Annotated in this window: 66 protein-coding genes and 3 pseudogenes (1 of these 69 running past the window's edge); 31 read left to right on the forward strand and 38 right to left on the reverse strand. The window is 63.4% G+C overall.

Going from position 1 to position 52,847, the window contains the following annotated elements; all coding sequences use genetic code 11:
• The 3 genes and pseudogenes from AU465_RS36745 to AU465_RS25035 all read right to left on the reverse strand — a co-directional run.
• A pseudogene (locus AU465_RS36745) lies at window positions 1-510 on the reverse strand (hypothetical protein); the annotation flags it as partial.
• Between the two features lie 111 nt (window positions 511-621).
• Window positions 622-930 (reverse strand): hypothetical protein, encoded by a 309-nt coding sequence (locus AU465_RS25030; RefSeq protein ID WP_192254255.1) that lies wholly within the window; start codon window positions 928-930, stop codon window positions 622-624.
• Window positions 927-1,166, reverse strand: coding sequence for a hypothetical protein (locus tag AU465_RS25035; protein ID WP_192254257.1), 240 nt, complete (start codon window positions 1,164-1,166; stop codon window positions 927-929). Before AU465_RS25035 ends, AU465_RS25030 begins: the two co-directional genes overlap by 4 nt.
• 119 nt (window positions 1,167-1,285) lie before the next feature.
• Between AU465_RS25035 and AU465_RS25040 the strand changes: the two genes are divergently transcribed.
• Window positions 1,286-1,915 (forward strand): LexA family protein, encoded by a 630-nt coding sequence (locus AU465_RS25040; protein ID WP_192254259.1) that lies wholly within the window; start codon window positions 1,286-1,288, stop codon window positions 1,913-1,915.
• 3 nt (window positions 1,916-1,918) lie between these two features.
• Here AU465_RS25040 and AU465_RS25045 read toward each other — a convergent pair whose 3' ends face one another.
• Window positions 1,919-2,329, reverse strand: a complete 411-nt coding sequence (locus AU465_RS25045) for a hypothetical protein (RefSeq protein ID WP_192254261.1) — start codon at window positions 2,327-2,329, stop codon at window positions 1,919-1,921.
• 465 nt (window positions 2,330-2,794) lie between these two features.
• Here AU465_RS25045 and AU465_RS25050 point away from each other — a divergent pair, with 465 nt between their 5' ends.
• Window positions 2,795-3,142, forward strand: a complete 348-nt coding sequence (locus AU465_RS25050) for a hypothetical protein (RefSeq protein WP_192254263.1) — start codon at window positions 2,795-2,797, stop codon at window positions 3,140-3,142.
• A 249-nt stretch (window positions 3,143-3,391) separates the two neighbouring features.
• A complete protein-coding gene (locus AU465_RS25055) occupies window positions 3,392-3,601 on the forward strand; it encodes a hypothetical protein (RefSeq protein ID WP_192254265.1) in 210 nt (69 codons plus the stop codon).
• Between the two features lie 21 nt (window positions 3,602-3,622).
• Here AU465_RS25055 and AU465_RS25060 read toward each other — a convergent pair whose 3' ends face one another.
• Entirely contained in the window at window positions 3,623-3,769 is a 147-nt protein-coding gene (locus AU465_RS25060) for a hypothetical protein (protein WP_192254267.1), read from the reverse strand.
• 1 nt (window position 3,770) lies between these two features.
• On the opposite strand from AU465_RS25060, the gene AU465_RS25065 reads away from it, so the two are divergent.
• A complete protein-coding gene (locus tag AU465_RS25065) occupies window positions 3,771-3,938 on the forward strand; it encodes a hypothetical protein (protein ID WP_192254269.1) in 168 nt (55 codons plus the stop codon).
• On the opposite strand, the gene AU465_RS25070 is transcribed toward AU465_RS25065, so the two are convergent.
• The 5 genes from AU465_RS25070 to AU465_RS25090 form a co-directional block, all read right to left on the reverse strand.
• Window positions 3,935-4,108, reverse strand: coding sequence for a porin (locus AU465_RS25070; protein WP_246506380.1), 174 nt, complete (start codon window positions 4,106-4,108; stop codon window positions 3,935-3,937). The genes AU465_RS25065 and AU465_RS25070 overlap by 4 nt on opposite strands.
• Window positions 4,109-4,143: 35 nt before the next feature.
• Window positions 4,144-4,647: a porin gene (locus tag AU465_RS25075; RefSeq protein ID WP_192254271.1), complete on the reverse strand. Its 504-nt coding sequence runs from the start codon at window positions 4,645-4,647 to the stop codon at window positions 4,144-4,146.
• Between the two features lie 360 nt (window positions 4,648-5,007).
• Window positions 5,008-5,268: a DUF2934 domain-containing protein gene (locus AU465_RS25080; RefSeq protein WP_192254273.1), complete on the reverse strand. Its 261-nt coding sequence runs from the start codon at window positions 5,266-5,268 to the stop codon at window positions 5,008-5,010.
• 108 nt (window positions 5,269-5,376) lie between these two features.
• Window positions 5,377-5,586, reverse strand: a complete 210-nt coding sequence (locus AU465_RS25085; RefSeq protein WP_192254275.1) for a hypothetical protein — start codon at window positions 5,584-5,586, stop codon at window positions 5,377-5,379.
• Window positions 5,587-5,661: 75 nt separating this feature from the next.
• On the reverse strand, window positions 5,662-5,961 hold the full coding sequence (locus tag AU465_RS25090) for a DUF1236 domain-containing protein (protein ID WP_192254277.1): 300 nt from the start codon (window positions 5,959-5,961) through the stop codon (window positions 5,662-5,664).
• Between the two features lie 243 nt (window positions 5,962-6,204).
• On the opposite strand from AU465_RS25090, the gene AU465_RS25095 reads away from it, so the two are divergent.
• Entirely contained in the window at window positions 6,205-6,516 is a 312-nt protein-coding gene (locus AU465_RS25095) for a DUF982 domain-containing protein (protein WP_192254279.1), read from the forward strand.
• Window positions 6,517-6,601: 85 nt separating this feature from the next.
• On the opposite strand, the gene AU465_RS25100 is transcribed toward AU465_RS25095, so the two are convergent.
• Both AU465_RS25100 and AU465_RS25105 read right to left on the reverse strand, forming a co-directional pair.
• Complete coding sequence (locus tag AU465_RS25100; protein WP_192254281.1) at window positions 6,602-6,823, reverse strand: hypothetical protein; 222 nt, start codon at window positions 6,821-6,823, stop codon at window positions 6,602-6,604.
• A gap of 228 nt (window positions 6,824-7,051) precedes the next feature.
• Window positions 7,052-7,351 (reverse strand): DUF1236 domain-containing protein, encoded by a 300-nt coding sequence (locus AU465_RS25105; RefSeq protein ID WP_192254283.1) that lies wholly within the window; start codon window positions 7,349-7,351, stop codon window positions 7,052-7,054.
• A gap of 210 nt (window positions 7,352-7,561) precedes the next feature.
• Here AU465_RS25105 and AU465_RS25110 point away from each other — a divergent pair, with 210 nt between their 5' ends.
• Entirely contained in the window at window positions 7,562-8,347 is a 786-nt protein-coding gene (locus tag AU465_RS25110; RefSeq protein WP_192254284.1) for a DUF1236 domain-containing protein, read from the forward strand.
• Window positions 8,348-8,829: 482 nt separating this feature from the next.
• On the forward strand, window positions 8,830-9,177 hold the full coding sequence (locus AU465_RS25115) for an exopolysaccharide production repressor protein (protein WP_246506381.1): 348 nt from the start codon (window positions 8,830-8,832) through the stop codon (window positions 9,175-9,177).
• 391 nt (window positions 9,178-9,568) lie between these two features.
• On the opposite strand, the gene AU465_RS25120 is transcribed toward AU465_RS25115, so the two are convergent.
• The 8 genes from AU465_RS25120 to AU465_RS25155 all read right to left on the reverse strand — a co-directional run bounded on the left by AU465_RS25120 (window position 9,569) and on the right by AU465_RS25155 (window position 16,802).
• Window positions 9,569-9,976: a hypothetical protein gene (locus AU465_RS25120; RefSeq protein WP_192254287.1), complete on the reverse strand. Its 408-nt coding sequence runs from the start codon at window positions 9,974-9,976 to the stop codon at window positions 9,569-9,571.
• A gap of 238 nt (window positions 9,977-10,214) precedes the next feature.
• The gene (locus AU465_RS25125) at window positions 10,215-10,508 is read right to left on the reverse strand and encodes a hypothetical protein (RefSeq protein ID WP_192254289.1); all 294 of its coding nucleotides are present in this window, start codon (window positions 10,506-10,508) and stop codon (window positions 10,215-10,217) included.
• A gap of 166 nt (window positions 10,509-10,674) precedes the next feature.
• Window positions 10,675-12,213: a winged helix-turn-helix domain-containing tetratricopeptide repeat protein gene (locus tag AU465_RS25130; RefSeq protein WP_192254291.1), complete on the reverse strand. Its 1,539-nt coding sequence runs from the start codon at window positions 12,211-12,213 to the stop codon at window positions 10,675-10,677.
• 84 nt (window positions 12,214-12,297) lie between these two features.
• On the reverse strand, window positions 12,298-13,032 hold the full coding sequence (locus tag AU465_RS25135) for a class I SAM-dependent methyltransferase (protein ID WP_192254294.1): 735 nt from the start codon (window positions 13,030-13,032) through the stop codon (window positions 12,298-12,300).
• Window positions 13,033-13,269: 237 nt separating this feature from the next.
• The gene (locus tag AU465_RS25140) at window positions 13,270-14,064 is read right to left on the reverse strand and encodes a hypothetical protein (protein ID WP_192254296.1); all 795 of its coding nucleotides are present in this window, start codon (window positions 14,062-14,064) and stop codon (window positions 13,270-13,272) included.
• Between the two features lie 666 nt (window positions 14,065-14,730).
• Window positions 14,731-15,141 (reverse strand): TadE/TadG family type IV pilus assembly protein, encoded by a 411-nt coding sequence (locus tag AU465_RS25145; protein WP_192254298.1) that lies wholly within the window; start codon window positions 15,139-15,141, stop codon window positions 14,731-14,733.
• Complete coding sequence (locus AU465_RS25150; RefSeq protein WP_192254300.1) at window positions 15,131-15,571, reverse strand: TadE/TadG family type IV pilus assembly protein; 441 nt, start codon at window positions 15,569-15,571, stop codon at window positions 15,131-15,133. Before AU465_RS25150 ends, AU465_RS25145 begins: the two co-directional genes overlap by 11 nt.
• Window positions 15,572-15,575: 4 nt before the next feature.
• A complete protein-coding gene (locus AU465_RS25155; RefSeq protein ID WP_192254302.1) occupies window positions 15,576-16,802 on the reverse strand; it encodes a TadE/TadG family type IV pilus assembly protein in 1,227 nt (408 codons plus the stop codon).
• 280 nt (window positions 16,803-17,082) lie between these two features.
• On the opposite strand from AU465_RS25155, the gene AU465_RS25160 reads away from it, so the two are divergent.
• The gene (locus AU465_RS25160; RefSeq protein WP_192254304.1) at window positions 17,083-18,300 is read left to right on the forward strand and encodes a pilus assembly protein TadG-related protein; all 1,218 of its coding nucleotides are present in this window, start codon (window positions 17,083-17,085) and stop codon (window positions 18,298-18,300) included.
• Window positions 18,301-18,401: 101 nt separating this feature from the next.
• Here AU465_RS25160 and AU465_RS25165 read toward each other — a convergent pair whose 3' ends face one another.
• The 3 genes from AU465_RS25165 to AU465_RS25175 all read right to left on the reverse strand — a co-directional run bounded on the left by AU465_RS25165 (window position 18,402) and on the right by AU465_RS25175 (window position 19,610).
• Window positions 18,402-18,638 (reverse strand): hypothetical protein, encoded by a 237-nt coding sequence (locus AU465_RS25165; protein ID WP_192254306.1) that lies wholly within the window; start codon window positions 18,636-18,638, stop codon window positions 18,402-18,404.
• Between the two features lie 79 nt (window positions 18,639-18,717).
• Entirely contained in the window at window positions 18,718-18,957 is a 240-nt protein-coding gene (locus tag AU465_RS25170; RefSeq protein WP_192254308.1) for a polymerase, read from the reverse strand.
• Between the two features lie 461 nt (window positions 18,958-19,418).
• Window positions 19,419-19,610 (reverse strand): hypothetical protein, encoded by a 192-nt coding sequence (locus AU465_RS25175; RefSeq protein WP_192254310.1) that lies wholly within the window; start codon window positions 19,608-19,610, stop codon window positions 19,419-19,421.
• Between the two features lie 409 nt (window positions 19,611-20,019).
• On the opposite strand from AU465_RS25175, the gene AU465_RS25180 reads away from it, so the two are divergent.
• Both AU465_RS25180 and dinB read left to right on the forward strand, forming a co-directional pair.
• Window positions 20,020-20,400, forward strand: coding sequence for a cupin domain-containing protein (locus AU465_RS25180; protein ID WP_192254312.1), 381 nt, complete (start codon window positions 20,020-20,022; stop codon window positions 20,398-20,400).
• 251 nt (window positions 20,401-20,651) lie between these two features.
• Window positions 20,652-21,914: a DNA polymerase IV gene (dinB, locus tag AU465_RS25185; protein WP_192254314.1), complete on the forward strand. Its 1,263-nt coding sequence runs from the start codon at window positions 20,652-20,654 to the stop codon at window positions 21,912-21,914.
• Window positions 21,915-22,017: 103 nt separating this feature from the next.
• On the opposite strand, the gene AU465_RS25190 is transcribed toward dinB, so the two are convergent.
• The 8 genes and pseudogenes from AU465_RS25190 to AU465_RS25225 form a co-directional block, all read right to left on the reverse strand.
• On the reverse strand, window positions 22,018-22,389 hold the full coding sequence (locus AU465_RS25190; RefSeq protein WP_192254316.1) for an endonuclease domain-containing protein: 372 nt from the start codon (window positions 22,387-22,389) through the stop codon (window positions 22,018-22,020).
• Between the two features lie 186 nt (window positions 22,390-22,575).
• On the reverse strand, window positions 22,576-23,448 hold the full coding sequence (locus AU465_RS25195) for an aldose 1-epimerase (RefSeq protein WP_192254318.1): 873 nt from the start codon (window positions 23,446-23,448) through the stop codon (window positions 22,576-22,578).
• A gap of 2 nt (window positions 23,449-23,450) precedes the next feature.
• On the reverse strand, window positions 23,451-24,206 hold the full coding sequence (locus AU465_RS25200) for an SDR family oxidoreductase (RefSeq protein WP_192254320.1): 756 nt from the start codon (window positions 24,204-24,206) through the stop codon (window positions 23,451-23,453).
• Window positions 24,207-24,213: 7 nt separating this feature from the next.
• Complete coding sequence (locus tag AU465_RS25205; protein ID WP_192254322.1) at window positions 24,214-24,945, reverse strand: ATP-binding cassette domain-containing protein; 732 nt, start codon at window positions 24,943-24,945, stop codon at window positions 24,214-24,216.
• Window positions 24,946-24,949: 4 nt separating this feature from the next.
• Window positions 24,950-25,927: an ABC transporter permease gene (locus AU465_RS25210; RefSeq protein ID WP_192254324.1), complete on the reverse strand. Its 978-nt coding sequence runs from the start codon at window positions 25,925-25,927 to the stop codon at window positions 24,950-24,952.
• Between the two features lie 75 nt (window positions 25,928-26,002).
• Window positions 26,003-26,979: pseudogene (locus tag AU465_RS25215) on the reverse strand (sugar ABC transporter substrate-binding protein).
• Between the two features lie 23 nt (window positions 26,980-27,002).
• On the reverse strand, window positions 27,003-28,205 hold the full coding sequence (locus AU465_RS25220; RefSeq protein ID WP_192254326.1) for a mandelate racemase/muconate lactonizing enzyme family protein: 1,203 nt from the start codon (window positions 28,203-28,205) through the stop codon (window positions 27,003-27,005).
• A complete protein-coding gene (locus AU465_RS25225) occupies window positions 28,205-28,924 on the reverse strand; it encodes a FadR/GntR family transcriptional regulator (protein WP_192254328.1) in 720 nt (239 codons plus the stop codon). The genes AU465_RS25220 and AU465_RS25225 overlap by 1 nt, the downstream gene beginning before the upstream one ends.
• Before the next feature lie 104 nt (window positions 28,925-29,028).
• Between AU465_RS25225 and AU465_RS25230 the strand changes: the two genes are divergently transcribed.
• A complete protein-coding gene (locus AU465_RS25230) occupies window positions 29,029-29,928 on the forward strand; it encodes an SMP-30/gluconolactonase/LRE family protein (RefSeq protein ID WP_192254330.1) in 900 nt (299 codons plus the stop codon).
• Between the two features lie 117 nt (window positions 29,929-30,045).
• Entirely contained in the window at window positions 30,046-30,489 is a 444-nt protein-coding gene (locus AU465_RS25235) for an SRPBCC family protein (RefSeq protein ID WP_192254332.1), read from the forward strand.
• Between the two features lie 101 nt (window positions 30,490-30,590).
• Here AU465_RS25235 and AU465_RS25240 read toward each other — a convergent pair whose 3' ends face one another.
• Complete coding sequence (locus AU465_RS25240) at window positions 30,591-32,666, reverse strand: phospholipase D-like domain-containing protein (RefSeq protein WP_192254334.1); 2,076 nt, start codon at window positions 32,664-32,666, stop codon at window positions 30,591-30,593.
• Between the two features lie 279 nt (window positions 32,667-32,945).
• Between AU465_RS25240 and AU465_RS25245 the strand changes: the two genes are divergently transcribed.
• From AU465_RS25245 to AU465_RS25275, 7 genes are all read left to right on the forward strand, one after another.
• A complete protein-coding gene (locus AU465_RS25245; protein ID WP_192254336.1) occupies window positions 32,946-33,908 on the forward strand; it encodes a DUF3616 domain-containing protein in 963 nt (320 codons plus the stop codon).
• A 35-nt stretch (window positions 33,909-33,943) separates the two neighbouring features.
• On the forward strand, window positions 33,944-35,185 hold the full coding sequence (locus tag AU465_RS25250; RefSeq protein WP_192254338.1) for a patatin-like phospholipase family protein: 1,242 nt from the start codon (window positions 33,944-33,946) through the stop codon (window positions 35,183-35,185).
• Between the two features lie 221 nt (window positions 35,186-35,406).
• The gene (locus tag AU465_RS25255; protein WP_192254340.1) at window positions 35,407-36,111 is read left to right on the forward strand and encodes an SDR family oxidoreductase; all 705 of its coding nucleotides are present in this window, start codon (window positions 35,407-35,409) and stop codon (window positions 36,109-36,111) included.
• Window positions 36,112-36,176: 65 nt separating this feature from the next.
• The gene (locus AU465_RS25260; protein ID WP_192254342.1) at window positions 36,177-36,968 is read left to right on the forward strand and encodes a pyrroline-5-carboxylate reductase family protein; all 792 of its coding nucleotides are present in this window, start codon (window positions 36,177-36,179) and stop codon (window positions 36,966-36,968) included.
• A 337-nt stretch (window positions 36,969-37,305) separates the two neighbouring features.
• Window positions 37,306-38,805: an endo-1,3-1,4-beta-glycanase EglC gene (gene eglC / locus AU465_RS25265; protein WP_192254344.1), complete on the forward strand. Its 1,500-nt coding sequence runs from the start codon at window positions 37,306-37,308 to the stop codon at window positions 38,803-38,805.
• 32 nt (window positions 38,806-38,837) lie between these two features.
• Window positions 38,838-40,598, forward strand: coding sequence for a type I secretion system permease/ATPase (locus AU465_RS25270; protein ID WP_192254345.1), 1,761 nt, complete (start codon window positions 38,838-38,840; stop codon window positions 40,596-40,598).
• Window positions 40,595-41,914 carry an HlyD family type I secretion periplasmic adaptor subunit gene (locus tag AU465_RS25275; protein WP_192254347.1) on the forward strand — a complete coding sequence of 440 codons (1,320 nt, stop codon included), beginning with the start codon at window positions 40,595-40,597 and terminating at the stop codon, window positions 41,912-41,914. Before AU465_RS25270 ends, AU465_RS25275 begins: the two co-directional genes overlap by 4 nt.
• Window positions 41,915-41,972: 58 nt before the next feature.
• On the opposite strand, the gene AU465_RS25280 is transcribed toward AU465_RS25275, so the two are convergent.
• Entirely contained in the window at window positions 41,973-42,863 is an 891-nt protein-coding gene (locus tag AU465_RS25280; protein ID WP_192254349.1) for a LysR family transcriptional regulator, read from the reverse strand.
• Window positions 42,864-43,070: 207 nt separating this feature from the next.
• Here AU465_RS25280 and AU465_RS25285 point away from each other — a divergent pair, with 207 nt between their 5' ends.
• Entirely contained in the window at window positions 43,071-44,006 is a 936-nt protein-coding gene (locus AU465_RS25285; RefSeq protein WP_192254351.1) for a DMT family transporter, read from the forward strand.
• Window positions 44,007-44,031: 25 nt separating this feature from the next.
• On the forward strand, window positions 44,032-44,754 hold the full coding sequence (locus tag AU465_RS25290; RefSeq protein ID WP_192254353.1) for a haloacid dehalogenase type II: 723 nt from the start codon (window positions 44,032-44,034) through the stop codon (window positions 44,752-44,754).
• A gap of 158 nt (window positions 44,755-44,912) precedes the next feature.
• Here the strand turns inward: AU465_RS25290 and AU465_RS36750 are convergent.
• Both AU465_RS36750 and ftsZ read right to left on the reverse strand, forming a co-directional pair.
• Window positions 44,913-45,165 (reverse strand): annotated as a pseudogene (locus AU465_RS36750) (NYN domain-containing protein); the annotation flags it as partial.
• Window positions 45,166-45,180: 15 nt separating this feature from the next.
• Window positions 45,181-46,173 carry a cell division protein FtsZ gene (gene ftsZ / locus AU465_RS25295; protein WP_192254355.1) on the reverse strand — a complete coding sequence of 331 codons (993 nt, stop codon included), beginning with the start codon at window positions 46,171-46,173 and terminating at the stop codon, window positions 45,181-45,183.
• Between the two features lie 388 nt (window positions 46,174-46,561).
• On the opposite strand from ftsZ, the gene AU465_RS25300 reads away from it, so the two are divergent.
• Both AU465_RS25300 and AU465_RS25305 read left to right on the forward strand, forming a co-directional pair.
• Window positions 46,562-46,909 (forward strand): hypothetical protein, encoded by a 348-nt coding sequence (locus tag AU465_RS25300; protein ID WP_192254357.1) that lies wholly within the window; start codon window positions 46,562-46,564, stop codon window positions 46,907-46,909.
• A gap of 131 nt (window positions 46,910-47,040) precedes the next feature.
• Window positions 47,041-47,223 carry a hypothetical protein gene (locus tag AU465_RS25305; RefSeq protein ID WP_192254359.1) on the forward strand — a complete coding sequence of 61 codons (183 nt, stop codon included), beginning with the start codon at window positions 47,041-47,043 and terminating at the stop codon, window positions 47,221-47,223.
• Between the two features lie 239 nt (window positions 47,224-47,462).
• Here AU465_RS25305 and AU465_RS25310 read toward each other — a convergent pair whose 3' ends face one another.
• The 3 genes from AU465_RS25310 to AU465_RS25320 form a co-directional block, all read right to left on the reverse strand.
• Window positions 47,463-47,687, reverse strand: coding sequence for a hypothetical protein (locus tag AU465_RS25310; protein ID WP_246506385.1), 225 nt, complete (start codon window positions 47,685-47,687; stop codon window positions 47,463-47,465).
• Between the two features lie 66 nt (window positions 47,688-47,753).
• Window positions 47,754-47,945, reverse strand: a complete 192-nt coding sequence (locus AU465_RS25315) for a hypothetical protein (RefSeq protein WP_192254361.1) — start codon at window positions 47,943-47,945, stop codon at window positions 47,754-47,756.
• Between the two features lie 44 nt (window positions 47,946-47,989).
• A complete protein-coding gene (locus AU465_RS25320; RefSeq protein WP_192254363.1) occupies window positions 47,990-48,205 on the reverse strand; it encodes a hypothetical protein in 216 nt (71 codons plus the stop codon).
• A 573-nt stretch (window positions 48,206-48,778) separates the two neighbouring features.
• Here AU465_RS25320 and AU465_RS25325 point away from each other — a divergent pair.
• The 8 genes from AU465_RS25325 to AU465_RS25360 form a co-directional block, all read left to right on the forward strand.
• Window positions 48,779-49,042 carry a hypothetical protein gene (locus tag AU465_RS25325; protein WP_192254365.1) on the forward strand — a complete coding sequence of 88 codons (264 nt, stop codon included), beginning with the start codon at window positions 48,779-48,781 and terminating at the stop codon, window positions 49,040-49,042.
• Window positions 49,039-49,401: a hypothetical protein gene (locus AU465_RS25330; protein WP_192254367.1), complete on the forward strand. Its 363-nt coding sequence runs from the start codon at window positions 49,039-49,041 to the stop codon at window positions 49,399-49,401. Before AU465_RS25325 ends, AU465_RS25330 begins: the two co-directional genes overlap by 4 nt.
• A gap of 97 nt (window positions 49,402-49,498) precedes the next feature.
• Entirely contained in the window at window positions 49,499-49,744 is a 246-nt protein-coding gene (locus tag AU465_RS25335; RefSeq protein WP_376774898.1) for a hypothetical protein, read from the forward strand.
• Entirely contained in the window at window positions 49,741-50,043 is a 303-nt protein-coding gene (locus tag AU465_RS25340) for a hypothetical protein (protein ID WP_192254369.1), read from the forward strand. Before AU465_RS25335 ends, AU465_RS25340 begins: the two co-directional genes overlap by 4 nt.
• Window positions 50,040-50,315, forward strand: a complete 276-nt coding sequence (locus AU465_RS25345; RefSeq protein WP_192254371.1) for a DUF1488 family protein — start codon at window positions 50,040-50,042, stop codon at window positions 50,313-50,315. The genes AU465_RS25340 and AU465_RS25345 overlap by 4 nt, the downstream gene beginning before the upstream one ends.
• 11 nt (window positions 50,316-50,326) lie before the next feature.
• A complete protein-coding gene (locus tag AU465_RS25350) occupies window positions 50,327-51,145 on the forward strand; it encodes a transglutaminase-like domain-containing protein (protein ID WP_192254373.1) in 819 nt (272 codons plus the stop codon).
• Between the two features lie 254 nt (window positions 51,146-51,399).
• A complete protein-coding gene (locus tag AU465_RS25355) occupies window positions 51,400-51,831 on the forward strand; it encodes a hypothetical protein (protein ID WP_192254374.1) in 432 nt (143 codons plus the stop codon).
• A 342-nt stretch (window positions 51,832-52,173) separates the two neighbouring features.
• Window positions 52,174-52,847: the 5' portion of an ABC transporter permease gene (locus AU465_RS25360; protein ID WP_192254375.1), read on the forward strand. Its footprint extends 205 nt past the window's final position; only the first 674 of its 879 coding nucleotides appear in the window; its start codon is at window positions 52,174-52,176; the stop codon falls past the right edge of the window.

Genomic DNA, 52,847 nt, shown 5'->3' on the forward strand with positions numbered 1-52,847 from the left:
CACTGTGGCACTGTGATGCCGGGAGCGGGAGCCATCCACCTCATCTGCTTTGGCTCCATATGCGGATATGTCGGCGGGACAACGCCCCCCTCTGGCCTTCCCGTCCTCCGCAGCAGCTGCGCTGCTGCGGAGGGTGGACCGGGCATCTCCCCCATTTGGGGGGAGATTGGCAGTTTCCGCGCTGGCGCTCTCCGCCAGTTCGGCATGTCTGGAAAGCGCCGCCGGCTCGCAGAGCGTGACGCCTCCAGCCGCCGCCCTGCCCCGCCGGCCTGGTCGATCCGGCCGTGCCGTGTTCTTCCTCGGCCGGCCGCCGGCGCGGCCGCCTTTGGGGTTGGCGAAGCCGATCGCGCGGAGACCCGCATTGCGGTGGACGATGCCAATGATGGCATTGCGCGAGACCGGGCTGCCGCACAGCGCGCTGAAGCGGCCGGCGATACGCGAGGCCGAAAGCCCCTCCTTCAGCCAGGCTGCAATCACGTCGATTTCCTTTTCAGTGTAGGCGGCGGGCATGTCTCATTCCATCCGTTGCGAAAGGCTTGGGGTTGCGAAGCGCTCGGCTTGAAGCCAAGCGCCAGCGTTCGGCCGCGAGGCCGCATCTTGAGGTCTGGGAAAGGGTTGAAGTCAGGCGGCGCCGGGCGCCGCACCAAGCAGTCGAAGAAGGGCCGCCTCGGCGGCGGCCCGCGTCAGCCCCGACACCGCCTGGCCCGACGCGCGGTCGAACAGGATGACGGTGCCGTCCTCGGTGCGGATGCAGGAGATACCGCCTGAATTGGGGGCCGGAGCGGAGGGAGGAGCGGCTCCGGCCGTTCCGGTGAACCGGGGTGCGGGCGGTTCAGCCAGATCCGGGGCAAAAGCCCCGGAATGCGTCCGGACTGGGGAGGACGACGGTCCGGACGATTGGAATTCAAAAGTCGAGGGACGCGGGTTCATGCCGCCTCCCCCAGCGATGCACAGGGACCGGCCAGCCATTCGTGGCCGACACCGGCAATGCCCAGCCCGCGGCTCGCCGCAACGACATGCGGCCAGCGCTGCGGCGCAATGCGGCCGCGACGGCGCATCTGGCGGGCGGCCTCGTAGCCGCAGCCGACACCGGCAGCGAAGGCGCCGATGCTCTGCCAGCGGTCGACAAGTCCCGAGATGGTCGTGGGCAGACTCACGACGCTCATGGGCAATACGGAAATGCTTGCGGGATGTTCATTCATGCGCTAAGCGTACGTTATGTACGAACGACAGGCAAGCGAAATCGTACACTTTGGACGATAATTTTCAGGCATTTTGTACGATCATGGATTCTCGGCACAGATTGCAGCAGGCGCGCGCCCAGGCAGGCTATGCCTCGCCCAGCGATGCGGCGCGGGCGCTGCGCGACATCAACAAGAACACCCTCATCAGCCACGAGAACGGCAACCGGCCGCTGTCGCGCAAGGCGGCGGAGAAATACGGCCGGCTGTTCGGCGTCGATCCCGGCTGGCTGTTGTTCAATGGCGACGGCGCCGAGGCCGGCCCCGCGCACCTCGCCCCCTTGCCCGTCACCATCGACGTGCCGATCGTGTCCTGGATCAGCGCCGGCGAACTCGGCAGCCAGGACAGCGTCGTCAACCTTTCCGACTATCCGACCATTCCGACCGCCGACCTCGAGGAAGGCGAGTGGATTGCGCTGCGCGTCGACGGGCCGTCGATGAACAAGATCTCGCCGCCGGATTCGATCATCTTCGTCAACCTGCGCGACAAGCGGCTGGTGACCAATGGCTGCTACGTGATCGCCGACGAGACCGGCCGCGCCACCTACAAGCGCTACCGCCCGAACGACACCCCGCCCTTCCAGCCGGCCTCCTATCTCGACATCCCGCCGCCGGAGCTGGAAGGCGCGATCACCATCATCGGGCGGGTGAAAAGGTCGATGATCGATATGTGAGCGCTACAGTTGGGGGAGCGCTTTGCCTTCGGCTTTCAACTGGTCGAAGTACTGGTCCATCGCCTCGGGCGCCAACACGAAGAGGTTTTTGAGGTAGGGATTGCCGCGCAGCCCGATGCCAAATGATCGTTTGCCCTTCTGGTTGATCTGAAGCTCGTCGACGTCGCTTTTGCCTCGGCTGAACCGATAGCGAAATTCCACAAAGTTGCGGTCCAGAACCTCCCGATAGGGCGTGAGGGCTTGGCAACCGGTTTCGACAATCGACGTCGCAGTGGCGAACAGCCGCGTTCTTGAACGGGAAAGCGGCACGACGAAGGAGATCAAAAGAACGCTTGCTGCAACAAATACAAGCAGCGTTATGGCCATGGTCTTGGCCTTGGGGTCGAGAAAGACGGCGGCGTTCTCGGAGCGCAAGCTATAATGTGCATAGGCGTAAAGATCGGCTTTTCCTTTGAGCCATCAGCTCTATGACGACAATGGCTATCGCGACGAACGTTCCGAGGAAAATAACGGTCATCAGATAGGAAACCCAGAGTCGCTCGCCACATGAGTATGAAGCGAGAAACCCGTCACTCAGCGTCATTTCCATTTCAGAAGCCTGCCCCAGCACTCGCCCCAAATCGCATCAGGTCATATTTGGATGATGCTAGAGCAGGTCAAGTGTTCTTGGCTCCTGCCAAATAACCTTTCGTGAAATAGGTCACGAAATCCGAAAGGGGCCAGCCGCGCATCTCCCCTTCTCAGGGGAGATGGCCGCGTTACAAGATTTTCGCGATCCTCTTATAACCGCTCGCAGTCCTATCGTTCAAATTGTACGAATCATGCTTGACCGCTTTTCGTACATTAAGTACGATGCATCCCTTCGTTGAGGGGACTTGCTTGAACACCGCGAACCATGTCGCTTTCGCCGATCTCTCCCGTCCGATGCTGTCGCCATTGCCGTTCGCCGAGCGCGAGCGCCTGGCCGGCGCATGGCGCATGGCCAGCCAGGACATCGCCGACGACATCCGCTTCATCCGGCAATATCTGAAAGTAATCGCCGAAAAGGACGAACGCCTGTCGACCGGCACGCTGGTACACGGCCGCGCCTATGTCGAGGCCTGCGCGGCCTGGCTGCCGGAAACAGTGGCGCGGTATTCGAGGAACCTCAGGCTGATCAGCGACTGCGAGTGCGCGATGATTGCTGCGGGCGTGAGGTTTGCAAAGTCGAGCGATGCCTGGGAGTGAACTACCTCTCCTGCGCGCGGAGATAAAAGCGAACGCCGGCAGCACAGAGGAGGCGCGAAAGGAACGCGGCGAAGACAGTTGCCGCCCCTCCGAGTGCGGAGAAGCACCCACTGCAACCCTTGGCTCTCCACCTCAAAAAATGCATCGTTTCACACAATTGCCAATTGGTGGACGGGGTCGAATTGCCGGTAGTTTAATTCTCTCCGGGCGAAGGAGGACATAGTCGCGTACCAGGGAGGAACTCGTTTGATGGACCAGCAAATCGACATCGGCATACAACCCGACAATCAGCCTTACGAAGTCACCTCATTTGCCAGGAAGCATGGCCTGACGATCCCGGTCGCGGACGCAGTGCTTTTTGCTAAGGGTCCGTCGCCGTCGCGGGCTGCCTGCGATACCGCAGCGCTCGCCTTCCTCTGCGCGGTCGCGCAATACGCCAAGAAGCAAGTCCCGCGCTAGCGGTTCAGCTACGCGCCTCTCCTACCAGCTGAACTGCAGCCCGGCATTGCCGCCGACGACATTGCCGGAGAAAGCGATGCCGAGCGTGCCGGTCAGCCGGCCGCCATGGGCGAAGCCTTCGCTCAGCACTGCGGCACCGGTGATGCCGAAGGCATTGGCGTCACCCATATTGCCCCAGTTGACGCGCAGCCCGAAATGCTCGCCCTGGACGAGGTCGGGCGCTGCAAGGGCGGCCGAGATCGAGGCGTTCTCGAAGGCGCGCGTGACGCGGTTGTCGATGTCGTCGACCTGGCTGGCGAGTGCTGTCTTGCCGGTGACGGTGGTGGTCCCGCCTTAGCCGTCGTCGACTTTCCGCTTCGTCTCGCCGGTCTGGGCGTTGATGCAGGTGTCGGTGCCAGGGCTGTAATAGCAATTGGCCCCATAGGCGGCACAGACCTTGACATATTCGACCGCGGCCTGAGATGGCGCCGCGAGGAGCGTTTGCTGCGCCGAGGATCGCCGGCGCAAGGAAATATCTGACCATGGTTGCCCCCCGGCCGCTCTTACCAGGTGAGCTGCAGGCCGGCGTTGCCGCCGACGGTCTTGCCGGAGAAGGCGACGCCGGCAGCGCCGGCCAGCCGTCCATTGCCGCCGGAGAAGAGGCCCTCGCCCAGAACGGCCGCGCCGGTCACGCCCATGGCGTTGGACTGGCCGGCATTGCCCCAGTTGACGCGCACGCCGAAATGCTCGCCCTGCACCAGATCCGCGCTAGTCAGCGCCGAGGCCACCGAGGCGCCCTCGAAGGCGCGCTGGACTCGGGCGTCGATGTCGTCGACCTTGCTCGCCAGCGCGGTCTTGCCCACAACCACGCCGTCCGCGGTCGCGCGGCGCGTCTCGCCGGTATTGGCATTGATGCAGGTGTCGGTGCCAAGGCTGTAATAATACTGCGCGCCATAGAGCGAGCACACCCTGACGTACTCGACCGGCGGCGCAGCCAGCGCCGACGCCGAAAAGCCGCTGGCTGCGGCCAGAAACGCACATGAAATAAGACGGTGGATGCCCCGCATACCCTGACCCCCGAAGTTGGATTGAGAAAACCCTCGCGCCAAAATCGCCACTAGGGGCGCGAACCGAGTCAACGGATGTTCCGGGCTCAATACCTGACTTTTACTGGGAGTATTTCGAATGAAAGCGCGGCTGTTGCCGCAGGGTCACAGTGGATTGCTCGATCTGTTCAGCAACCCGCGATCAGGCTAAGCCTATTTATAAAGGAGATCTAATTTTAGATTAACCTAATATTGTTCGCCTGTACCTTCGGCGGCGAAAGTTCCAGCGTATCCATGCGCGCCAAAACCTTTCGGGCGCGGCTTCCCGCGCCCTCGTTCACCCAGTCATGGAGACGGACCGGCGACGCTCGCCGTCGGAAATCAGGCCTTGGCGTTCGGCTTGGCGGGAGCCTTTGCCTTGGCCGGGGCCTTGGCGGGCTTTTCTGCCTTCGCCGCCTTTGGCTTGACGGCCTTGGCGGCGGTCGCCTTTTTCGGCGCGGGCTTGGCCTTCGGCTTCGCAGCGCCGTCGATCTCGGCGGTCGCCTGTTCCCAATGCTCCATATGCGCGCCTTCCGGCCGGCCTGCCTGTTCCCAGATCTCATGCGCCCGCCGGCGAATGCGTTCCTGCCTGTCGTCCGTCACTGTCGCCTCCTTTAGCTGGGGACGTTCCCCGACGGAAACATTAGCCGAATTTTCCGGTGGCGTCTTGCGCATCGTCGCATGAGGACCTGAACCTCGGCAGCGACTTCTTCAGTGCTCGACGGCGATAACGGCGACGCCCAGATGTGCTGCCTTTTTTGTGATCAATCCGGCCAAATCGGCATCGGAGCGCTCGGTCCCGGTGCGCTCGCGCAGAATGGCGATCGCATCCTTCATCGACAGCAGGCCGGTGCAATGTTCGGCCAGAAGCTTGTCGACGTTCTTGGCGATGTCAGGTGATTCGACATGGGGGTGGTGCATGGCTGCGACTCCTTTCTAGGAGCCGGCATCCCCCCGCCGGCATGGCGGGAGGATCGGGGGCTCGTAAGCACAAGGTTACTCGATAACCTGTATCACTCTGCGTGTGCCAGGGTCGACCAGAACCGTGTGGTCGTTGACGACAGTGTATCTGTACTGAACGTCTGGCACCGTCTGCAGTTCTACCGTATCAGGTACGGTAGAACCGACGCCAAGCTCCAGCCCCAGAACATTGACCGAGGCGATCGGATGCTTGTGGACATACTCCTTGACGACGGTCTGCTGCTCCGGGGTGACGATCACTTCGTCCGCAGCCGCGAAGCCGATGCCGGCGACCAGAGCTAGGCCGGCGACAGCAGGAATAAGGGTGGTTTTCATCATAAATCTCCTGTTGCGTTGGCGAGCTCCGCATTGCCTCCGCAAAGAGCGGAAACATCGGCGTATCGAAAATAGGAGCTCTCGGAACAAACGCCTGCGCAACACCCTTGTTCCGTCAGAAGGCGCCAATCGATCCCGCGCACAGCATCGACGGGAACCGTCGTGCGCGGCTTTGCATTGTTTGCATCGAACGATTTGACAATCCGAGGCCCCGCTATGACTGAAGGTCTTGTCAGAAGCGACATGCCCCTTCGCCGCCCGGTGGCGATCGCCGTCGGGGCGGGATTCAAGCGCGAGATCGCTTCACTGGCGGCGATGCAGAATTTCCTCAAGGAATGGCCGGAGACGATGCGCGGCGACTGCTATTGCGCGGCGGTGCAGGCTTGTGAGGCAGCGCGGACCGGAGAGATGAAACTCGAGGAAGCGCGGCGGGCCTTCCTCTCCTTCGCGGAGAAGGCCGGCATCTTGTGGACCGGCATCGATCCGGTGACGGCGCTGCGCGAAGCCAAGATCAGGCGAGTCAGGGCAAGGCGCGAGAGCGAGGCGCGCCATTAAAGCGCGCTGCGCACGCGCAACGCCGCGCACTGCCGCCCATTGCGGACGGCAGCCGATCGACGTCGGATGACGAGGAAAATCGTTGTCAGTTCGGCGAAGCTTCGCTGAACGACTCGGTGAGGAAAGATGCGGCGATCAGGTCGTCCGCATCGATGCGTAGGGAGCCCTCGCCGCCCCCCATGATGGCCGCGACCTTCTGGAAGGTTTTTATCTCATGTTCGGTGATCCGGGCGTCCTCCATCCTGGCTCGCAGATCGGCGACGCGCATCCCGAGCGAGCGGGATGTTCCGATTTCTCGTTTCGACATGTTGACTAGTCCTCCTCGCCCCCAGCCCATGCCTGTTTCGCCGCCGCCCGAATCTGCACCCTGCCAGTGGTTTGTGTTGTCTATGAGACAGAGCGGACCCAGAGCGCGAAACTCGGGCGTGGGCGGAAGGTTCCGTTAGCGTATGGTAACAAAATAATACTGGGTAAATGGCCCACCGCCCGCGGAGGGCGACGGGCCATTTCGGCTCGCTGGCCGCCTACCGGCCACTTACTGCAGCACCTTCACGATCTTGCGGGTGCCGGGGTCGACGATCACAGTCTGGTTATCGATGACCACATAGCGGTATTTGACGTTCGGCACTTCGTGCAGCTCGACCGTGTCGGGAAGGGCGCTGCCGATGCTGAGCTCGATGCCGGGGACCTTCACCGAGGCCAACGGCTGCTTGTGCACATATTCCTTGATGACGGTTTCCTGCTCAGGCTCGATGACAACGTCCTGCGCGGCCACGGCGCCAGCGCCGGCCAAAAGCAGAAGGGCCGCGGCGGCTGTGGTGATGTGCATTTTCATGGTCGTCTCCTTTTGTGGTCAATCGCCTCTGCTGCGCCTGCGATTTCCACAGCGATTCGGCTAACGCGGTTAGCCAAGGCTTGTTCCTACAAAAATCGGAGCGCTCTCGTCGCAAAGACCCCGCCGGCGTTCCCGCAAAACAATCTCGGAACAATGCCTTCCAAGCAGGGTTTAACCAGCGAAGGGACCGACTTTCCGAGGAGAAATCGGATGAAACATCTTCTGATTACGAGCATGATCGCGCTCGGCGTCGGTTGCGGCGCCGCAATGGCGCAGACCGAGTCCGCGCAGCCGAGCGGCGGCGACAATTGTGCCGCCGGCCAGGCCGACTGCCAGAAGGGCGGCAAGGCGGGCGAGCAGGCCCAGGGCAAGATGAAGTCGCAGACCGAGCAGAATGCTCAGGGCAAGGCCGGCGCCACCACCGAGCAAAATGCCCAGGACAATACGCAGCTGAAGAAGAAGAAGCAGCAGGCCCAGGGCAAGGCCGGCACCAGCACTGAGCAGAATGCCCAAGGCACGACCAAGATGCAGACCGAGCAGAACGCTCAGGGCAAGACCGGTGCCACCACCGAGCAGAATGCTCAGGACAGCACCACGCTGAAGAAGAAGAAGCAGGCCCAGGGCAGCACCAAGATGCAGACCGAGCAGAACGCCCAGGGCAAGACCGGTACAACCACCGAGCAGAACGCTCAGGGCACCAACGTGCAGACTGATCAGAACAAGACGGCCTCGATCACCAATGTGACGGTCGAGCAGAAGACGCAGATCACGCAGATCATCCACGAGACCCACGTCCAGCCGGTCGCGAGCGTCGACTTCGACATCTCGGTCGGCGTCGAGATCCCGCGGCACAAGATCCGCCTGCATCGAGTGCCGGCCCGCATCGTCAAGATCGTCCCGGCCTATGAATCCTACGAGTATTTTGTGCTGGCCGATGGACGCATCGTCATCGTCGATCCGGACACTTACACGATCGTCGCGATCCTCGAGGCTTGATGCGGACAGCATCGCGACAGGAGGAGGCCCGCCGCGCCGCAAGGCTTGGCGGGTCGTTTTTTTCCCGGCGCGGAATTCGCAAATGCTTGGAACAGGCTCCATAAAATCCAAACCCCGCCGCCTTAGCAAGAAAGCAGCGGGGTTTGGCCTCCCGCCGATGAAGGGACGTTCTCGGCGGTCGTGCGGGATTGCGCGATGGTTGGGGACAGGCTTTAGCCGAGCAGGATTCCGGCAGCCGCGAAGACGATGCAAAGGCCGAAAACAGGCGCAAGAAGCCACCGCGCCTCATAGACGCTGCGGTCCATTAGCTTCTCCTGATCATTGTGACGAAAGGGAACGGATCGGCCTCGGCTTGGTTCCTGAGACAGAGGTCGCCGATCCCAGGTCCCTCAAGGCGTCGGCCTTAAGGCCTATGGCACGGAGGCTCCCTGAAGTCTTGCGATTCCGCCGGAAAAGGTGCAAGGGTCAAGATGGGTAGAGCAATGGGCGAGATCGTCGATGACCGCATGCGGTCGCGGCGCTCGGTTGGGCAAATGTATTTTCCGCAGTTTCTTGTGGGAATGACGGCAACGCTGGCGGTGATCCTCGGGTGGACCTATGCGTCCACGGGATCGGTCTGGGCGGCGCTGGGCTGGACATTCATGGCGGGCGTGGTGCTGCAGGCAGGTTACTTCGTGGCCGTGCTGTGGCTCGTGCACGGTGAGACCCGCGTGAAGGACGAGGCCAAGGCCGGCACCGCATCAACGCCAGCCGAGCTGCCCAGTCCCTTCGAGCGCGACGGTATCATCCACGCGCTGATCTCGCGGCTGTTCCCGACGCTGCTGCCCTAGCAGCTCAGCATTCGCAGGGCACCCAGCTCTCCAACATTCCCCGGAAGCGGCCCGGTTCCCTCAGTTTTTGGGGATTGAGAGTTACTGGGCCTAACCGGCGGGGACCGTTACGGGGACTTCGCTACGTGGGCGCACCGGCTGGCTAGAAATATACGCTCCGGCTAATGCAACCGGAACGCATTCATAAGGACGAAGGCGGGAGTAGCTTGCCGCATGGGTGCCGTGACGCGTTCGACGCGTGTGGCAAGCTGGTGCCGTTCCTGACGAGGTAAATGTCGGACAGCCAATCCCAGCCGGCCCGAGCCGATCCGGACGAGGTTCGTGGCTTCTCCGCCAGCGGCAGTGGCAACGGCCGGGCGGCGCGTGACCGCCCGGCTGTGGCCATCGAGGCTCAGCGCGCTGGGGCGACCGTAGCGGAGCGTACCGTCTCCGAAGACGAGAAGACGATGAAGGCAAAGATCAGCACCGCGGCGGCGACGATCAGCGAGCCGATCGCCACGACCGGCTCGACCTCCGGATGGCCTCCCGCCAGCATCCAGTAGAGCGCCGGCAGCATGATCACGATGCCGACCGTGTAAAGGCCGTAATGGATCATGGCGATGCGGCGCTCAGCCTTGGCAGGATTGAGCGCATAGTAACCGCCGAAGATCGCGCTGGTGACCCAGCCGAGAAGATTGATGTGGGCATGCGCCGGAAAGGCGCCGTGATCGCCCGAAATCGCCATCTGCAGCCCGGCGGCTACGCCCAGGACGAGAAAGACGATGGCTGTCTTGAAGAAAAGTTCCGAAACCCGTGGCATTTTGTTGTCCTCCCAATGCCCTGTGAAACCCCTAACCAGCCAAGTCTACACACGGCAAAGCATATTAGCTATGACGCACCGGGGGCGAAGGTGGGTTTTGATGTGGATGAACCATTCAACGTCGGCGGGACAGCGCCCCCCTCTGTCCTGCCGGACATCTCCCCACATGGGGGGAGATCGGATGTCGCGCAGGCTTTCGCCAATCTCCAACGCTGCTGCCTGGCGGGGCGCCCCGCGCTCAGGATTCGCGGCGGTGACGGCGATCGTCCACGACGCGCGCGAGCACCTCGGTGGGGTCGCGGTCGACCGGCAGCGCCAGCATATTTTCGATGTCGAAGGCGGTGACGCCGACATCGCGACGCTCGCATTCGCTCATGGCGGCGAGGGCTGCGAGGTCGCTGCGTGCTCTCCAGAAGCGCGGCAGCCACAGCAGGGCCGACGTCACGGCGGCGAGCAGCCGGAAAGGCCGCGAGGGAGAAGCATGCGACGGGCGATCGGCTGCGAGGCCGATGAAGGGAACCAGCGTGGTCATGGTGTTGTCTCCGTCCTCGAACTGTCCTTGAGCGACAGCAAGGATGAGCGTAGTCGGCGGCCGGCTGGAGATCGTGAGGCCGAGGCGAAAGTCGGGGGAAATTGCGACGAAATCGGCAGGCGGGCACCGGCGCAAGCCCCGCACCGGATCTGGTTCCGGATCAAGGTCAGTCCGGCAGGCCGGCCTCGCGCAGGCCGGCGGCGATGCGTTCGCTCGTGCCCGCGTCGAAGGGCGAGGCGTCGCCAACCCTGGCAATGGTGAGGCCCGGGTAGGTTTCCATGAGCCTGCGGCAAGCGTGCCGTGCCTCGTCCTTGCGACCGGCATGAACCAGCGCCGTGACCAGCAGGCGCAGTCCCCACCAGGCGCCCGGCTGCTGGCTAAGGCCGCGCTGCGTCAGCGCCACCGCCTCGTCATAGCGCGCGGCGACGAAATGCGCGGCGCCGATGCCGATCTCGGCCATGTAGCCCATCGGGTCGCGCGGGCTCAGCCGTTCGAAATGCTCGAACTTCTCGATCGCCGCCTCGGGCCGCTCGCGATAGACATCCAGCCAGGCGCTGCGCAGCCAGGCCCAGGCGGAATTCGGATCGAGCGCGCGCGCCCGCGCCAGATATATGTCGGCGACATCGTAGTCGCGGGCAAAGGAATGCGCCGCGCCGAGCACGGCAAGCACCATCGGGTCGTCGCCGGAGAGCGCCGCGCCCTTCTGCGCCAGGCGCAGGCCCTCCTCCCGGGAAGCGGCCGGCGTTTCGGTCCAGCGGTAGCCCGCGCGCTGCAGATGGCACCAGGCCAGCAGCGAAAGCGCCAGCGGATAATCCGGCTCGATCGCGATCGCACGTTCAAGCAGCGTGCCGGCCTCCTCGTTCTGCGCGCGCTCGAGCGACCAGGTGAGCGGAAAGGCGCGCAGCACGTAGTCGTAGGCGGCGAGGCTTTCCGGCCGCTTGCGCCGCGAACGCTCGATCTCGGCCGACAGGATGGACGGCTGGATGGCGCCGACGACACTCTCCGCAAGCCGGTCCTGCAGGTCGAACACATCGGCCATGGTGCCGTCGTAGCGGTCGGCCCAGATCGTCTTGCCGGAAGCGGAGTCGATGAGCTGTCCGGTGAGGCGGATGTGATCGCCGGCCTTGCGGACGCTGCCGGTCAGCACGTAGCGCACATCGAGTTCGGCTCCGGCCCGTTTCACGCCGTCGGCCTCGCCCTTGTAGGCGAAGCTCGAATTGCGGGCGATGACGAACAGCCAGCGCATGCGCGACAGCGCCGTGGTGATCTCGTCGACCATGCCGTCGGCGAAATAGTCCTGCGCCGGGTCGCCGCTGAGGTTCTCAAAGGGCAGCACCGCGATCGACGGCCTGTCGTCGGCGCTGCCCTCCCCGCTCCCGGTCGCGACCCGATCCTCGAGGCGGCGCACGCGCTCCTCGTCGATCACATAGCCCCGCCGCAGCACGGTGCGGATCAGGCCATCGGCCTCGGTGCCGAGCGCCTTGCGGATGTCCTTCATGCATTGGGTAAGCGAATCGTCGGAAACGGCGATGTTCGGCCAGACCGCATTGACCAACTCGTCCTTGCCGATGACGCGGCCGGCATTTTCCAGGAGGTAGACGAGTAGCGAGAGCGACTTGGCGCGCAGGTCGACGTCGTGCCCGCCCCTCTGCAGCCTGCCCCTGTGCAGATCGAGCCGGTGGCCGGAGAATTCGAACGTCGTCATGTCGCCCCTCGAGGAGACATTAAACCAACTAGCGGTCGATCAATATCGTCGCTCGCCAGACGACATCATGACTGTCCCGCGGCATCAAGGCTTTCGTCCGCTGAAGATTGCGTGGCCGGCGAAGAGCCAGATGCAGTCGACCGCGGCGAAACCGGCTTCGGACAGCCAGGCAAGCTGCTCGGCCAGCGAGGACGGCTTGTCGATCGGCTCACCGTCGGGATTGCGGAAATAGTTCCAGCCGAGGCGGTTGAACTCGGCGAAGGCCGCCAAGTCGCCGTCGATCGCGAGCGAGCGCGAACGCACAGCCTCGTCCCACTGCCGCGCGGCGATGGCGAGAGCGCATGCGCTCGGCGGCCGTACGATGTCGGCCACCACCAGCAAGCCGCCCGGGCTGAGCGCCTCCGCAAGGTCGGCAAACAGGATCTGCTTCTGCCGGCCGTCGAGATGGTGGATGGCAAGCGAGGAGACGATCGCACGCGGCGGCTCGGAAAAGCGTCGCCAGTCGCGATCCGCCAGCTCGAAGGCGGCGGTGGTCAGGCGGCTGGCATGATCGCAGCAGGTTTTCTGCGTCTGCTCGCGCATTCGCTGCGAACCGTCGAGCGCAAGCATCCGGCTGTCCGGAAATCGCTCCAGCAGTGCGCGGCTGAGCATGCCCTCGCCGGAGCAGAGCTCGACCAGCAGGCCGCCCGGCACGGCGGGGATAAGGTCAGCGATCATGTCGATCTGGCGTTCGCGTTCGGGAACGAAGTAGCGCCCGTAGTCGAGAAAGCTGCGGGAATTGTTCTCGTTCCAATGCTGCGCGCCTTGCATGTCCGCCATGATGTGTTCCTTCCCTTTCGGGCATGCTGCCCGAAGCCCCGCCTGCCGACATGATGCCCGGCTGAAATTCGGCTGAAATCGGCGTGAGGCGGCGAATGGCGCCTTCGGCGAAGCTGCCAATCTCCCCCAAGTGGCGGAGATCGATGTCACGCCGGCTTTCGCCAATCCCCAACAAAAATGCCGCCGGGCGGAGGCCCGGCGGCATGGCAGTTCACCCTCTGGTCGGTCGCGATCGCCTTACGGCGTGGACGTCGCCGCGGCGGCCTGGTCGATCTTGTCGGCCAGCACGCCCTTGGCCCAGTCCGTCACCTCCTGATCGACCGGCTTGTTGGCCATGTCTTGCAGGGCGGCGTCGAGCGACGCGTCATCGGGGGCAGGCGTATTGGTAACCGCATTCTGGGCATCCGTGACCGCCTGGGTGTCAGCGGTGATCGCCGTGTTCTGGGCGTCGATCTGCGACTGAACGTCGGCGATCTGCGCGTCGAGAGCCGCCTGCTGTTCGGTCGTGAAGCCGGTTGTGTCAGTCGCATTGAGGTCGGCGAGCTGCGTAGTGAGGTCGGCGAGCGTGGCCTGGTCCGCGGCCAGCTGGGCGTTTGCCGCGTCGAGCTTGGCCTGCGCGTTCTGGGCTGCGGCCGCCTGCGTCACATAGGCCTGGATGCCGGCGAACTTCTTGCTCTTGGAGTTCATGTAGGCGTTGATGTTGCGCTGCAGCGAGTTCAGCCGGCCGAGCTTGGCATGGATGTTCTTTTCCTTCGGCGTCGCGGCCGTGGCCGTGTCATCCGTGATGTCGTCGGTCGTATCGTCCTGCGACTTCGCCAGCTGACCCGGAGCCGATGCCTTGCCATGCGAGGCGCTGCTGTTGCCCTTGCCACCGCCATTGCCGTTTCCGTTACCGCCGCCATTGCCGTTGCCGCCGCCATGGCTGCCGCCATTGCCGTGGCCTCCGCCATTGCCGCCGTCCTTGGCAAGCGCCGGAGCAGCCGCGAGCGCCAGAATGGCCAGTGACGCTAAGAGTGTCTTTCGGATTGTCATCGTGTTTCTCCGCAGGTGAATCGCCACCACTGCCCAACCGCTAGGCTGCGTCTTATGAGAATTCCCTAATGGCTTGGAGTAACTTTTAGACAAATACCGTCGCGACGAGGGAGCAAACCGGGGAAACAGTACCGACGCCAGCTAAGATTCTATCTTAACCCATTGAAATAATTTCATAAATAAAAGGACCAAGCACGGGTACGCCCTCCGGAACAATGAAGGCCCACGTCCCATCGGACCATGGGCCCAACGCCATGCGGCCTGTGTCGGTCAAAGCAGGCCAGGTCCTTGTTTATGCATCGGTTTTCGCAAAAACGCAGCCGGGTTTGGGCATCGGACACGAGAGCCGCTGGCATCAGGGCGGGCGAGCGCGAAAACGGTTTGTTTTCATGCAATCCCGGACGAACGCCGTTATATACTTTTATATATATTTCCTGGAATTGCTCTTTGTCTTACGCAATTCCGAACGGAATACCGCTTCACACTTTTCCTGGAATTGCTCTTTGTCCTGGCAATTCCGAACGGAAAACCGCTTCACACTTTTCCTGGAATTGCTCTTTGTCCTGGCAATTCCGAACGGAAAACCGCTTCACACTTTTCCTGGAATTGCTCTTTGTCCTGGCAATTCCGAACGGAAAACCGCTTCACACTTTTCCTGGAATTGCTCTAGCTGCTGATCAGCGGCACGTTGACGGTGGTGGAGTAGTTGATCGCGAAATCGCTGAAATAGGGGAACTCGATGACAAAGGCGTAGCTGGCGTTGACATGCGCCATTTTGAAGCCGCCGCTCGGCGGATCGGTGGTGATCGTGACGTTGACGTTCTGCAGGCCGAGCGCCTGCAGCCTCTTTGTCGCGATCGCCTGGATCTGGGCCTGGGTCATCGTGTTGTCGAGTTGCAGGGAGCGCGCGGAGGTCTCCAGCGCGTAGCGCACACTGGACTCGTTGTTCATCGACCAGCCGAAGGCAAAGATGCCGAACAGGAGCATGATCAGAAAAGGCACGATCAGCGCGAATTCAATCGCGGCTCCGCCGGAGGCATTGCCGGCAAACGCCCTGGCTCTCCGTTTAGCGGACACGGATCACCTGCTGATGACCGAGCGCGGTGTCCTTTGGAAAGGGGCCGAAGGTGAAAGGCGGGACCCAGGTGCCCGACGCCTGGATCTGGACGAAGACCGAGGGCAACTTCGGTCCGGCGCAGATGGTGGTCGACGTGACCACGGTCGTTCCGCACTTGTAGCTGCGGGTAACGGCGACCGCCGCATCGTCCGGTTTCTTTTCCCAACTCGCTACCGCCGCGGCCTGGATGGCGCTGTCGTCGGTGGCGCCGGCCAGCAGCAGATTCGCCGCCGTCTTCACGCCCGCCCGCATCGCCATTGAGCTGGTGACATATGACCAGCCATCAGCGATGCCGAAGAGCGCAGCGCACAGCACTGGCAAGACCAGCGCGAATTCCACCGCGGCAGCGCCGGAGCGGTTCTTGCGGAAGCGGATTGCCTGCGGCCCCATACTGCTACTCGACGATCGCAATCGACGGGGCCGCCGGGAGGTTCTTCATCCCGAGGCTCGTGCAGTCCTGGTTGATGGTGGAATTGCCCGACCACTGGATGGTGTCGGCAACGACCTGCGTGCAGCCGTTGACGCCCGAGAAATTGCCGAGATAGTTGACCTGCTGCCTTGGGAAGTAGATCGCGCCGGTCAGCAAGGAGGTCGCGGTGCCGTTGAAGGTGCTCTGCGCTGAGGTCCCCGTCCTGTCGCCATAAAACAGCATGCCGGAATAGGTGCCGGACGTCGGCGCGCTGAGCGTGACGGTGGCATTGCCGTTCATGCTGACGGTCGTGCTGCCTGCCATGAAGATGGTCACGCCGGTGCCCGAGATGACCGCATTGGCGTTTATCTTGAGATTGCCCTGGAGGACATACACGCCGGGAGAAAGCGTTACGTTGCCGCTGAGGCTAAGGTTGCTGCAGTAAGTCCCGGGACTCAGCGTCGTCTTGTTGCCGTTCTGGCACGGGTTGCTGACGGCGGGCGCCGGCAGGCTGGAGAACGGATCGGCCACAGGTAAGGACTTGGTAATCGGAGACTTACAGACTGTGGTGACTGGATTGTTCAGCACCATGCCACCGACCGAAACCAGGCAGTCGGCTTTGAGCGACGCCGAGCCCTGCACCTTGATGGCATCGTCGGCGATCGAATTCGACGCGATGACGCAGCCGGTCAGCTTGACGCTGGTGCTGCCGGAGAAAAGCGCCGCCTGCGAGGCCGACGGATTGAGCGCGTCCATGCAGCTATAGGCGCCATCGGTGATCAGCGCCACCGCCCTCGCCTGTTCCGGCACTTTGCTCTGACTGAAGATGGAGGTGAACATCCGATCCAGGTTCTGGTTGAGGATCACCTCGACCGCCTTGTTGGCCGTGTTCGGTCCCGAGGTGGGCGGCGTGTGGACGACGATGGTGCCAGTACCCAGCCCGTTATCGGTCGCCGACTGGGTGGCGGCCGTCGTGATCGCCGCGGTGTCGGATCCCGCGATCTTCTCCAGCGCGCCGGCATAGGCGGCGCCGTCGGCCGTCGCCTGCAGCTTCAGGCTCGAATAGTACCAGTAGGAGGTCTCGACGCCGAGCCCCGCCCCGCCGACGACAATGGGCAAGGTGAGTGCGAAGATGATGGCGACATTGCCGCTCTCGCCGCTTCGCAGGCGACGGGAGACGAAGTGTCTGAAAATTCGACCGAATGAGGCCATGGCCCAGCGCGCCCAAGATATCCCAGCCATCACGTTCAGCACCCGCCGATAAACGAATGGCTAATTTTTTTCCTCGACTTGCGGCTTTTGGACCCCTGAGGGCGTATTTGCCACCTTACGTCGCAGTCTCTCGGACTTAGGTCCCAATTGGCATCAGACTAAGGTATAACCAATAGAGAATACTGATATTTTAGCATTTCCTGCATTTTATCTTTTTCGGAAATCTCCCGTAGAGACAGGATGGCGTATCGCTCTCCCATATCCGGCGAGGGGTGCTGCCATGATTGGACGGTTCTGGGCTTCGAAGCGCGGCAATTTCGCGCTGGCGACCGCGATCGCCATGGTGCCGCTGATGCTCGTCGTGGCCGGCGCCGTCGACGTGGTGGGCACAAGCGACGACGCCGCGCAACTGCAGAACTCGCTGGACGCGGCAGGACTGGCGGTGGGCACGAAATACCAGCCGAACATGTCGGCCGGCGACGTGCGGCAGCTCGGCCTGACTTTCTTCGCCGCCAATATGAGCGCCGCCGACGCCGGTGAATATTCGGGCAGCCTCGCGGCCTTCCAGGCAACGGGCAGCGGCGATCCCAGCGCCTACACCATTTCTCTGTCGTCCAGCATCAGCCGCCCGGCTTTCGTCAGCGGCGCGCCCGCCTGGCAAGCGATCCGCTCCGCCTCCGTCGAGGTCAAGCCCGGGGCGCAGGCGTGCGTGCTGGCGCTCGATCCGCATGTGGGCTCCGCCGTCAATCTGCAGGGCTCGACCAATGTCGCGATGAACGGCTGCGTGATCGCCGCCAACTCGGACGCAGCCGACGCCGTCAATCGGGGCGGCTCGGCGATAGTCAGCGCCGGTTGCGTCTCGACGGTCGGCTCGACCTCGGGGATCACGCCGCCGAACGCCACGCTTTCCTGCGGCGCGCCGCTCACCAACCAGTACGCGTCCTTCGATCCGCTGGCCAACGTCACCCCGCCCGCCTACGGGCTCTGCCAGTCGATGCCCAACGGCAAGACGATCACGCTCTCGCAGGGCACCTATTGCGACAAGACATGGTCGGGAAAGATCACGCTCAATCCGGGCACCTACATCCTGCGCAACGTCACCATAAAGCCCGGCGGCAATGGCAGCCTCACCGGCCATGGCGTGACGATCTTCCTGATGGAAGGCTCGCAGCTCTACATCAACGCCAATGAACAGGTGAACCTCTCGCCGCCGACCACCGGTCCCTATGCCGGCATCACCATCTTCCAGGCCCACGGCAACACACAAGCGCTGACGCTCAACGGCGGATCCGGCTCGGTGGTGAGCGGCTTCATCTACGCCCCCGACGCGCCCATCTCCTATGCCGGCAACTCCGACATGAATGCGCAAGGCAGTTGCCTGCGGCTGGTCGGCAAAACCGTGGAAATGACGGGAAACTCAGCGGTGAAGTCGGATTGCTCGGCCGAGCTCGGCAATCGCGAGATGTATGCCGGCAGGATGATCACCCTGGTGAAGTGAGGGCGCCACTCTCCCCATTGAGGGGAGACGGCCAGAGGGGTTGTCTCACTTAGAGGCGACCCCCTCTGCCGCCTTCGGCGACGCCTCCCCTCGGAGGGAGATCACAGCTCGCCGACGATATCGGCGCCCGGCTGTTCGTCGAAGAGCACCGTGCAGCCGCGCTCTAGCGCCACTTGGCTCAAGGCATTCGCCGCGGCTTCGTCCGACGAGACGAAGTCGCCGGTCAAGACACGCAGTTCCTCGACGGCTCTCGACATCGAGATGAGGCGCCCGGCCGCGCGGTCGCTCGCGCAGGCATCAACGACGCAGAGAAGATCGATGAGTTCGAAGCTGTCCATGGCGGCCTCCGCCCACAGCATCCCTTCGCGGGAGTCAACGGCGTGACGGGCGGCCGGGTTCCGCTTGGAGTCGTTGCGGTCACGATTTCGACGACGGCCTGGGCGGCGCGCGTTTGAGATCGAAGCGGAGCGGCAGGCAAGGCTCGAAGCAGGTGCCGCGCACGGAGCCGGTCGTGATCGCATCGACCGTGAATGGGACCACCATCTCGGCCCGGCGTTCCGGCCAGAGCGGCCTGCCGAAGACGAGGAAGACGCCGGCGATCAATCCTGCCAGGAGGAAGAAGGCGAATAGGTTCGCGATAAATTCGCCGGGCTGCATGGATATCTCCCCGAGCGGTTCACCCTTAAGCTTCACCCTTCGCAGGAATGCAGAACCGCTCTGTTTCTTGTCTTTGTCGCAATTCCGGACGGAAAACCGCTGCGCACTTTTCCTGGAATAGAGGTGCCCGCCACATCGCAGGAGATGGCGGGCCCTCCCTTGTCAACCGCCGATGAAGGGACTTTGCTCGACGGCCTGTGAAGCAATGAATTGCCGGCGCACTTGTTTCCAGAAATCCGGCCGGTCGGGCCTCTGCGTTGCAAGGTGAGACTTCAGTCCCACCGGTGCCTGGACCCTAGCCCGAATGCCGAATATCCACTCCCGGCCCTCGTCCGCCGGCGGCACCCGATCGCTTCGGCCGGGCGCAACCAGTTGGCCGGGAACGCGTTGATCAAACGGCTACTCCAGCAACTGCCCGCGCCGAAAGGCGCGGGCTTTTTTGCTGGCGGACGGGGCTCCGCTTAGCCGTCCATTTCCATCGGCTTATGCCCCGGCCTCTGATGCCAGACGACCTGCCGGAAATCCGTCAGTTCGACAATCTGGTCGCAGACCGGACAGACATAGCTGTCGCAACACTGACGGAGCGCCAGCGGGGTGCGGCGGGCGGTGACGGCCGGCGGACGCGGATCCAATGGCATGGCTTGATTGAGCATCGACTTCCTCCCTGGTTTTTCTGGTCTTCTTGCCCGCCCCGCTTGCGCCTCGCCTATGGCGGTTTCGACCGGTGCGGCGGAAGCGCCCCCGCAAGCGGAATTCGAGACGAATTGTCGTGGATGGGGCTTGGCCTTGCGGCGACGCCATTGGCGCAATTCACCTGCCGAGGGTTCATGCGATTGTCCCCAGTGGGGCGAGAAATTGGGTGGCCACTCAGTCACCGTAGTGCCCGCGCAAGAAACAGCAAATCACCGGCAGAACGTGCTTGCAATACAGCTCACGCGACAAAATCGATTTCCCGCTGCACCCGGCAATTACATTAGCAATCGCTCATTGAAAGACATATAAAACCGGCAGCGGTCACCGACGATCGCAGCGTCGGGCTCCGCTTGGAAATGGGAGGATGCCATGGCCGAAGCGCCAATGAACGTCACCAAATTCGAATCCAAGTCGCACAACGATCCCGACGAGGTCCGCTCGCCCGCCAAGACCCGCGTCGAAATCGTGCGGCTGCCGGGCTACACGCTCGGGCGGCTCAACATGGAGCCGGGCTGGAGATGGTCCGAATGCGTGAAGCCGGTGGTCAAGACCGACAGCTGCCAGGTCTCGCATGTCGGCTATGTCGTGTCCGGGACGATCACCGTGCGCATGAACGATGGGACGCAGAAGACCTTCGAGGCCGGCACGTCCTACACCATCCCGCCCGGCCATGACGCCTGGGTGGAAGGCAATCAGCCGTTCCAGTGCATCGAGGTGCTCAGCGCCGAGCAATACGCCAAACCGGCATAGCTGACGGTTGGCGATTGGCGGAGCGCCTGAGCGCGTAATCTCCCCATTTGTGGGGAGATTGCCAGTTTCGGCGTCGCATACAACCTGCTCCAAGCTTACCGGTTGCACGAGGTTGCAAACGTTCTCCTGTCCGGCGCGACGGCTTGACAAGAGACCGGTTTTGTTCTCTTTATGTTCTGGTAAACACCTCTTACAAAAGTCTTTACTAATGCTGCGGCGCGGTATCGGGCCGGAGATGGGGAGCGCGCGCGATGCCCGCCACGAACGCCGCTTCAGCCGCCACCATCCTGCATGCCGATCTCGACGCCTTCTACGCCTCGGTCGAGCAGTTGCTCGACCCGTCGCTGCGCGGCAAGCCGATCGCGGTCGGCGGCGGCGTGGTGCTCGCCGCCTCCTATGAAGCGAAGGTCTTTGGCGTGCGCGGCGGCATGCCCGGCCGCAAGGCGCGCGAGCTCTGTCCGCAGTTGATCTTCGTCGGCGGGCGCTTCGGCGAATACCAGCGTCTTGGCGACGCCGCGATCAAGGTGCTCGACGATTTCACGCCGCTGGTCGAGCGCATCTCGATCGACGAGGCTTTTGCCGATGTCGCCGGCTGCACGCACCTGTTCGGCTCGCCGGAGGAGATTGCCGGAAGAATCCGCAGCCGCGTGAAGGCCGAGCTTGGCCTGCCGATCTCGATCGGCGTGGCGCGGACGAAGCATCTCGCCAAGATCGCCTCGCAGGTGGCCAAGCCCGACGGGCTGGTGGTGGTCGAGCCCGGCACCGAGCTTCAATTCCTGCACGATTTGCCGGTGTCACTGATGTGGGGCGTTGGCCCGGCAACCAAAGCGCGGCTCGCCGAGATCGGCGTCGAGACCATCGGGCAATTGGCGCGCACGCATAGCGGCGCGCTGGAGCGGCTGATCGGCCATGCCGCCGGCCAGAAGCTGGCGGCCCTTGCCTGGAACCGCGACCCGCGCCGGCTGGAGACGCATCGCCGCGCCCATTCCGCCGGCGCGCAATCCGCGCTTGGCCGCAAGCCCGCGCTGCCACGCGTCTTCGTGCCGACGCTCTTGCATCTCGCCGACCGCGTCGCCAGCCGCCTGCGCGCCAAGGCGCGGCCCGGCCGCACGGTAACGGTGCGCGTGCGCTTCGCCGATATGCGCGCCGTCACCCGTTCGGTGACGCTGGAACAGCCGATCCAGGCGACCACGATGCTCGCCGAAATCGCCGAGGAGTTGGTGCGCGGCGTGCTCGCCGCTCATCCCGGCGAGCGGGAAATCTCGCTGCTGGCGATCTCGGTCTCGCATCTGGAAGAGCATGCCGAGTTGCAGCTCGAACTGCCGCTCGGCCTGGCGGACGAGAAGCTCAAGCCCGGCAGCCGCCCGGGGCTGGCCCGCTTCGGCGCCGACCGCGCCATCGACAAGATCCGCCAGCGCTTCGGCAAGGAGGCCGTCGGCTACGGCACCGTGGCGCTGGAAGCAGCGCGCTCGGTGCCGGACGCGTTCAGGGAGCTGGCCGAGAAGGAGTTGTGAGGGTGGCGCTGGAGAATCGAGGCGAAGCGTCGAAGCTGCCAATCTCCCCCCTTGTGGGGGAGATGTCCGGCAGGACAGAGGGGGGCGCTGTCCCGCCAGCCTCTCAGGTCGGTCCAGCCAATCCCGCCGCAATAACAATATGCTGGCAGACATTGTCGATGTCGCGGATGACCTCGTCGTTCCAGAAGCGCAGGACGATCCAGCCATACTGTTCCAAGCGCTTGGTTCTGGCCTTGTCGGCACCTGCACGGCCGGCTTCGCCGTGTTGTGAGCCGTCGACCTCCACGATCACCCTCTTCTCCGGGCAGGCGAAGTCGACAATGTAGCCTGCGATTGGAAACTGCCTGCGGAACCCAAGGCCCATCAGCCGATGCGCACGGAGTTCGTTCCACAACTTCAACTCCGCGTCAGTCATGACTTTGCGCATCGATTTTGCGTTGGCGCGATGTCTTGGCGGCGGAGGCGTATGCGGCATGGTCGAACTGTGGCCTGGGGTTTGTCGCCGACGCTTCTACTCTACGGCGCCCCCCTCTGTCCTGCCGGACATCTCCCCCTACTTGGGGGGAGATCGGACGTCGCCTCGGCTTTCGCCAATCTCCAGCACCTTCGCCGAGCCGCCAATCTCCGCTGGGGAAGATTGCGCTCCGCCGCTGGCGCGCCCTCAATCGGTCTCCGCAATCTCCCAGTCCAGCCGCATCGTCGCGCTCATCGTCTCCCCATCATCGAGGGCCGTCAGCCCCTCCCCGTGATGCGCGTCGACCGGGTGCGAGACCGGCTCGAAGCAGAAGAAGCCTGCATCGGGTGACGGCGAATAGAGGATGTAGACATCGAGCTCCGGCGAGGCGGTGAGCGTAATCTTGATCTCGCCCTCGAGCTGCACGATCGAGGCGCGACGGTCCCAGCCTTCGAAGGCGTTGTTGACCCAGTCCAGCGGCAGCGGGATGGGGCGCTCGAAGTCCCAGGCCGGGCGCTCGCTCACCGGCACGACGCCGACCGGCAGGTGGCGCTCATCCTCCAGCCAGACGCGCTTGGCCTTCGCCTTCAGCAGGGTCGTGTCGCCGCGCGGGAACCAGGGATGGAAACCGAGGCCATAAGGCAGGCGCATGCCGGCTCGGTTCTCGACCGTGAGGTGCGCCTCCAGCGCGCCGTCGCGCAGCGCGTAGGTGACCGACGCCGTGTACCGGTAAGGGCCGATCGCGCCGTCTTCGAGCACCAGCTCCGCCTCGGTATCGGTGCGATCGACAAGCCGCCACGGCCTCTGGAAACCGTCGCCATGGATCGGAAAGGCTTCGCCAGGCACGTTCGGCAGGACGGAATGGAAGCGGCCTTCGAAGGTGAAGCCGCCGCCGGAAATGCGGTTCGACCACGGCACCAGGAGCTGGCAGCCGGACGCGCCGGTGCCATCCCCCGGCTTGAGCAGCTTGACCGGCGCGCTGCCGATGACCAGCGCGTCATAGCGGGCGATCGCCGCGCCGTTCTCCGGAACCAAGACCAGCCTCGACTGCCCGTCCTTCAACTCGATCGCGCCGGCCATGCTCACCAGCCACCGTCGATGGCGATGTTCTGGCTGCTGATCATGTCGGAAGCGGGCGAGACGAGGAACAGCACGAGCTCGGCGACATTCTCGGGCTCGATGCGCTTCTTCAGGCTTTGGTTCTCGAGGATCCAGTCATTGTATTGCTTGAGCCGGTCGCCGAAGACGCGCTCCTCGGCTTCCGAAACCACCGCGCCCGGCGAGACCGCATTGACGCGGATGCCGTGCGGCCCAAGCTCGCGCGCCAGCGATTTGGTGAGGCCAAGCATCGCGCCCTTCGACGCGACATAGGGCACGTAACCGTCCCAGCGGCCGTTGAGCGTGATCGAGCAGAAGTTGACGATCTTGCCATAGCCCTTCGCCTTCATGCCCGGCGCGCAGGCCCGAGCGAGCGCGAAGGCGGCCGACGAATTGACGCGGATCTGATCCTCATATTCAGCCAGCGAAAACTCCTCGAACGGCCGGTTGATGATCAGCGCGGCGTTGTTGATCAAAATGTCGATGCCGCCTTCGCTCGCGGCCAGCGCGGCAACCGCCGCTTCCGCCTCGGCCAGCCGGTTGAGATCGCAGCCGACGAAGGCGATGTCGCCCTTGGCCTGCCGGGCAAGTGCCGCCACCGTCTCCTGAGCTTCCCCGATGTCAGGGCGGTCGAGCACCAGGACGCGCGCGCCAGCCCGCGCCAGCGTCACTGCCTGGGCCCGGCCGAGCGAGCCGAGGCCGCCGGTCAGAAGGACTTTACGACCAGCGAGAGTCTTCATTGCCGCCTCACAGAACAGAGTGGACTTCGTCGATCGAGGTGTCCTCGATGCGCTTGTCCAGCACGATTTCGCCGCGCGCCATCGCAACGATACGGTCACAGCAGTCGAAGACGTGGTGCATGTTGTGGCTGATGAAGACGCCGGTGACGCCCTGCTCCTTCAGGCCGCGCACGAAGCCAATCACCTTGTTCGTCTCCTTGACCGAGAGATGGTTGGTCGGCTCGTCGAGGATCATCACCTTCGACTTGAAATGCATAGCGCGCGCGATCGCGACGCCCTGGCGCTGGCCGCCGGAGAGCTCGCCGACGAGCGCGTCGGGCGAGCGCAGATGCAGGTCGACATTGGCGATGGCGCGGACGCTCTCCTCGGCCATCTTCTTCTGGTCGAGGATACCGACGCCGAGGATCGAGAACCGGGTCGGCTCGCGGCCGATGAACAGGTTCCTGGCGATCGACATGGTGGGAACCATCGAGTTGTACTGGTAGATGGTCTCGATGCCGAGATCCATCGCGTCGCGCGGCGTGGCGATGCTGACCGCCCTGCCCTCGACCTTGATCTCGCCGTTGTCCGCCCGGTGGACGCCGGACAGGATGTTGATCAAGGTCGACTTGCCGGCGCCGTTGTCGCCGACGAGCCCAAGCGCCTCGCCGCGCCGGAAGTCGAGCGTGACGCCTTTGAGGGCATGCACGCCGGAATACCATTTGTGCAGGTCGCGCACCGAGATGATGGCGTCGGTCATCGCTTCAACCCTCCATCTTGATGGCCTTGGCGCGCTTGCGCATCCAGGCATTGGCGACGACGGCGAAGATGGTCAGGAAGCCGATGGCGAACTTGAACCAGTTGGCGTCGACGTGGCTCAGCACAAGGCCGTTGTCGATGACGCGGATGAGCGTGGTGCCGATGATGCCGCCCATGACGGTGCCGATGCCTCCGGCGAGCGAGGCACCACCGATGACGGCGGATGCCACCGCCTGCAGTTCCATCCCTTCGCCGATCGAAGGCAGCGGCGAGCCGAGCCGCAGCACCTGCAGCATGCCGGCGAAGCCCGAGAGCACCGAGCACAGCATGAAGCAGACGATCTTGACCCTGGCGGTCGGGATGCCCATCGCGGCCGCCGCGGGCAGGAAGCCGCCGGTGGCCTTGATCCAGTTGCCGAAATTGGTGCGCGACAGCATCAGCGAGGTCAGCAGCGCGACCGCCACGAACCACAGGAACGACATGCGGAACATGTTGCCCGGCCCGACGAAGGAGGTGAACAGCCAGTTCGGCAGGTCTGCGGGCAGCAGCGGCGGGAAGCCGCCGGAGACGACGACGGTGAGCGAGCGCGCCATGAACAGCATGCCGAGCGTGGTGATGAAGCTAGGGATCGCGAAGCGGATCGTGACGTAGCCGTTGATGTAGCCGATCGCCGCCGAGACCAGCAGCCCGGCGAGCAGCGCCAGCGGGAACGGCCAGCCATGCACCATCAGTACCGCCATCGTCATCGGCATCAGCGCGAAGACCGACCCGACGGAGAGGTCGAACTCTCCGCTGATCATCAGGATGGTGACGCCGATGGCGACGAGGCCGGCCTCCGGCAGGATGCCGAGGATGCCGCGCAGATTGTCCTGGTTGAGGAACACGCCATGCGAGCGCACCTGGAACAGGATGATGAGCAGCACCAGAAGGATCAGCCCGGCCAGTTCCGGCTTTTCGAGATAGGTCTTGAACAGGCGCTTCAACGAAAGGCTCCGGTACTTGATTTCAAGGCGCATCGGCGGCGCTGGGCCGCCGACGCAAGGACTTCCAGCCGAAGTTCAGCGCATGCCCTGCGCGGACAACGCCATGATGCTGTCGGCCTCCTTCGGCCGCACGATGCCCTGGCCGGTGTCGATATCGGAAGGAGCAAGACCGATCTTCTTGTTGAGATAGGCCTCCATCACCGGCATGAAGCCCTGCATGTAGGGCTGCTGGTCGACCAGCGCCTGGACATAGCCCTTCTGCATCTGCTGCAGCACTTCCGGAACGAGGTCGAAGCCACCGAGCAGGACCTTGCCGGGTGCTACGCCGCGATCGGCCAGCACGCGCGCCACGCCCGCGCACCAGAAGCCGGTGTCGAAATAGGCCGTGGTGTCGGGATGGGCGTTCAAATAAGCGCCGACGCGGTCGGAGGTGATGGCGAGATCGGTGCCGCTGTCGATGCGCTCCCACGACACGTCACGGTCCTTATGGGCGGCCTTGTATTCCTCAAGGAACTGCATGACGCCGGCGCCGCGAGTTTCCGACCAGTTCTGGCCGGGAGCCGAAATGCCGACCAGCACCTTGATTGGACCGTCCTTCGGAAAACTCTCGGAAATCGCCTTGGCGAGCGAATAGCCGGCGGGCTTGAAACCCTGGCCGACGAAGGCCTGGCGCGCGTTGCCCTTGGCGCCCTCGGTGTCGTCGACATTGACGGCGATCACCAGCACGCCGGCGTCGCGCGCCTCCTTGATGACATCGTCGAAGGCGTGGTCGTCGACGATGGAAGTGAGCAGCGCGTCGGGCTTGGCGGCAAGGGCCGCGCGCATGTTGGCGACCTGCTGCTCGATCGAGCCTTCGGTCTGGGTGAAGACCATGTGCAGTTCGCCTCGACCTTGGCGCAGGCGTCGTCGAACCCTTTCTTCACCGCCTGCCAAAAAGTGTTCGAGGCCGACGAATGATGGGTGAAGACGATGTTGAGGCCGTCGGCTCTGGCCGCGTATTGCCCGCCGAGCAGGGCCGCGCCAAATAGCAGTATTGCAGTCAGTTTCCTCATGTTTTTTCCTCCCTTTGGATTGGTCAGATATCCGCCTTGTCTGAGACGCGGCGGTGGACGGTGTAGGCGCGGCCGAACTCCGGATTGAGCGCCAGCCCGAGCCCCGGCCCCGGCGGCACGGTGATCATGCCGTCTTTCACCTCGGGCAACGCCGTCACCAGGTCCCGGTACCAGGTGCGGTAGAAGGCGCGCACGCTTTCCTGGACGAGCGCGTTGGGGGCATTGAGCGACAGATGCGTCGAGGCGGCAAGCACGACCGGGCCGGTGCAGTCATGCGGCGCCACCGGCAGCCGCCAGGCCTCGGCCATCGACGCGATCTTGCGCGCCTCCGACAGGCCGCCGCACCAGGAGATGTCGAGCATGACGATGCCGGCCGCCCCGGTTTCCAGAAGGTCGCGAAAAGCCCAGCGGCTGCCCAGCGTTTCCGAGGCCGAGATCGGCGCCGGACTGGCGGCGGCGTAGCGCTTGAGGTCGCCGAGGCTGTCCATGCGGATCGGGTCCTCGTGCCAGTAGGTGGCATAAGGCTTCAGCGCCTCGGCGATCCGCATGGCCGGCAGGAGCTGCCACATGGAGTGGAACTCGACCATGACATCCATCCGGTCGCCAACGGCTTTGCGAATCTTTTCAAAGGGCTCCAGCGCCGCCTTCAAGTCGGCCGCGGAGATGTCGTTGCCGCGCGTCTTCTCCGCCGCGTGATCGAACGGCCAGATCTTCATGGCGGTGATGCCGTCCGCGAGGAGCTCCTCGGCGAGCTCATCGGCGCGGGTGAGGAAGCCGTTGAGGTCGTCATAGTCGCGCCCAGCGCCGATGCCGTAATTGGCCGTCGTCTGGCCTTTGGCGTCCTTGATGTATTCGCTGCCGGCGCAGGTGTTGTAAGTGCGGATCGAACGGCGGCTGAAGCCGCCGAGCAGTTGCGCGATCGGCTGGCCGGTGGCCTTGCCGAAAATGTCCCACAGCGCGATGTCGAAGGCGGAGTTGCCGCGCACCTCCGCGCCGCTGGAGCGGAAGCCGAGGTAGCCGACGAGGTCGGCGGCGAGCAGGTCGATCGCGAGCGGATCGCGGCCGATGACGCGCGGCGCCACATATTCGTGCAGATACTCCTCGACCGTGCGCGACAGATAGAACGTCTCGCCGAGCCCGGTGATGCCCTCGTCGGTATGGACCTCGACCCAGAGCAGGTTGGGCCGTTCCTCGATGCGGACGGTTTCGATGGCGCGGATCTTCATCAGGCTATCCCCGCATCGATGAGCGCCTTGACGCTCTTGTCGAAGTGCCCGGCCATGTGCTCGGCCGCCAGCCGCGGGTCGCCCTTGAGGATGGCGTCGGCGATGTCCTCATGGCCCTTGATCATCTTGAGCTGGTCCTCGTCGGACGAGCGCGTCCGCCAGCCGATAACCCAGGTGCGGCGCGTCACACCACTGAAGGCGGTGACGATGAGCGAAAAGACCGGGTTGTGCGAGGCCGCCGCGATCGCCTCGTGGAAGGCGATGTCGTGCTCCATCACGGTCTCGGGGTTCTTGAAGTTCTCGCGCATCAGCCGGGCCGACTGGACGATCGCCGCGGCCTCCTGGTCGGTGCGGCGGAGAGCCGCGAGCGCAACGGTGCGCATCTCGATGGTGCGCCGGACGTCATAGACCTGCTGCACGCTGATCTGCTGGGTGGTGATGCCGTGCTCGATCACCATCGACATCGCGCCGGTGTCGAGCTTGGCGACGGTGGCGCGGCGCCCCGCGCTCAGGTCGATGAGGCGCATGGCCGAAAGCGAGCGGAAGGCCTCGCGCACGACGGTGCGGGAGACGTTGAGCTGGCGCGTCATGGCGGCTTCGCTGGGCAGCGGATCGCCTGGTGCCAGGCCCTCGGAGCGGATGTGCTGGGTGATCGCCTGGATCGCTGTGCTGACCAGGCCAGGACTCGGCTCACCCGGTGGGTCCGTCTGCTCTTGCATTCCGTTTCCTCAAAACCTGTATGACAGGTTGATATTTAATTGCTCATAGTTCAGGCAAAAGATATATGTCAAGCCGATTTCTGGACGTGTGCCGGAGGAGCCTCATGCACGAAACGGAAGCCAGCCTGATCTTCGACGCGCGCGACGTGGTCGGCGAAAGCCTGGCGTGGGACGAGCGCCGCGAAAGGCTGGTCTGGGTCGACATCATCGGCCGCAGAATCCATCGGCTGGATCCGTCCACGGGAGCGCATGAGAGCTGGCCGACGGGCGACCTCGTCACCTCGGTCGGCCTGCGCAAGGACGGCGGCGCGATCGTCGGGTTGCGCAAGGAGATCGCGCTCTGGGACTTCGGCGGACCGTTCCGGACGCTCGCGGCGATCGAGGCCGACCGGCCGGGAACGCGGCTCAACGAGGGCGTCGTCGCACCGGACGGCTCGTTCTGGGTCGGCACGATGGCCAACAATATCGGGCCGGACGACGCCCCGGTTGCGATCACCAGCGATGAGGGCAAGCTCTATCGTGTCGATCCGAACGGCGCAGTGACGATGCTCAGCGAAGACCGGTTCGGCATCACCAACACGATGGTGTGGCTGGCCGACGGACGCTTCGTCACCGCCGACACGATGAAGAACGCGCTCTACAGTTACGGCTGGGACAAGAAGGCCGGACGGCTGGGCGGGGCTCTTCCCTTCTTCGCCGGCTTCGAGCGCGGCCTGCCGGACGGTTCCTGCCTCGACGCCGAGGACTACGTTTGGAATTGCCGGGTGGTCGGCGGACGCTGCCTCGCCCGCATCGCGCCCGACGGCAGGCTGGACCGGATCGTCGAATTACCCTGCAGTTGGCCAACGAGCTGCGCCTTCGGAGGCACCAACCTCGACACGCTGTTCGTCACTTCCGCGCGTTTCACGATGAGCGCCGAGCATCTTGATGCAAACCCGCACGAGGGTGGCCTGTTCGCGTTGCGGCCAGGCGTGCGCGGTGTGCCGGCCAACCGCTTCGGGTAATCTCCCCGCTCGAGGGGAGATCGGCAGCGGCGGCGTTGAAAATTTCTCCACCGATGTCGGACTGGCCAATCCCCGTTCGTCATTGCAGCATAGACCGGCAATCAAAGGAGAAACGATATGCCCAGCACTGTCCGCCTGCATCGCGTGCTCGCCACCAAGCCTGAAAAAGTCTATCGCGCCTTCATCGAGGCGGACGCGCTGGCGAAGTGGCTGCCGCCGAACGGCTTCACCTGCACGGTCCATCACTTCGAGGCAAAGGTCGGCGGCAACTTCAAAATGTCCTTCCGCAACTTCACTACGGGCGAAAGCCACGCCTTCGGCGGCGACTATGTCGAGCTGGTCCCGGGTGAGCTCGTCCGCTACACCGACAAGTTCGACGATCCCAACCTGCCCGGCGAGATGCAAGTGACCGTGAATCTGAAGAAGGTCTCGGTCGGCACGGAGATGGAGATCACCCAGGCCGGCATTCCGGACGCCATTCCGGCCGAGGCCTGTTATCTCGGCTGGCAGGAGTCGCTCAAGAACCTGGCAAGGCTCGTCGAACCGGAGATCAATCAGTAGAGGATCGCGACGATCCATGCGGCCGACCGCGGCATCGAAGGCGTCGCGGCCGGCACGCGGGCTGACCATCATGCTGTCAGCCACATGGCGCCAACCACTCCTTACGACAGGAAATAGTCGCGGCTGGTCGGGATCGGATTCGGCTTGAACCAGCGCGCCTGCCAGTCGGCCGTGGTCCTCAGGAACCCGCCCGAATTGGCAACCGGCGGCTTTCCCGTTTCGATCAACGACTTGCGCAGGCTGTCTGAGAGTTTTGCCCGCATCAGATAGTGATCATAGACATCCAGGACATGGACCGAATACGCAATCGCAAGCGGCTGGTTGCCACGAATGATGAGCAGGTTCTCGTCGTTCTGGTAGGAAGCCTTGTAGCCGAAGTTGTGGCTGCCGGTGATCATCGCGCAGCCCTGGGCGTCCAGCGGATCGATGACAATGATCTTGTCGTGGATGATGGCATGGCCGGCCGAGAGCAGTTCCGGCCGCAAGTCCCCGGTCTGCATGGTGACGGCGGCGGCGCGGATGACCGCGATGCGGCTGGCATCGCCTCCCGGCCACCAGACGGCCGGCTGCGGCAGTTTCTTCGTCGTTCCATCGGGCGCCGTGTACGTTGTGGGCTCGCCGGCCTTGGCCCGCGGCGGCAGGGCCTTCGGGTCGCTGACCGCTCCCTGGACCAGGAGTTCCGGGCGCTCGGCGGCAAGCTTCGCCGCCTCGCCGATGATGTTCTGGACGCCGTTGTAGCCGGGCAGGAAAGCCAGGAACAGGATCGCGTGGTTCGCATGCTCCATCAGCGAATAGACCCGGCTGAGATCGACGGGCGTCGGCGAATCGGCGTTCTTTGTCTTCGCCTTGGTGTTCGGCGAGAACAGGACCTCGACGGTGGCGCCGCCGGCGAGCGTATCGGGTTTGGCCGGCGTTGCATTCGCAGCGCGGAGAGCGGCTTCCTGCGCGCCGTTGTTCTTCTCGAAGCCCGTTAGCGGCTTGTTCTTGTAAGTGATGGTCAGCTCCTGGCCGGCCGGCTGCGGATCATCGAACAGGCGCTTCCAATAGGCCAGATATTGTCCGGCTACCTGCTTGTCGTCGATGATGATCGCGTTGTTGGACTGCGTGCACAGTCCGGTTTCGGTCCAGTTCGTGCTGCCGGTCAGGACGGACTTCGCAACGCCGTTCTCGACATAGACCGCGAATTTGTTGTGACCGATATGCGCCGTATTGTTGAAGAGCCTGTCCTGCACGTTGGCCGCCGAGGCCTCGTGCAGGGCGACCCGCGCCGCATGGTTCTCTGTATCCCAGACGACGGGTTGCTTCTGGTCGGGCGGCGTCTTCGGCGGGTTCGGGTCAGTGGAGCCCGCCGTCGACAGGATCACATGTGCCTTGCCTGCCTTGGTCAGCTTCGTCAGGCGCTCGATGAGTTCCGGGTCATGCAACTCATAAAGAGCCAGGTAGAGTTCGGCGCCGTTTTTCTTTTCGGCGCGATCGATCATCGACAGGAGGAATCCCAGCACATCGGCGGTGAGAAAGGTCCTGATCTCATCGTCCTTGATCGGGATGTGCTTCAGCAGCGTCTTCAACAGGCCGGGCGTGATCTTGGTTGTCGGGCCGGCGGCAACGTTCTTGGGCTTGTTTCCCTGGACCGCCTCCAGCTGCTGCAGGAGATTCTGCGTGGATAGTATGCCGTTCGTGTAGGTGGCACGCACGCCGGCGTAATCATGCGTGACGTCGATTGGCGGCGTGTCGATGGGATCACCGACCTTGGCCAGTGGATGCTGCGGCCCCTCGTAGCGGGGATTGCCGTTCTCGTCGAGAAAGGGCGCCGTCGGCGAGGCCGGAAGCGCGGGGCGCCCCGGGCCCGCCACGCCCATGGGCGTGATCTCGTAGTGGACCCTGAAGTCGATGGGGCGCACCTTGGCCGTGTCGCGAGAACGGCGCAGCGTCAAGTCGCGCCATTCATATTGCTGGATCGGCCAGACCGAGCTGTCCTGGTCCAGCCAGTTCGGATTCGATTGGTCGGTGAAGCCGATCCAAGTGGGCAGTATCCGGCGCTGCCCGGCGTCCGGGCCGGTCTCATGCACGCGCGTGATCATGAAACCAACACAATGGGCGATCGGCCCGTCGGCCTCCCACGATAGATAGGCGACCTCGCCATTGCACCATGCACGTGCCTTGATCAGCTTCCCCATGCCTCCCTCCGATGGCAAGCAAACGATACTTCTCTACTTACTTTATGCTCTTTTCGAGCGCCTCACTATTTCGCCGGCAAACAGATCAAGCGCCTCACTCAGCCTCGTTTCCGCATATATTACTTTGATTTATTATGCTCGCAGATTTTGATCACAACAACATGTGATCCATTTCACAGTTCCCTGATGAAATTTCAGCACCTTCGGCCTAACATTCCGACGATTTGATCGCGCCGGAGTCTGGCGCAAGCCCGCGGGATCCATTCGGAGACGACTGATGTGACACCGTCGCTCACGCAGCTTCAGCTTACCCGCGAACTCACCTTCGATTACGCCGGCGCCCGCGACATCGACATGGTGATCGGCAACATCTCCGGCATCGCCATCGACGGCGGCTTCGCCTGGACGGTCTCGGACGAGGGGCGGACTTTCGAGCGCCTTGCGGCCGCCGATGGCGGCTTCGCGCTGGTGGAGCAATACGATCTCGACGATTTCTTCCCTGACCTGCCCGAGGGGCATGAGGCCGACCTCGAATCCGTCGATGTCCTTGACGGCAGGCTGTGGCTCTGCGGCTCGCACTGCCGCGTCCGGCGCGAGGCCGAGGAGCCCGGAACGCTAGACCCCACCTTCAAGCGGCGCCCGAGCCGGCATCTCCTCGGCTCGATCGAGCTCGGCGGATCCGGCAAGCCGAAGAAAGGCGCCGGACGAGCCCTGCCCTATACCGGCGACGGCAGCCTGCGGCGCAGGCTGCGCGAGGATGTCTATCTCTCCGGCTTCCTCAACCTGCCGAGCAAAGAGAACGGGCTCGATATCGAAGGCCTCACGCTGCTGCCGAAGCGGCTGCTGCTTGGCCTGCGCGGCCCGGTCATCGACAGCCACGCGGTGGTCGTCTCGCTGCCGCGCAAGGCCGCGTTGCTTCCCGACGACAAGCCGCATCTGCACATGCTCGACCTCGGCGGGCTCGGCGTGCGCGACCTCGCCCACCGCGACGACCACGTGCTGGTGCTGGCCGGCCCGGTGACGGCCGCGAACGGGCCGTTCCGCATCCATCGCTGGCAGCCCTCCGGCGCCGGCCGGATCGAGACCGCCGATGTGCTTTACGAATGGACGTCGAGCCATGAGCATCCGGAAGGGCTCTGCCCGTTTGCGATCGATAACCGGCCGGGTATGCTCGTCGCCTACGACACGCCGGACGGGCGCCGGCGCTCGGGCACCAAGGTGACGGTCGACTGGTTCGCATAAGCTCGCCGGTCGGCGAGGAGGCAGGGGGGACTACAATGGGCCCGGATACGGTCGAGGTCTTATCCGCGAACGGCGAGACGACAACGCGCCAGGGCCTCGGCCTCTGCCTCTCGGGCGGCGGCTACCGCTCCATGCTCTTCCATGCCGGCGCGCTTGCACGGCTCAATGAGGCCGGACTGCTCGGCAAGCTCGACATGGTGAGCTCGGTCTCGGGAGGATCGATCGCCGCCGGCCTGCTCGCCGTCATGTGGCCGAAACTGATCTTCGGCGACGACGGTATTGCAGCCAATTTCGATATCTATCTCAACAAGATCCTCGCCTTCTCGGAAGTCTTCCTCGATCTCCCCTCAACCCTCAAGGGCATCCTCAACCCGTTTTCCAGCGCCGCACGCGAAGTTGCCGCCTGCTACGAGCGGCATCTGTTCGACAGCGAGCAGCCGATGCTGAAGAGCCTGGTCGACCGTCCCTGGTTCGTGTTCTGCTCCAGCAATCTGGGCACCGGATCGCTGTTCCGCATGTCGAACCGATACATCGCCGACCACCGGATCGGCATGGCCGAGGATGCCGACCTCCCGGTCGCGACGGCGATCGCGGCGTCCTCGGCCTTTCCGCCGTTCCTGTCTCCGCTGCGACTGGGCCTCGTTCCATCCCAATGGAAAGACAAGAAGTTGGATCCAACGGTAGGACCACGGATCGGCAAGGCGCGCCGCGCAGTGCTCACCGATGGCGGCGTCTACGACAATCACGGCATCGAGCCGGCGCTGAAACGCTGCCGCTGGCTTTTGGTCAGCGACGCCGGCGCGCCCTGGAGCGAATCCAAACGCGGCTACTGGAACTGGTTCTCGCAGTTGAAGCGCGTGCTAGACACCACCGACAATCAGGTCCGCTCGCTGCGGCGGCGCGATCTCAGCGCCCGTTTCCAGGCGGCGAAGGACGCCGATGAAAAGGCCTCCCCCAACGATCGCACAAGGCTTGAGAACGCCGCCACGCGCGGCGTCTACTGGTCTATCGCCAGCAAGCCGGACGCGACCGAACCGACCTTCGTGCAAAGTGCCGGCACCGCGCCCGCCGATATCGGCACCTCGCTGCATTTCCTCGGGGCCAAGGAAACAGTCGACCTCGTCAACTGGGGCTATTGCGCCAGCGACCAGGCCCTGCGCGCCTGGTACGAGCCGGCGGTGGTAGCCGGCAAGGGCGTGCCGCTGCAGGCGGGCGCGGTGAAGCCCGGCCGCTGCGCAGTGGTGTCGAAGATGGTGATGAGTGGCTTCAAGATTTGAGAGTAAAGCGACGAGAATAGAAAAGGTGGCGGGACAGCACCCCCTCTGCCCTGCCAGGCATCTCCCTCGCAAGGGGGGAGATCAAGCGCTCAGCGGCTTTCGCCAATCGTCGATATCTTGGCGCAATCCAATCCGGTTCGTGCTGGTATGCCCCCTGTGCTAACAGAAGCGCTTTCAACCCCGGGCGGATTCCGCCCCTAAAAGCCAGGATGGTCAGCGACATGGCAGGAGAAAAAGTAGCTCTGGTGACGGCGGGCGGCAGCGGCATGGGCGCTGCGGCGGCGAAGCGGCTGGCGGCCGACGGTTTCAAGGTCGGCGTGCTCTCTTCCTCCGGCAAGGGCGAGGCGCTGGGCAAGGAACTCGGCGGCTTCGGCGTCACCGGCTCCAACCAGTCGAACGAGGATCTGAGGCGCCTCACCGACGGCGTGCTGGAGCGCTGGGGCCGCATCGACGTGCTGGTCAACAGCGCCGGCCACGGGCCGCGCGCGCAGATCATCGAGATCAGCGACGAGGACTGGCACAAGGGCATCGACACCTATTTCCTCAATGTTGTGCGCCCGACCCGGCTGGTGACGCCGGTGATGCAAAAACAGAAGTCGGGCGCCATCATCAACATCTCGACCGCCTGGGCGTTCGAGCCGAGCGTCGCCTTCCCGACTTCCGCCGTGGCGCGCGCCGGGCTCGCCGCCTTCACCAAGATCTTCGCCGACACCTATGCCGGCGACAATATCCGCATCAACAACGTGCTGCCCGGCTGGATCGACAGCCTGCCAGCGGTGGAGGAACGCCGCCGGAGCGTGCCGATGAAGCGCTACGGCACGTCGGAGGAAGTGGCGGCGACGATTTCCTTCCTCGCCTCCGATGGCGCGGCCTACATCACTGGCGAAAACATCCGCGTCGATGGAGGATTGATGCGGGGGTATTGAGCGCTTGAAGCGCTTGAATAGCGACCTGCCTCCGCTACCCTGCGGTTTTCGGTGAGGAGGCAGGGATGAGCGCTTCATTAAAGCTCGGTATCGTCGGCGGCGCGGGCTGGCTGGGCGGCGCCATCGCGGGCGCTGCACTCGCGGCCGGCGTCGTGCGGGCGCAAGACCTCGCCCTCTCCTATCGGAGCGCCAAACCGGACCGTTTTCCCGGCACCTTCTGGACCGACGACAACCAGGCACTCGCCGACCGCTCCGATGTCATCATACTTTCGGTGCGGCCGCAGGACTGGCCGTCGCTGAGCATCGATGCAAAAGGAAAGCTGGTGATCTCGGTGATGGCCGGCATACGGCTGGCCGAGATCGGCGAGAAGCACGGAACGCGCCACGTGGTGCGCACGCTGCCCAACGCGGCGGCCGAGGTCGCGAAATCCTATACGCCGTGGATCGCGAGCGGCGATGCCGCCGACGACGACCGCGCCGTCGTGCGCGCGATCTTCGATGCCTGCGGCGTGCAGGACGAGGTCGGCAGCGAACGCGACATCGACTATCTCACCGGCCTGACCGGATCGGGGCCGGCCTTCCCTGCCCTCCTGGCAGACGCGATGATGCGCGACGCGGTTGCCTTCGGCCTCGCGCCGGACGTCGCGCGGCGCGCCGTCAACACCGTGCTCACTGGCACCGGCCGGCTGCTGGAGCTCAACGACGCTTCGCCGGCCGATACGGTGGAAGCATTCCTCGACTATCGCGGCACGACGGCGGCCGCGATCGAGACGATGCGCGACGCAGGCTTCGACGAAGCGGTGGCGAAGGGACTGGCGGCGGCGTTCCTGAAGTCGATCGCGATGGGCAAGGCGTGATCCGGCGGCGGCGGTCTTTCACCCGCACTATCGATTCGCCGATCTCCAACCGTCGGCCAGATTAGACGTTGCAGGAATGCGTTCATCCGCGGCCGCGTGCCTAATAATTCAGCATAATTCGGCAATATTGTATAAAATTGGCCAGACTTCACGCCTCTAAATTGCATTAGCTCTTCCTTATTCTATCTATTCTGAAGAATTGATCGAGAAAAGAAGATTTTCCTCTGTACTATATGGTTATTCCTTGGAACTATCATTTGAATTAGAAGTTGGTGGGAAGCGGTCGACGGAACCCGCATGGCGTGTTCCAGGAGCCAGGCAGCACGGAGATTGTCCGATGACCTCCATCGTCAACGCAGTGGGCGCTCCTCTTCCCTATAGCGGCACGTCCACCCATTGGTTCTCGGCATCAGGGTCTGGGCCGGACTTGTGGGGCACCTCCGGCAATGACACCTTCTATGGAGCCTCCGGCGTCAACGTCACCATGCACGGCAGCTACGGCGATGACATCTATTACCTCTATGCCGCGGGCAACAAGGTGGCCGAGGGCTACGGGGCAGGCATCGACACCATCAGCACATGGATGAGCTACAAGCTCCCCGACAATGTCGAGAACCTCATCGTCACCAACGCCAAGAACTTCGCTTTCGGAAACGACCTGGACAACATCATCACCGCCAAGGCCGGCCACCAGACGCTGGACGGCGGCAAGGGCAATGATGTGCTGATCGACGGTGGCGGCGGTTACGACACTTTCATCATCGCAAAAGGTAACGGAAGCGACCTGATCGCGAATTTTGCCGCGACTGACACCGTCCGTCTCGATGGTTATGGGTTCACTTCGTTCGACGCCATCCACTCGAACATGATCCAGGCCGGATCGAACGTCATCCTGAACCTCGGATCCGGTGAGATCCTCGAGTTCAAGGACACGACCATCGACAAGCTGCAGCCCAGCCAGTTCGAGCTGCCGATCGACAAGTCCGGAATGACGCTGTCCTTCAGCGACGAGTTCAACACGCTGAACCTTCACAACAGTCAAGGCGGGACCTGGGACACCAACTTCTGGTGGGGCGCGCCGAACGGCAGCACGCTCACCCAGAACGGCGAGCTGCAGTGGTATATCGACGCCAATTACGCCCCGACGAGCTCTGTCCATCCATTCAGCGTGAACAACGGCGTGCTCAGCATCACAGCGGCGCAGGCGCCGGCGGACATCAAGCCGCTGATCAACAATTACGAATACACGTCCGGCATCCTGACCACCCACGACAGCTTCTCGCAGACCTATGGCTATTTCGAAATGCGGGCCGACCTGCCGGAAAACACCGGCGCCTGGCCGGCCTTCTGGCTGCTGCCCGAGGACGGCTCGTGGCCGCCGGAGCTGGACGTCGTGGAGATGTACGGCCAGAGCCCGAACTCGCTTCTGATGACCGCCCACACGAATGAGACCGGAACGCACACCAAGGTCGGGTCGACGGTGAATGTCTCGGACACCGCCGGCTTCCACACCTATGGCCTCTTGTGGACGCCGGAGAAGCTGGTGTGGACCTATGACGGCGTGCAGGTCGCGGAAGTGGCGACGCCGTCCGACATGAACAAGCCCATGTACATGCTGGTCGATCTCGCGATTGGCGGTCAGGCCGGTGCGCCGCCGGATCATCTGGCGGCCCCGGCTCAGATGAAGATCGACTACATCCACGCCTACACGCTGGACAGCGCGCCGGCGACCGCACTGAACGTCGCCAGCGGCAGCACCACCACCCAGAGCATAGCCACGCACAGCATCGCCAGCAGCACACTGCACGGCGGTTCCGAGTTTGGGGGCCACTCGTAAGGTCTCGGGATCATGCAGCGGGGAACACGGGAATGACTGGACCGTCGGGCCTGCGGCCGGTCTTCCTGCGCGCCATCGCCGATGTCGGCGTCTTCTCTGTGCTGATCAACATCCTGCTCCTGGTGATCCCGCTCTACCTGCTCCAGGTCTATGACCGCGTGCTGCCGTCCTCCAGCATCGAGACGCTGTTTTACCTCTCGGCCATCGCGGTGCTGGCGCTTGCCTTCCTCGGCTTCCTCGACGCGATGCGCGCCATCTACACGCAGCGCGTCGCTGCGACCGTCGACCGGAAGCTGGGTGCCGGAACGTTCGCCCTTTCGCTTGCCGCCAAACATGCCAGCGGCCTGTCGCCGCTGCGCGACCTCGCCTCGGTCTGCGCCTTCATCCGGTCGCGCGGCGTGGCGGTGCTGTTCGACCTGCCCTTCGCTCCGGTCTTCCTCGCCCTGCTCTATCTCATCCATCCCGTCCTGTTCTGGGTGACGCTCGCCGGCACGGTGCTGCTGGTTCTCCTGGTCGTCGCGAACCAGCTTGCCATCGGCCGAAACGATGCCTTGTCGGTGGAACGTTCGGCTTTGGCTGCCCAAGCGGAACAGGTCTTTGCCCGCAATGCCGAAACGCTGCGCGCCATGGGCATGGTCGACAACGCCGCGCGGGTCTGGGGGCGGCACGTGGGCGAAGCGCTCATCCTGCACGACCGCTCCGCGAGCGCCAACGCGATCTTCAGCGGTGCCTCGCGGGCACTGCGCATGATGCTGCAGCTGGCGATCCTCGGTGCCGGCGCGTGGCTGGTGGTCGAGGGGCAGATGACGGCCGGCATGATCTTCGCCTCCTCGCTGGTGTCGTCGCGCGCCCTGCAGCCGCTCGACCAGCTGATCGGCGCCTGGCGGCAGATCGCCGATGCGCGCCGAGCATGGACACGGCTGGAAAGGACGCTCGCGGCGCAGCCGGCGGAAGCGCGCAAACTCGCCCTGCCCGATCCGTCGGGCGCGATTGCCGTGCAGGACGTTTTCTTCATGGCGCCGAATGCCCAGCCCGGCACCGAGCCAAACCTGAAGCGGCTGAACTTCCAGATCGGCGCCGGCGAAGCGGTGGCGATCGTCGGCCCGAGCGGCGCCGGTAAATCCACGCTGGCGCGGCTGCTTGTCGGCGCGACCCAGCCGACCGGCGGCTCCGTCAGGATCGACGGCGCCGACCTCAGGAGCTGGGACGAAAACCAGCTCGGGAAGCACATCGGCTATCTCGCGCAGGAGGTGGAGCTTTTTCCCGGATCGATCGGTGAGAATGTCGCCCGCTTCGACGCGCACGCGCAGGACGCCGCGATCATCGAGGCCGCGAGGCGCGCCGAGGCGCATGAGCTGATCCTGGCGCTGCGCGACGGCTACCAGACCAAGGTCGGCCCTTCAGACAGGACGCTGTCGGGCGGCGAGCGCCAGCGGATCGGGCTGGCGCGCGCCTTCTACGGCAATCCGCGCATCCTGGTGCTCGACGAGCCCAGCACCCATCTCGACGGCAGCGGCGAAGCGGCGCTCGAAGCGGTGCTTGCCGCCGCGCGAGCGGCGAGCGTCACGACCATCGTCATCACGCATCGCCCTTCGATCGCCGCCGCCTGCGACCGCGTGATGCTGCTGCGCGGCGGCGTGATCGAAGCCTTCGGCCCGAGCGGCGATGTGCTGCGGCAGTCAACCGTCGAGAAGGGCGCCGGCAAGAGCCCCGCCGCGCAGCAGGGCACGGTCGTGACGGGCTCGTTCGCGCCGACGATCCGCACGGTGTCCGCCTGGGATCGTAGGCGATGACGACCCAGAGCCTTGCCTGGGAAGATAAACCACGCACCGACTTCCGGCGCGTGGCCTTCGCCGGATATGCGGCAATCGCAATCTTCGTGGGCGGCTTCGGCTATTGGGGGGCAAGCGCGCCGCTGTCCGGCGCGGTGATCACGCAAGGGACGATCTCGGCGACCGGCGGCAACATCCTCATCCAGCAGCCCGAGGGCGGCATCATCCAGCAGCTGCTGGTCCACGAGGGCGACCGCGTGCGGCAAGGCCAGGACCTCATCCTCCTCGACCGGACGGCGGCGCAGGCCGATCTCAACCGGCTGACCAGGCAGTCGATCACGCTCAAGGCAAGCGCTGCGCGGCTGGAGGCCGAGCGCGACGGGCTGGACAGGCTGGCGCCGATCGCCGAAGCGGCGCCGGCGCCGTTCCAGCAGGACTTCCAAAATCTGCTTCGCGAACAGCAGAAGGAGTTCGACGCCAGGCTCGCCCGCTTCCGCTCCGAGCAGTCGATCATGGCGCAGCGGGTCGCCATGCACCGCGAGTCGGTCGTCGGCTTGAACGCCCAGAAGCTCGCCATCGAGCAGCAGTCCGAGGTGGTGAAAAAGGAGCTCGGCATCAAGACCGGCCTCTTGGACAAGGGCCTCACCAACCGCACCGAATATTCGCAGCTGCTGCGCTCAGAGGCCGATCTCGTCGGGCAGGCCGGCGCACTGGAGGCAAATCTCGCCGCGGCCAACAGCCAGATCGTCGAAGCCCAGGTGCAGGTCGAGCGCCTGACCACGCAGCGCGTCGAGGAAGCGCTGACCAAGCTCGACGATGTCCGCACCAACCTCGCCGACATCGAGGAGCAGATCAGGGCAGCCGAAGCGGTGCTTCAGCGCACCACGATCAAGGCGCCGGCGGCCGGCATCGTGGTGTCGTCGACCTATAATTCCAAGGGCAGCGTGATCGCGTCGGGCGAGAAGATCATGGAGATCCTGCCGACGGCATCGGGCCTGCTCGTGGACGCCAAGCTGCGGCCGAAGGACGTCGATCAGGTGCGCGTCGGCCAGCCGGCGAAACTCAGGCTGTCCGCGCTCAATATGCGCCTGACGCCCGAGGTTTCAGCCACGGTCACACAGATTTCCGCCGACCGGCTGGTCGACCAAGCCACGCACGAACCCTATTTCCGCGCCAAGCTGAAGATCGCCGATGCCTTGCCACCGGGCGTGAAGGCCGAGCAACTTTACCCCGGAACGCCGGTCGAGGCCTTCATCAGCACCGGCGACCGGACTTTCTTCGAGTACCTGGCACGGCCGATGATCGATTCATTCGCGCGGGCGTTTGCGGAAAGGTAGGAGCGGATCGCCGTCATGCGTGCACAGCTTTCCCCTCCCCAGCAGCAACGTGACGCGCTCAGACGGCGATTTGGAGCGCGCCGTAACGTTTTACTTCAGCTTCGATTTCCCTGACCAAGGTCTCCAGCGCGGGATTTCGAGTGTTGCGCGCGCGCCGGACCACATAAGCCAGATCCGGAGGCTTGGGAAAGTCCTTGTCGACAATCTCCATACCGGCTTGCAGGTGCCGCTGGCTCAAGAGCGCGACGCCGAGCCCCGCGGTCACGCCGGCGATGATGCCGGCTGCGCTGGAGCATTCGAACACGGTCTCGAACACCGTCCCTTCGTCCTGCCCAAGATCGAGGCCCCAGCGCCGATAGAAACAGTCCTCATCGAAGGAGAGGAACGGGATCGGCTTGTCCTTCGACAGGACAAGGTCGGGAGATTTCACCCAGTGCAGCGTTTCGCGGAACAGGACGATATCGGCGGGGCGGACCTCGTGCTGGAACACCTGGACGATGGCGGCATCGAGCGCTCCCTGGCCGAGCTGCTCCTGCAAGACGAGGCTCATGCGCACTTGCGTGCGGACGCTCACCTCGGGGTAGAGCCGGCGAAACCGGCCAAGAATGCGTGAGAGGTCCGTGCAGGTCGTATCCTCGGTCATTCCCAGCGCGATCTTGCCTTGCAGTGTGCTTTTCGAGAGGCTCAGGATCGCTTCGTCATGGATTCCCAGGATGCGCCGCGCGTAGCCGAGGAGATCGAGCCCGGCAGTGGTGAACATCGGCGCATTTGCCTTCCGGCTGAGGATTTCGCAGTCGAGGCTCGCTTCCAGTCTCCTCACCTTGTGGCTGACAGCCGATTGTGACAGGCCCAGAACCTCGGCGGCACGCGTGACGCCGCCATGCTTCTCGATCGCGACCAGTGCCCGCAGGGCGTCGACATCCAGGCGGCGGCTCATCAATCCAGCCATGACAATCCTTGTTCGGAACCAAAGCAACGCGCCAAGCTGTGACGCAGAACCGGCTTTCAGGCAAAGGAATATGTCATCCTACATGGCCATTTCATGAGCGTATCGAAATTTGTCATGTGCAACGACGCCTGCGTGCCGACATAAGTCTGCGCCGAACATTGCCCGTGGTCCGCTTCCGGAACATGGACTCGCCTGAAAAAGACAGCCATGACGCTCTCGCAGAACCAGACCCATCCCCTCATTTGGCCGATCGTTGCGGCGGCCCTGGTCGTAAGCTGGAGCTCCGGCTTCGTCGGCATCCGCTACGCCAGCGAGAACGCCGATGTCATGCTGGTCCTGTTCTGGCGGACCTTGTTGTCCGGATTGATCCTTCTGCCATTTGCTCTCCTGATCGGGCCGCGCATCGGCGCCCGCGGCCTGATCCGGCAGATGATGTTCGGTGTGGCGACGATGTTCCTCTATCTGGGCGGGTTCGCTTTAGCCATCGGCCAGCGCGTGCCGACCGGCCTTGTCGCGCTCATCTCCGATCTCGTCCCTCTCGCCATCGCAGCGCTGTCGCAGCCAGTTCTGGGCCACGGGTTGACCGGAAGGCAATGGAGCGGAACGGCTCTGGGGGTGACGGGCGTGCTCATCGTCTCGCTGGACAGCCTGAGCCTCGGGACGGCGCCGGTCTGGGCATATGCCCTCACCGTCGCTTCCATGCTGGTCTTCGCCCTTGCTACCGTGGTGCAGAAGCGCATAGGCACAATCAACATGCCCATCCATCAGAGCCTGTGCATTCAATGCCTGACGGCAGCGATCCTCTTTGCCCTCTGCGCCAAGTGGAATGGCGGGCTGACTCCGCCCCTCGATGGCCGTTTCCAGTTCGGCATCGCCTGGCTGGTGCTGTTTTCGACCTTCCTTTGCTATGCCGTCTATTACATGAGCCTGCGCCACTATAGCGCCGCGCAGGTCAGCAGCGCGGTCTATCTCAGTCCGCCGGTGACAATGCTCTGGGCATGGCTGATCTTCGGCGAGCCGCTGTCGACGGCGATGTTCATCGGCCTGGCGGTGACATTGTTCGGTGTCTGGCTGGCGTCGTCACGCGGCGCGGTATCGAACGCCAAGCCAGATCTGGGCTCAGTCGAGCAGCCTATCGGGTAATCATGGACATCAAGGAGGACACCCCATGAAGCTGACAGATTTCAAAGCCCTGACCTTCGACTGCTACGGCACGCTGATTGATTGGGAATCCGGCATGATCGACGGCCTGAAGCCGCTGACCGCGCGGGTTGGTCGTCATTTGAGCCGCAACGAGATACTGGAGGCGCACGCTCGGCACGAATCCAGTCAGCAGAAATGGACTCCGCAAAAGCGCTACCGCGACCTTCTGGCGATCGTCTACAAGCGGCTTGCCGAGGAATGGGGCGTCGTCGTCACTCCAGAGGAATGCATCGCCTACGGCGAAAGCGTGAAGGACTGGCCGGCCTTTGCCGACTCCGCGAAAGCCCTGCAATATCTCAAGCAGCACTACAAGCTGATCATCCTCTCCAATGTCGACAACAAAAGCTTTTCGTTCAGCAACAAGAAGCTCGGCGTGGATTTCGATGCGATCTACACGGCGGAAGATATCGGCTCCTACAAGCCTTCCGAACGGAACTTCGACTATATGCTCGAAAAGCTCGGGACCATCGGCGTCGCGAAAGGACAGATCCTGCATACGGCCGAAAGCATGTTCCATGATCACGTTCCGGCCAGCCGCCTGGGTCTCAAATCGTGCTGGATCTATCGCCGGCACGCCGACCAGGGCTTCGGCGCCACGATGCACCCCGGCGACATGCCGACCGTGGATTTCCGCTTCGACAGCATGGCCGACCTCGTGAAGGCGCACGCGCAAGAATTGCGTGCCTGATACCTGAGCGAGGCGCTGCTGCTCGGCAGAAAGCCGAGCAGCTTTATCCGGGACGCCGGTCGAGGTGTTCATTGAGCCGGCGGCCGGACTCCTTCGAATATCCAGCGCGGCCGATGGTGGATTCTTTTGCGCGGGCGTTTGCGGAAAGGTAGCGGTTGGAGAAGGTCCATCGCATCGGTGACGAAGGTGAAGTCGGAGGCGTTCTTGTCTGCCGTGTAGGCGAACTGCTGCTGCGGTATGATTGCATGTTTCGAAAGCACATCGCCTCAGGCTTTCAAGCGTCAGTCGCGATGTACGCTGGCCGCGCCAACCTCGGCGGTCTCCTCCAACAGCCCAGCGGCGATCTTGGTCGAGGGCATTGTCGGCATCGATGAGAACGGCAAGACGCGGCGAGCGGGGCTCGGACGGCATCGCGCAAGCTTTCCTTCAGGCTAGTCTCTGCTCGAACTCGACCACCTGTACCTTGTGCCGCAGTCCGGTCGCAACGACGGAGACCCTGAACCTTCCTTCCAGAGCCGCATCGAATATGGCGCCCACGATGATATCGGCATCGGCATCGACTTCCTCGCGGATGCGTGTTGCTGCCTCATCGACCTCGAACAGCGTCATATCGGGCCCACCGGAAATAGAAACGAGGACGCCTCTGGCGCCCCCCATCGATGCCTCGTCAAGAAGCGGGTTTGCGATCGCTGCTTCAGCGGCTGCCTTCGCCCGCCCCTCACCTGAGGATTCCCCGGTACCCATCATCGCCCGGCCCATGCCACGCATCACCGAGCGCACATCGGCGAAGTCGAGATTGATCAGACCCTCCTTGACGATGAGGTCAGTGATGCAGCCGACGCCCGCATAGAGGACGCGATCGGCCATGGCAAAGGCGTCCGCGAAGCTGGTTTTGGCATCGGCGATCCTGAAGAGATTCTGGTTCGGAATGACAATCACGGTATCGGCGCATTCGCGCAGCCGCTCTATACCCTCCTCGGCCGCCTGCATCCGGCGTCTGCCCTCGAAGACGAACGGTTTGGTGACGACGGCGACGGTCAGAATGCCGGCTTGGCGGGCGGCATGCGCAATAACGGGAGCGGCGCCTGTTCCCGTCCCACCGCCCATGCCGGCGGTCACGAAACACATATGGGTTCCGGCAAGGTGGTCCATGATTTCGCCGATCGATTCCTCGGCCGCCGCATGACCGACGTCCGGCACCGAGCCGGCTCCCAGGCCTTCGGTCACGCTGGCGCCGAGTTGGATCAGCCGGGAAGCCTTCGACATGGCAAGCGCCTGGGCGTCGGTATTGGCCACAATGAACTCCGCACCCTGCAGGTTCTGGGCAATCATGTTGTTAACGGCGTTTCCACCGCCGCCGCCGACACCGATCACGGCGATCCTGGGCTTCAGCTCGACAATGTTCGGGGTAGCGGTCATGCTATCCTCCATCTGGACGCGCGTAATGCCAGCCTTTGCACGAAAGCAAGGAGCAAACGAATCAAAGCAACTCCGCCTTCGGCAGAGGATCAGACGGGAGTCGCGATCGCAAGCGCCTGACCGCCACACCGCAGATTCTGGTGCGAGCGTTCATCGCGCAGTGTCATCTTCAGGCTGTTCTGCTCTTCGCCATCGGATCGAGCGCAGCAGCCCAGCCTGGGCTAGTCGCGCTCTCTGTTCCGCGACCCAATGTGCGGCGCCGTGATGCCCACGTCTGCCTCCTCCGTATGTTCTCCCGATTTATTACACGTCGGTATGTAAGCGTGATACAACGCTGCTACTCGTGCGCAATCATGTGCACCCGTCTGACAACGATCGGACACCTATCATGAAAACCCCTGAATGGGTGACACCGGCCGGCTACGGCGCGGTCGGAGGAGCTTTGGCGCTCGCGATCATCGGCTTCACTGCAGGCGGATGGAGGACCGACGGCACGGCGAGAGAAATGGCAGAAAATGCCAGTGTCGATGCTGTCGTCGCCGCCATGACTCCTTATTGCGTCGCGCAATCCAAGACCGCCCCGAACTCAGCGCAGGTTTTGGCGGCGCTGAAAGCGGCAAGCAGCTATGATCGCAGAGAGATCATTGAAAAGGCAGGATGGGCTACACCCCTTGGAGCGAGCAGCCCCAACAGAGAACTGGCCATTTCCTGCAACTCAGCAATCGCCGCGAACTAAAGCGACCGAAGCGAACGTTGTTCACTGACGGCGAGCGAATGGCGCGGTACGGGTAGCTCTAACCTCTTATCAGGATGTAGCCGGCGCCCGAAAACCGGGCGCCGGCATCAACTACCGAAGGGAGCGTCGTGATGGTCTACACGGTAAGTTGGTACGGGAAACAGGGCATCGTTGAAAAGACGCCCTTCGACACCGAGAAAGCGGCACGAGACCACGCGCTGGCGACCTTCCCAGATCGAAAGTCCGGCATCGTGGCGGTCGAAGTACGCAAAGACGACGGCACGGTTGTGTTCAGTCAAGCAGGAGCCAGCTAAACTAAGGCGTTGGATGCTGTCTTTCAAAAGATGCTCGGTACCGGATATGCGGGTCCGCTGCGGGCGTGGCTGGATCTATTTTCGTTGGTAAGACATACGTCTTTGCCATGACTGGCGCGGTCAGGCGGCGTTCTGGACGACCACCGTCTCGCCGATGACAGGATTAGAAGCCCGCGCCGTCGATCTTGCCTTCGGTTCCCGACTGAAGCGTCGCTTCCGACCCTCAGCGGACGATGAGTTCAAATCAGGCGATTGCGTTCCGATAGTTGACGTGCCCGCCGTAGAGTGCCGTCGGTGTCGGCGATCTTGCGCCTTGCTGCTTCGTCGCTTCTGATCGTCAGCCGTGCCGACATGATTTTTGATGGCTTGGCAATCGCCTCGATTACGATGGGCGGAGCATCCGGTGTTTTCATGAATCTCATAGCTATTATCCTTTCAGGTGAAATGCCGGCAGCGGCAGCCATTCGTCATCCGCCTTCTGCACATGACTAGGCCAGCAGAGCTGAACCGCAATAACGGCATTGCCGGAATCAGGATTCGCGGCCCGTTTCTTCCCGCCGCTTGGCGTCCTGAATGTTCAATTCGATTACCGTCTTTTCCGCACGGCGCGTCTTGATCCCCACCATGAGCTTCTGCTCGAGCTCGGCGGGCTGGCCGGTGAAGACGTCGAAAACGGTCCAGCTGTTCGGACGGTCCATCCGAAGCGCGTAGCGATTTGCCATGCTCGCATCCTTCTCGTTTGCGCCCACCGAGGAATGCTGTCGGTTCAGGGCTTCATGATGACAAATGCCGACGCCAGCACAGCGACAATCCACAGCGCCACATAGACCCTCAAGGCGAGTGGCCCATGTGAAGAAAGCGCCGCCCGCACGCGCGTCGCTACGTTCTCCATGCCCTTCGATCTGGCCGGCTCCGCCGCGACAGCGGCCCGCGCCTTGGCGCCAAACTTGCCGAAAGCGCGAGGCGGCGCCGGTTCATGCATGCAGACGACCTCGAATGTCCGGGCAATGCCAGGAGCCGCGTGCGGCACGCTGGATGACACGACTATGGAGGGGCCGGATTTTCAAGAGCTTCTTTCTTCTGTCGGCCTGGGTGACCAGACCCCTCTATAGACTGCTTGGCCTGCGATAGATAGGAGCGCCAAAATTATTTGCCCAGTCGGCAAAAATATCGGGCGGAGTATACCAGAGTCGAAAAATATCATAACGGGCTGAAGAGAACTTCAGTCGCTTTTTTAGGCGCCGAGTTTGGATTTCTATTTAACCAAGAAAAATAAAACGCCGACGCCACCTTGTTCGCAGCGCAATTGGGGCGCATATATAAAATTCGTTGATTTGGTCGAGGTGGCTTTTGTCATATTGAGGCCTTGCCATCCGCATCCGAATTTTCGATAGCGAATGCATTGCGCCGCTCCCGGCGCGGCATCTCGCTTAGTTCGAACCCTGAAATGATGCCAGCGTTGACCACGGATGTACTGGCAGCACGGGACATCGTTTCGGCGGTTCGGCTGGAATTGGAGCGGAAGGCGCGTGCGCGCTTCCGCGGAAAGCCGCAAATGACCACTCGCACCACACCGACCGTCGTTCGCTTCAACTCGGCGTTTTTGCTGCCGGGCATCGATACGCCGCAGCCGCCCGGAGAATATCGCGTCGATCTCGACGAGGAGTCTCTCGAAGGGGCTTCCCGCACCGCATGGCGCCGCGTGGCAACGTTCATTCACCTGCCGGCGATCTCCGCGAAAGGATTCACGCAGCAAATGGTGCCGATCGAACCGGCCTCGCTCGAGGCCGCGCTCGACAAGGACCGGAGACGATCATGACGACCCTCATGCAACGCAATGCACGCCCGATCCAGCATGGAGCCCCGGCACGCCTTTTCGATGTTGGACAGGCGGTCCGGCTGAAGGGCAGCTTTGGTGGGGCTTCTAAGGTCGGCGAAATCTACCGGATCACCGGCACGCTGCCTCCGAAGGGAAACTCGCCGCAATACCGCATTCGCAGCGAAGGCGAACCGCATGAACGGGTGGTGACCGAGGACAATTTGGAACTGGTCGACACGTTGTTGCCCGGCGACGACGCAGCGCTCATCGAAAGGACGTTCGGACATGGCCAAGGGACAGAAACGCTCGAACCGCGAGATCAGGAAGCCGAAGCAGGAAAAGGTTCCGGCCAAGCCTGAGAGCTCGTTTGGCAGCCAGATCAAGGGCGCTGTCGGCATCAACGCCCAAGGCAAGAGCAAGGGCTGACGGCGTGACGCCTGGGCACGATGGGCTCGGATGGCGATGAAGATCGTGATCGAATTCTATCGCACGCGAGCTGTCGACGATGCACACGCCGTCGTCGGCCGCGAGACAGCGCTGGCGGCCGGCCTCGACGACGCCATCGAGATCGCGCGGCTTCTGGCAAGGACGCTGAACATGCCGCAATGGCCGGATGCCGTGGCCATCGCCGATGCCGACGGCGCAATGATCTATTCAGGCGTCATCGCCGCGCAGGCGAACAAGGAGAGGCCGACATCATGAACGCAACCAACGCCGCGGCACTTCGGGTATGGGAAAACGAAGGTGGGGCGCCGGGCCGCGACTTCAGGGATCATCAATATGGCCGCCGCGTCGAAGCCGATCGTTCCTGGACCGTCTATCACGTCTTCACCGGCAATCCGGCGCATGTGGATGGCGCCTTCATGATCGGCCTGAACCGTTCGGACGCGACGAAGAGCATGCTGTCCCTAAATCTTCGCAACAGCGAGCGCCGGAAGGAGCGGACCGCCGCGCGATCGTTCGCTACTTGCGCTCCCGAAACACCGGCAGGCCAGTCATGACGCTCGCCTTTCCAAACCCCAGCCGCAGCTTCGATGAAACACGCAACGCCGTCTGCTTCATCGGCCATGACGGCATGTTCAAGATCCGCTTCTTCGTCGAGGCCGAAGCGCTGGCGAGATCCGGCATCGCCCTGGGCGGGAAAGGGAGTGCCGAGACGACATATCTGTCGGCATTCGACGCCTTGCGGACCTCCATCCAGGATGTTGCCAGCAAGGCCTATGCCCGCGATCGCCGCGAGTCCTACACTCTGACCACCGCCGATTTCCGGTAGTCTGCGCCCGGATGCTGATCCGCTACGGCTACGAGATCACCCTGACCTGCCAGCTGCCGACCGCGCTGGTCTGCTTGCTCTCGGTCCACGAGGATCGCGCCGCCGACATGAGGGTGCCCGAAACCCTGTGCACCACGCCCGATGTTCCGACAACGACCTATCACGATCTGTTCGGCAACCGCTGCCGCCGCCTTGTTGCGCCGGCGGGCGACCTGACGATGTGGGGCGACGCCACGATCGAAGACGACGGCAAGACCGACAGGCAACTGCCCGACGCCCGCGAAATCGCGGTGCCCGATTTGCCGGACGATTGCCTGGTCTACCTCCTGGGCAGCCGCTATTGCGAAACCGATCGTCTCAGCCAGGCGGCGTGGGACATGTTCGGCGCCGTCGCGCCGGGCTGGCGTCGCGTGCAGGCGATCTGTGACTTCGTCCATGGCCACATTCAGTTTGATTACATGCAGGCGAGGTCGACGCGGACCGCCTTCGAAGCCTACCAGGAGCGCATCGGCGTCTGCCGCGATTTTGCCCATCTGGCACTCACGCTCTGCCGCTGTCTCAACATTCCAGCGCGTTACGTCAACGGGCACCTGGGCGACATCGGCGTCCCAATTGTCGACCCCATGGACTTCAGTGCCTGGATCGAGGTCTTCCTTGAGGGCGCATGGCATACGTTCGACCCGCGCAACAACACACCCAGGATCGGCAGGATCGTTGTCGCGCGTGGCCGTGACGCCGCCGACGTTCCGCTCATCAACTCCTTCGGTCCACATGTGCTCAAGGGGTTTCGGGTCTGGACATACGAGGTGACGGGGCTGCTCGTGCATTAGCCGGTTCCCAAACGTGGGCTTCCCGTCCGCCGTTGCCGGCCGCCAAGAGCGTCCTCCAAAAATCGGTCAGCGATCGATGCAGAAGCGCTGTAGCTAGACTCCCCATCCACCTTGTTTCTTGGCGGGCTTCTCGCAGCCGGATACGGTCGCGAGCCTTGGAACAAAAGACGTGCGAGACTGTTCAGCTATAGCTTTTGACACGACGCTGACGTGCCCGGCCGGTTGGGCATGTGGCGCTCTTGAGGAGTCTCATCATGTCCAGATTTCGTTCAATCGCGGTTGCCCTCATAGCGGCCGCGGGTGTTAGCCTTGCCAGCACAGCACACGCCGACAGCGGCACGATCCGCTTTTCCGTCTACAAGGCGGCCTTCTTCATCGGTGGCTCTGGTGGCGCGGGCACGCTGACCTTCCATGGTCGCCACTATCCCATCTCGATCGGCGGCATCTCGGGCGGCCTCGCCTTCGGCGCCTCCAAGACCTATTTCAAAGGCACCGTGCGCCACATTCGCCGCGCCCGCGACGTGACGGGGGTGTATGGCGCAGCGGGCGGTGGCGGCGCGCTCGGCAGAGGGGCCCAGGTGATCGTCATGACCAATGACAAGGGCGCCGAACTCCAGCTCACAGGCCGGCAGGTAGGCCTGCAGGTCAACGCCGATCTCAGCGGCATGACCATTGGGCTGAAATAAGGGCCGCCGCACCGTTCGTCATTCCTTCGTCCTGTGCTTCAAGCGCTAAGGCCGGGTTTCTTGCAAGGATAAGAAGCGCGCTGGGTTCAGTTACAGCGCGCTGACTACCTGCAGCGCCGCCCCGCAGCCGGCTGCGGCCGGTTTCGAGTGCAGCTTATGCGTCATCCATATTGAGGCCACGGCCGAGTAAAGGGCGCGGCGGCTTCGTCCAACTTGGCATGGTGGCCAACGCGCCGATATCTCTGGCTCAATCACCGCCTGTAGACATCGCGGTGCCAATCACCCAATCTGACCCATGGGAACAAAAAGCGCTTCGAAGAAGGCGCGGACCTTCGGGTGTGCATGAAAAATCGATGGACCTTGTATGATCCACGGCTGGCCTGGATGCTGATCGCGCCGGTGCTGTTGCTGCTGATCTTCTTCCTGGTGCTGCCGATCGCCGTGATGGCGGTCTATACATTCTTCACCTTCGTCACCGCCGGCGTGGAAACCAGCGCGCTGACCGCCGCCAACTGGCACGAATTCCTCACCGACAGCTACTATCACGGCTTCCTGTTGAAGACGCTGAGAGTCGGGGCGATGACGGCGCTGCTTTGCGGCGTGCTCGGCTATTTTCCGGCCTATTTCATCTGGGCGACAAGCTTCAAGCACAAGTGGCTGCTCCTGCTTCTGCTCATCGTGCCGTTCTGGATCAGCTTCACCATCCGCACCTTTTCCTGGATCAACATCCTCGGCGAACAGGGCGTGATCAACGTAGCGCTCATAAAGATGGGCATCATCAGCGAACCGCTGCCGATGCTCTACACCGAGGGCGCGGTGATCATGGGGCTGCTGCACTTCCTGCTGCCCTATATGATCCTCAACGTCTATGTGAGCCTCGAGAGCATCGACCGCACGCTGATTTCGGCGGCGCGTTCGATGGGCTGCACCAGCGCGCAGGCGTTCCGCGAGGTCACGCTGCCGCTTTCGCTGCCTGGGCTGGCGGCAGGCCTGCTGCTCTGTTTCGTGCTGGCAGC

This window comes from Mesorhizobium silamurunense (assembly GCF_014843905.1).
In the GTDB taxonomy this organism is placed as follows: Bacteria; Pseudomonadota; Alphaproteobacteria; order Rhizobiales; family Rhizobiaceae; genus Mesorhizobium; species Mesorhizobium silamurunense.

Bases quoted from the DNA above. Each gene is read 5' to 3' on its own strand.
- AU465_RS25160 (WP_192254304.1), top strand. From the start codon at position 17,083: ATGATTGGACGGTTCTGGGCTTCGAAGCGCGGCAATTTCGCGCTGGCG.
- AU465_RS25305 (WP_192254359.1), top strand. From the start codon at position 47,041: ATGGTCTACACGGTAAGTTGGTACGGGAAACAGGGCATCGTTGAAAAG.
- AU465_RS25320 (WP_192254363.1), bottom strand. From the start codon at position 48,205: ATGCATGAACCGGCGCCGCCTCGCGCTTTCGGCAAGTTTGGCGCCAAG.
- AU465_RS25345 (WP_192254371.1), top strand. From the start codon at position 50,040: ATGACGCTCGCCTTTCCAAACCCCAGCCGCAGCTTCGATGAAACACGC.
- AU465_RS25055 (WP_192254265.1), top strand. From the start codon at position 3,392: ATGGACCAGCAAATCGACATCGGCATACAACCCGACAATCAGCCTTAC.
- AU465_RS25240 (WP_192254334.1), bottom strand. From the start codon at position 32,666: ATGGGGAAGCTGATCAAGGCACGTGCATGGTGCAATGGCGAGGTCGCC.
- ftsZ (WP_192254355.1), bottom strand. From the start codon at position 46,173: ATGACCGCTACCCCGAACATTGTCGAGCTGAAGCCCAGGATCGCCGTG.
- eglC (WP_192254344.1), top strand. From the start codon at position 37,306: ATGACCTCCATCGTCAACGCAGTGGGCGCTCCTCTTCCCTATAGCGGC.
- AU465_RS25285 (WP_192254351.1), top strand. From the start codon at position 43,071: ATGACGCTCTCGCAGAACCAGACCCATCCCCTCATTTGGCCGATCGTT.
- AU465_RS25135 (WP_192254294.1), bottom strand. From the start codon at position 13,032: ATGGCGGACATGCAAGGCGCGCAGCATTGGAACGAGAACAATTCCCGC.
- AU465_RS25290 (WP_192254353.1), top strand. From the start codon at position 44,032: ATGAAGCTGACAGATTTCAAAGCCCTGACCTTCGACTGCTACGGCACG.
- AU465_RS25030 (WP_192254255.1), bottom strand. From the start codon at position 930: ATGAACCCGCGTCCCTCGACTTTTGAATTCCAATCGTCCGGACCGTCG.
- AU465_RS25115 (WP_246506381.1), top strand. From the start codon at position 8,830: ATGGGCGAGATCGTCGATGACCGCATGCGGTCGCGGCGCTCGGTTGGG.
- AU465_RS25350 (WP_192254373.1), top strand. From the start codon at position 50,327: ATGCTGATCCGCTACGGCTACGAGATCACCCTGACCTGCCAGCTGCCG.
- AU465_RS25170 (WP_192254308.1), bottom strand. From the start codon at position 18,957: ATGCAGCCCGGCGAATTTATCGCGAACCTATTCGCCTTCTTCCTCCTG.
- AU465_RS25130 (WP_192254291.1), bottom strand. From the start codon at position 12,213: ATGACGACGTTCGAATTCTCCGGCCACCGGCTCGATCTGCACAGGGGC.
- AU465_RS25250 (WP_192254338.1), top strand. From the start codon at position 33,944: ATGGGCCCGGATACGGTCGAGGTCTTATCCGCGAACGGCGAGACGACA.
- AU465_RS25095 (WP_192254279.1), top strand. From the start codon at position 6,205: ATGCCCCTTCGCCGCCCGGTGGCGATCGCCGTCGGGGCGGGATTCAAG.
- AU465_RS25195 (WP_192254318.1), bottom strand. From the start codon at position 23,448: ATGGCCGGCGCGATCGAGTTGAAGGACGGGCAGTCGAGGCTGGTCTTG.
- AU465_RS25060 (WP_192254267.1), bottom strand. From the start codon at position 3,769: ATGGGTGACGCCAATGCCTTCGGCATCACCGGTGCCGCAGTGCTGAGC.
- AU465_RS25280 (WP_192254349.1), bottom strand. From the start codon at position 42,863: ATGGCTGGATTGATGAGCCGCCGCCTGGATGTCGACGCCCTGCGGGCA.
- AU465_RS25220 (WP_192254326.1), bottom strand. From the start codon at position 28,205: ATGAAGATCCGCGCCATCGAAACCGTCCGCATCGAGGAACGGCCCAAC.
- AU465_RS25040 (WP_192254259.1), top strand. From the start codon at position 1,286: ATGGATTCTCGGCACAGATTGCAGCAGGCGCGCGCCCAGGCAGGCTAT.
- AU465_RS25125 (WP_192254289.1), bottom strand. From the start codon at position 10,508: ATGACCACGCTGGTTCCCTTCATCGGCCTCGCAGCCGATCGCCCGTCG.
- AU465_RS25260 (WP_192254342.1), top strand. From the start codon at position 36,177: ATGAGCGCTTCATTAAAGCTCGGTATCGTCGGCGGCGCGGGCTGGCTG.
- AU465_RS25190 (WP_192254316.1), bottom strand. From the start codon at position 22,389: ATGCCGCATACGCCTCCGCCGCCAAGACATCGCGCCAACGCAAAATCG.
- AU465_RS25205 (WP_192254322.1), bottom strand. From the start codon at position 24,945: ATGACCGACGCCATCATCTCGGTGCGCGACCTGCACAAATGGTATTCC.
- AU465_RS25100 (WP_192254281.1), bottom strand. From the start codon at position 6,823: ATGTCGAAACGAGAAATCGGAACATCCCGCTCGCTCGGGATGCGCGTC.
- AU465_RS25140 (WP_192254296.1), bottom strand. From the start codon at position 14,064: ATGACAATCCGAAAGACACTCTTAGCGTCACTGGCCATTCTGGCGCTC.
- AU465_RS25105 (WP_192254283.1), bottom strand. From the start codon at position 7,351: ATGAAAATGCACATCACCACAGCCGCCGCGGCCCTTCTGCTTTTGGCC.
- AU465_RS25355 (WP_192254374.1), top strand. From the start codon at position 51,400: ATGTCCAGATTTCGTTCAATCGCGGTTGCCCTCATAGCGGCCGCGGGT.
- AU465_RS25090 (WP_192254277.1), bottom strand. From the start codon at position 5,961: ATGAAAACCACCCTTATTCCTGCTGTCGCCGGCCTAGCTCTGGTCGCC.
- AU465_RS25335 (WP_376774898.1), top strand. From the start codon at position 49,499: ATGGCGATGAAGATCGTGATCGAATTCTATCGCACGCGAGCTGTCGAC.
- AU465_RS25270 (WP_192254345.1), top strand. From the start codon at position 38,838: ATGACTGGACCGTCGGGCCTGCGGCCGGTCTTCCTGCGCGCCATCGCC.
- AU465_RS25275 (WP_192254347.1), top strand. From the start codon at position 40,595: ATGACGACCCAGAGCCTTGCCTGGGAAGATAAACCACGCACCGACTTC.
- AU465_RS25255 (WP_192254340.1), top strand. From the start codon at position 35,407: ATGGCAGGAGAAAAAGTAGCTCTGGTGACGGCGGGCGGCAGCGGCATG.
- AU465_RS25155 (WP_192254302.1), bottom strand. From the start codon at position 16,802: ATGGCCTCATTCGGTCGAATTTTCAGACACTTCGTCTCCCGTCGCCTG.
- AU465_RS25180 (WP_192254312.1), top strand. From the start codon at position 20,020: ATGGCCGAAGCGCCAATGAACGTCACCAAATTCGAATCCAAGTCGCAC.
- AU465_RS25325 (WP_192254365.1), top strand. From the start codon at position 48,779: ATGACCACTCGCACCACACCGACCGTCGTTCGCTTCAACTCGGCGTTT.
- AU465_RS25035 (WP_192254257.1), bottom strand. From the start codon at position 1,166: ATGAGCGTCGTGAGTCTGCCCACGACCATCTCGGGACTTGTCGACCGC.
- AU465_RS25175 (WP_192254310.1), bottom strand. From the start codon at position 19,610: ATGCTCAATCAAGCCATGCCATTGGATCCGCGTCCGCCGGCCGTCACC.
- AU465_RS25120 (WP_192254287.1), bottom strand. From the start codon at position 9,976: ATGCCACGGGTTTCGGAACTTTTCTTCAAGACAGCCATCGTCTTTCTC.
- AU465_RS25300 (WP_192254357.1), top strand. From the start codon at position 46,562: ATGAAAACCCCTGAATGGGTGACACCGGCCGGCTACGGCGCGGTCGGA.
- AU465_RS25110 (WP_192254284.1), top strand. From the start codon at position 7,562: ATGAAACATCTTCTGATTACGAGCATGATCGCGCTCGGCGTCGGTTGC.
- AU465_RS25310 (WP_246506385.1), bottom strand. From the start codon at position 47,687: ATGGCTGCCGCTGCCGGCATTTCACCTGAAAGGATAATAGCTATGAGA.
- AU465_RS25235 (WP_192254332.1), top strand. From the start codon at position 30,046: ATGCCCAGCACTGTCCGCCTGCATCGCGTGCTCGCCACCAAGCCTGAA.
- AU465_RS25165 (WP_192254306.1), bottom strand. From the start codon at position 18,638: ATGGACAGCTTCGAACTCATCGATCTTCTCTGCGTCGTTGATGCCTGC.
- AU465_RS25075 (WP_192254271.1), bottom strand. From the start codon at position 4,647: ATGCGGGGCATCCACCGTCTTATTTCATGTGCGTTTCTGGCCGCAGCC.
- AU465_RS25330 (WP_192254367.1), top strand. From the start codon at position 49,039: ATGACGACCCTCATGCAACGCAATGCACGCCCGATCCAGCATGGAGCC.
- dinB (WP_192254314.1), top strand. From the start codon at position 20,652: ATGCCCGCCACGAACGCCGCTTCAGCCGCCACCATCCTGCATGCCGAT.
- AU465_RS25315 (WP_192254361.1), bottom strand. From the start codon at position 47,945: ATGGCAAATCGCTACGCGCTTCGGATGGACCGTCCGAACAGCTGGACC.
- AU465_RS25230 (WP_192254330.1), top strand. From the start codon at position 29,029: ATGCACGAAACGGAAGCCAGCCTGATCTTCGACGCGCGCGACGTGGTC.
- AU465_RS25150 (WP_192254300.1), bottom strand. From the start codon at position 15,571: ATGGGGCCGCAGGCAATCCGCTTCCGCAAGAACCGCTCCGGCGCTGCC.
- AU465_RS25085 (WP_192254275.1), bottom strand. From the start codon at position 5,586: ATGCACCACCCCCATGTCGAATCACCTGACATCGCCAAGAACGTCGAC.
- AU465_RS25340 (WP_192254369.1), top strand. From the start codon at position 49,741: ATGAACGCAACCAACGCCGCGGCACTTCGGGTATGGGAAAACGAAGGT.
- AU465_RS25225 (WP_192254328.1), bottom strand. From the start codon at position 28,924: ATGCAAGAGCAGACGGACCCACCGGGTGAGCCGAGTCCTGGCCTGGTC.
- AU465_RS25200 (WP_192254320.1), bottom strand. From the start codon at position 24,206: ATGAAGACTCTCGCTGGTCGTAAAGTCCTTCTGACCGGCGGCCTCGGC.